The 45,632-nt window shown below is 40.9% G+C and carries 44 protein-coding genes; 24 read left to right on the top strand and 20 right to left on the bottom strand.

The features are described from left to right. Window positions 1-138 precede the first annotated feature (138 nt). Window positions 139-1,482 (bottom strand): dicarboxylate/amino acid:cation symporter, encoded by a 1,344-nt coding sequence (locus HLH16_RS10765; RefSeq protein WP_171529325.1) that lies wholly within the window; start codon window positions 1,480-1,482, stop codon window positions 139-141. A 425-nt stretch (window positions 1,483-1,907) separates the two neighbouring features. Between HLH16_RS10765 and HLH16_RS10760 the strand changes: the two genes are divergently transcribed. Further along, window positions 1,908-2,909 carry a glycosyl transferase family protein gene (locus HLH16_RS10760; protein WP_171529324.1) on the top strand — a complete coding sequence of 334 codons (1,002 nt, stop codon included), beginning with the start codon at window positions 1,908-1,910 and terminating at the stop codon, window positions 2,907-2,909. A gap of 266 nt (window positions 2,910-3,175) precedes the next feature. On the opposite strand, the gene HLH16_RS10755 is transcribed toward HLH16_RS10760, so the two are convergent. Continuing rightward, window positions 3,176-3,448: a YeaC family protein gene (locus tag HLH16_RS10755; protein ID WP_171529323.1), complete on the bottom strand. Its 273-nt coding sequence runs from the start codon at window positions 3,446-3,448 to the stop codon at window positions 3,176-3,178. 3 nt (window positions 3,449-3,451) lie between these two features. Next, window positions 3,452-4,393 carry an NAD(+) kinase gene (locus HLH16_RS10750; RefSeq protein ID WP_171529322.1) on the bottom strand — a complete coding sequence of 314 codons (942 nt, stop codon included), beginning with the start codon at window positions 4,391-4,393 and terminating at the stop codon, window positions 3,452-3,454. Window positions 4,394-4,807: 414 nt separating this feature from the next. Between HLH16_RS10750 and mrcB the strand changes: the two genes are divergently transcribed. Both mrcB and HLH16_RS10740 read left to right on the top strand, forming a co-directional pair. Continuing rightward, window positions 4,808-7,204, top strand: a complete 2,397-nt coding sequence (gene mrcB / locus HLH16_RS10745) for a penicillin-binding protein 1B (RefSeq protein ID WP_171529321.1) — start codon at window positions 4,808-4,810, stop codon at window positions 7,202-7,204. A gap of 33 nt (window positions 7,205-7,237) precedes the next feature. Beyond that, entirely contained in the window at window positions 7,238-7,786 is a 549-nt protein-coding gene (locus HLH16_RS10740) for a tetratricopeptide repeat protein (RefSeq protein WP_131287010.1), read from the top strand. A 74-nt stretch (window positions 7,787-7,860) separates the two neighbouring features. Here HLH16_RS10740 and HLH16_RS10735 read toward each other — a convergent pair whose 3' ends face one another. Continuing rightward, a complete protein-coding gene (locus HLH16_RS10735) occupies window positions 7,861-8,760 on the bottom strand; it encodes a thiamine phosphate synthase (RefSeq protein ID WP_171529320.1) in 900 nt (299 codons plus the stop codon). A gap of 139 nt (window positions 8,761-8,899) precedes the next feature. Here HLH16_RS10735 and hemP point away from each other — a divergent pair, with 139 nt between their 5' ends. Then, window positions 8,900-9,070: a hemin uptake protein HemP gene (hemP, locus tag HLH16_RS10730; RefSeq protein ID WP_171529319.1), complete on the top strand. Its 171-nt coding sequence runs from the start codon at window positions 8,900-8,902 to the stop codon at window positions 9,068-9,070. 84 nt (window positions 9,071-9,154) lie between these two features. Here hemP and HLH16_RS10725 read toward each other — a convergent pair whose 3' ends face one another. From HLH16_RS10725 to tfpB, 4 genes are all read right to left on the bottom strand, one after another. After that, window positions 9,155-10,498, bottom strand: coding sequence for a sensor histidine kinase (locus HLH16_RS10725; RefSeq protein ID WP_171529318.1), 1,344 nt, complete (start codon window positions 10,496-10,498; stop codon window positions 9,155-9,157). Between the two features lies 1 nt (window position 10,499). After that, window positions 10,500-11,159, bottom strand: a complete 660-nt coding sequence (locus HLH16_RS10720; RefSeq protein WP_171529317.1) for a response regulator transcription factor — start codon at window positions 11,157-11,159, stop codon at window positions 10,500-10,502. Between the two features lie 164 nt (window positions 11,160-11,323). Further along, window positions 11,324-11,686: a NirD/YgiW/YdeI family stress tolerance protein gene (locus tag HLH16_RS10715; protein ID WP_171529316.1), complete on the bottom strand. Its 363-nt coding sequence runs from the start codon at window positions 11,684-11,686 to the stop codon at window positions 11,324-11,326. A gap of 96 nt (window positions 11,687-11,782) precedes the next feature. Continuing rightward, window positions 11,783-13,540: a type IV pilus assembly ATPase TfpB gene (gene tfpB, locus HLH16_RS10710; protein WP_171529315.1), complete on the bottom strand. Its 1,758-nt coding sequence runs from the start codon at window positions 13,538-13,540 to the stop codon at window positions 11,783-11,785. Between the two features lie 242 nt (window positions 13,541-13,782). On the opposite strand from tfpB, the gene HLH16_RS10705 reads away from it, so the two are divergent. Continuing rightward, window positions 13,783-15,051, top strand: a complete 1,269-nt coding sequence (locus HLH16_RS10705) for a DUF4010 domain-containing protein (RefSeq protein WP_214646685.1) — start codon at window positions 13,783-13,785, stop codon at window positions 15,049-15,051. Here the strand turns inward: HLH16_RS10705 and tsaA are convergent. Then, window positions 15,048-15,770: a tRNA (N6-threonylcarbamoyladenosine(37)-N6)-methyltransferase TrmO gene (gene tsaA, locus HLH16_RS10700; RefSeq protein WP_171529314.1), complete on the bottom strand. Its 723-nt coding sequence runs from the start codon at window positions 15,768-15,770 to the stop codon at window positions 15,048-15,050. The two genes, HLH16_RS10705 and tsaA, sit on opposite strands and share 4 nt — an antisense overlap. 105 nt (window positions 15,771-15,875) lie before the next feature. Here tsaA and HLH16_RS10695 point away from each other — a divergent pair, with 105 nt between their 5' ends. After that, window positions 15,876-16,655, top strand: a complete 780-nt coding sequence (locus tag HLH16_RS10695) for a ferredoxin--NADP reductase (RefSeq protein ID WP_171529313.1) — start codon at window positions 15,876-15,878, stop codon at window positions 16,653-16,655. A 67-nt stretch (window positions 16,656-16,722) separates the two neighbouring features. Here the strand turns inward: HLH16_RS10695 and HLH16_RS10690 are convergent, their stop codons facing one another. Further along, window positions 16,723-16,905 carry a hypothetical protein gene (locus tag HLH16_RS10690; protein WP_131286758.1) on the bottom strand — a complete coding sequence of 61 codons (183 nt, stop codon included), beginning with the start codon at window positions 16,903-16,905 and terminating at the stop codon, window positions 16,723-16,725. Between the two features lie 36 nt (window positions 16,906-16,941). Next, window positions 16,942-17,196, bottom strand: a complete 255-nt coding sequence (locus tag HLH16_RS10685) for a hypothetical protein (protein WP_131286760.1) — start codon at window positions 17,194-17,196, stop codon at window positions 16,942-16,944. 118 nt (window positions 17,197-17,314) lie between these two features. Between HLH16_RS10685 and HLH16_RS10680 the strand changes: the two genes are divergently transcribed. From HLH16_RS10680 to HLH16_RS10670, 3 genes are all read left to right on the top strand, one after another. Beyond that, a complete protein-coding gene (locus HLH16_RS10680; protein ID WP_350643915.1) occupies window positions 17,315-17,626 on the top strand; it encodes a MerR family DNA-binding protein in 312 nt (103 codons plus the stop codon). Window positions 17,627-17,709: 83 nt separating this feature from the next. Next, complete coding sequence (gene trhP, locus HLH16_RS10675; RefSeq protein ID WP_171529312.1) at window positions 17,710-19,110, top strand: prephenate-dependent tRNA uridine(34) hydroxylase TrhP; 1,401 nt, start codon at window positions 17,710-17,712, stop codon at window positions 19,108-19,110. Window positions 19,111-19,122: 12 nt separating this feature from the next. Continuing rightward, the gene (locus tag HLH16_RS10670; RefSeq protein WP_171529311.1) at window positions 19,123-19,377 is read left to right on the top strand and encodes a YfhL family 4Fe-4S dicluster ferredoxin; all 255 of its coding nucleotides are present in this window, start codon (window positions 19,123-19,125) and stop codon (window positions 19,375-19,377) included. A 240-nt stretch (window positions 19,378-19,617) separates the two neighbouring features. On the opposite strand, the gene ahpF is transcribed toward HLH16_RS10670, so the two are convergent. Further along, window positions 19,618-21,183, bottom strand: coding sequence for an alkyl hydroperoxide reductase subunit F (gene ahpF, locus HLH16_RS10665; RefSeq protein WP_171529310.1), 1,566 nt, complete (start codon window positions 21,181-21,183; stop codon window positions 19,618-19,620). Between the two features lie 270 nt (window positions 21,184-21,453). Here ahpF and HLH16_RS10660 point away from each other — a divergent pair, with 270 nt between their 5' ends. Further along, on the top strand, window positions 21,454-21,675 hold the full coding sequence (locus tag HLH16_RS10660; protein WP_171529309.1) for a DUF1653 domain-containing protein: 222 nt from the start codon (window positions 21,454-21,456) through the stop codon (window positions 21,673-21,675). A 63-nt stretch (window positions 21,676-21,738) separates the two neighbouring features. Beyond that, window positions 21,739-22,329 (top strand): O-methyltransferase, encoded by a 591-nt coding sequence (locus HLH16_RS10655; RefSeq protein WP_171529308.1) that lies wholly within the window; start codon window positions 21,739-21,741, stop codon window positions 22,327-22,329. A gap of 77 nt (window positions 22,330-22,406) precedes the next feature. Here HLH16_RS10655 and HLH16_RS10650 read toward each other — a convergent pair whose 3' ends face one another. Together HLH16_RS10650 and ahpC are read right to left on the bottom strand one after the other, a co-directional pair. Beyond that, the gene (locus HLH16_RS10650; RefSeq protein ID WP_067725967.1) at window positions 22,407-22,613 is read right to left on the bottom strand and encodes a KTSC domain-containing protein; all 207 of its coding nucleotides are present in this window, start codon (window positions 22,611-22,613) and stop codon (window positions 22,407-22,409) included. A 265-nt stretch (window positions 22,614-22,878) separates the two neighbouring features. Further along, complete coding sequence (ahpC, locus tag HLH16_RS10645; RefSeq protein ID WP_086195510.1) at window positions 22,879-23,442, bottom strand: alkyl hydroperoxide reductase subunit C; 564 nt, start codon at window positions 23,440-23,442, stop codon at window positions 22,879-22,881. 530 nt (window positions 23,443-23,972) lie between these two features. Here ahpC and hrpA point away from each other — a divergent pair. The 5 genes from hrpA to HLH16_RS10620 all read left to right on the top strand — a co-directional run bounded on the left by hrpA (window position 23,973) and on the right by HLH16_RS10620 (window position 33,754). After that, the gene (gene hrpA, locus HLH16_RS10640) at window positions 23,973-27,869 is read left to right on the top strand and encodes an ATP-dependent RNA helicase HrpA (RefSeq protein ID WP_214646687.1); all 3,897 of its coding nucleotides are present in this window, start codon (window positions 23,973-23,975) and stop codon (window positions 27,867-27,869) included. 28 nt (window positions 27,870-27,897) lie between these two features. Beyond that, entirely contained in the window at window positions 27,898-29,007 is a 1,110-nt protein-coding gene (locus HLH16_RS10635) for a beta-ketoacyl-ACP synthase III (RefSeq protein WP_171529306.1), read from the top strand. Window positions 29,008-29,018: 11 nt separating this feature from the next. Beyond that, window positions 29,019-29,777 carry a lysophospholipid acyltransferase family protein gene (locus HLH16_RS10630; RefSeq protein WP_171529305.1) on the top strand — a complete coding sequence of 253 codons (759 nt, stop codon included), beginning with the start codon at window positions 29,019-29,021 and terminating at the stop codon, window positions 29,775-29,777. A 166-nt stretch (window positions 29,778-29,943) separates the two neighbouring features. After that, window positions 29,944-31,950 (top strand): hypothetical protein, encoded by a 2,007-nt coding sequence (locus HLH16_RS10625; RefSeq protein WP_171529304.1) that lies wholly within the window; start codon window positions 29,944-29,946, stop codon window positions 31,948-31,950. Between the two features lie 88 nt (window positions 31,951-32,038). Then, window positions 32,039-33,754 (top strand): DEAD/DEAH box helicase, encoded by a 1,716-nt coding sequence (locus HLH16_RS10620; RefSeq protein ID WP_171529303.1) that lies wholly within the window; start codon window positions 32,039-32,041, stop codon window positions 33,752-33,754. 74 nt (window positions 33,755-33,828) lie between these two features. Here the strand turns inward: HLH16_RS10620 and HLH16_RS10615 are convergent, their stop codons facing one another. Beyond that, entirely contained in the window at window positions 33,829-34,776 is a 948-nt protein-coding gene (locus HLH16_RS10615; RefSeq protein ID WP_171529302.1) for a 3-carboxyethylcatechol 2,3-dioxygenase, read from the bottom strand. A gap of 451 nt (window positions 34,777-35,227) precedes the next feature. Here HLH16_RS10615 and HLH16_RS10610 point away from each other — a divergent pair, with 451 nt between their 5' ends. Further along, window positions 35,228-35,590, top strand: coding sequence for a hypothetical protein (locus tag HLH16_RS10610; protein WP_171529301.1), 363 nt, complete (start codon window positions 35,228-35,230; stop codon window positions 35,588-35,590). Between the two features lie 133 nt (window positions 35,591-35,723). On the opposite strand, the gene HLH16_RS10605 is transcribed toward HLH16_RS10610, so the two are convergent. Further along, complete coding sequence (locus HLH16_RS10605) at window positions 35,724-35,804, bottom strand: hypothetical protein (RefSeq protein ID WP_171529327.1); 81 nt, start codon at window positions 35,802-35,804, stop codon at window positions 35,724-35,726. Between the two features lie 269 nt (window positions 35,805-36,073). Between HLH16_RS10605 and HLH16_RS10600 the strand changes: the two genes are divergently transcribed. Beyond that, window positions 36,074-36,994, top strand: a complete 921-nt coding sequence (locus HLH16_RS10600; RefSeq protein WP_171529300.1) for a LysR family transcriptional regulator — start codon at window positions 36,074-36,076, stop codon at window positions 36,992-36,994. Window positions 36,995-37,161: 167 nt separating this feature from the next. Further along, window positions 37,162-38,337: an MFS transporter gene (locus HLH16_RS10595; RefSeq protein WP_171529299.1), complete on the top strand. Its 1,176-nt coding sequence runs from the start codon at window positions 37,162-37,164 to the stop codon at window positions 38,335-38,337. Window positions 38,338-38,390: 53 nt separating this feature from the next. Here the strand turns inward: HLH16_RS10595 and HLH16_RS10590 are convergent, their stop codons facing one another. Further along, window positions 38,391-38,843: a DUF441 domain-containing protein gene (locus tag HLH16_RS10590; RefSeq protein WP_086192808.1), complete on the bottom strand. Its 453-nt coding sequence runs from the start codon at window positions 38,841-38,843 to the stop codon at window positions 38,391-38,393. A gap of 140 nt (window positions 38,844-38,983) precedes the next feature. Between HLH16_RS10590 and HLH16_RS10585 the strand changes: the two genes are divergently transcribed. Next, the gene (locus HLH16_RS10585; protein WP_171529298.1) at window positions 38,984-39,694 is read left to right on the top strand and encodes a pseudouridine synthase; all 711 of its coding nucleotides are present in this window, start codon (window positions 38,984-38,986) and stop codon (window positions 39,692-39,694) included. On the opposite strand, the gene HLH16_RS10580 is transcribed toward HLH16_RS10585, so the two are convergent. The 3 genes from HLH16_RS10580 to HLH16_RS10570 form a co-directional block, all read right to left on the bottom strand. Further along, entirely contained in the window at window positions 39,687-40,130 is a 444-nt protein-coding gene (locus tag HLH16_RS10580; protein WP_131288078.1) for a GNAT family N-acetyltransferase, read from the bottom strand. The genes HLH16_RS10585 and HLH16_RS10580 overlap by 8 nt on opposite strands. A 90-nt stretch (window positions 40,131-40,220) precedes the next feature. Then, the gene (locus HLH16_RS10575; RefSeq protein ID WP_171529297.1) at window positions 40,221-40,556 is read right to left on the bottom strand and encodes a type II toxin-antitoxin system RelB/DinJ family antitoxin; all 336 of its coding nucleotides are present in this window, start codon (window positions 40,554-40,556) and stop codon (window positions 40,221-40,223) included. Between the two features lie 115 nt (window positions 40,557-40,671). Beyond that, window positions 40,672-41,577 carry a pseudouridine synthase gene (locus HLH16_RS10570; RefSeq protein ID WP_171529296.1) on the bottom strand — a complete coding sequence of 302 codons (906 nt, stop codon included), beginning with the start codon at window positions 41,575-41,577 and terminating at the stop codon, window positions 40,672-40,674. Window positions 41,578-41,728: 151 nt separating this feature from the next. Here HLH16_RS10570 and tsaE point away from each other — a divergent pair, with 151 nt between their 5' ends. From tsaE to hfq, 4 genes are all read left to right on the top strand, one after another. Continuing rightward, on the top strand, window positions 41,729-42,205 hold the full coding sequence (gene tsaE / locus HLH16_RS10565) for a tRNA (adenosine(37)-N6)-threonylcarbamoyltransferase complex ATPase subunit type 1 TsaE (RefSeq protein WP_171529326.1): 477 nt from the start codon (window positions 41,729-41,731) through the stop codon (window positions 42,203-42,205). Next, the gene (gene mutL, locus HLH16_RS10560; RefSeq protein WP_171529295.1) at window positions 42,198-44,156 is read left to right on the top strand and encodes a DNA mismatch repair endonuclease MutL; all 1,959 of its coding nucleotides are present in this window, start codon (window positions 42,198-42,200) and stop codon (window positions 44,154-44,156) included. Before tsaE ends, mutL begins: the two co-directional genes overlap by 8 nt. Window positions 44,157-44,162: 6 nt before the next feature. Then, entirely contained in the window at window positions 44,163-45,107 is a 945-nt protein-coding gene (gene miaA, locus HLH16_RS10555; RefSeq protein WP_171529294.1) for a tRNA (adenosine(37)-N6)-dimethylallyltransferase MiaA, read from the top strand. Between the two features lie 91 nt (window positions 45,108-45,198). After that, window positions 45,199-45,632 (top strand): RNA chaperone Hfq (gene hfq / locus HLH16_RS10550; RefSeq protein WP_171529293.1); only part of this gene is annotated, 434 nt, incomplete at its 3' end.

Here is a 45,632-nt window from a genome sequence, read left to right as displayed (position 1 = left end):
TTGAGAGAAAAACCTTAAAAGCTTTATTCATGCCCGATAAAATACCGATAAAACAAAAGGAAGCTCAATTGAGCCTCCTTTTATGAAAAATTGTGGGACAGCAGTGAGCCGAAGCTTCCTTTTTAAGGTCAAAGAGAATTAAGCGTGCGGCTTAACTTCTTCTTCCATCAGGCTATCAATTTCAGCTGGATTTGCTAATGCATAATCAAGCTTGTCTTTGTCTAATTGACCGACCCATTTTGCAACCACCAAAGTTGCCAATGAGTTACCAACCAAGTTAGTCAATGCACGCGCTTCTGACATGAAACGGTCAATACCGAGAATCAATGCCAAACCTGCAACCGGAATATGTCCTACCGCAGACAAGGTCGCAGCCATGACAATAAAGCCAGAACCTGTTACACCTGCAGCACCTTTAGAAGAAATCAATAACACCACAAGTAATGTAATTTGATGTTCAATATCCAACGGTGTATTGGTTGCTTGGGCAATAAAGATTGCTGCCATGGTCAGGTAAATAGACGTACCATCCAGGTTAAATGAATAACCTGTTGGAATGACTAGACCCACTACTGACTTTTCCGCACCCGCAAGTTCAAGTTTCTTCAACATACGTGGCAATACTGATTCTGAAGATGATGTACCCAGTACAATCAACAGTTCTTCACGAATCAGGCGAATCATTTTCATGATGCTAAAGCCTGTGATACGTGCAATCGTCCCTAAAACAAGGAAAATAAACAGCAGACAGGTAAGGTAGAAACAGATGATTAACTGTGCCAACTGCGCCAGTGAACCAATACCGTATTTACCAATGGTAAATGCCATCGCACCAAACGCACCAATCGGCGCTAACTTCATAATCATGTTTACGATATTGAAGAATACATGGGCAATTTGGTCGACCAGTTTCAATACTGGTTTACCGGCATCACCGAGTTTATGCAGCGCAAAACCGAACAGAATAGCGAAAAGCAATACTTGTAGAATTTCACCTTCAGCAAATGCACCCACTACCGTATTCGGGATGATATTCATCAGGAAATCGACGGTCGATTGCGATTGACCTGATTCTACATATTTAGAAATACCTGAGGTATCTAAAGATGCAGGATCAATGTTCATGCCTACACCTGGTTTGGCAACGTTAATTACCAGTAAACCGATCAGTAAGGCAATCGTTGAAACTATTTCAAAGTAAAGTAAAGCAACACCACCAGTTTTACCCACTGATTTCATGCTTTCCATACCAGCAATACCACTGACGACTGTACAGAAGATTACTGGCGCGATGATCATTTTAATCAAACGAATAAAAGCATCACCTAAAGGTTTAAGTTGTTCACCTAAGCCTGGAACGTGTTGTTCTGCACCATTGATTATTTGCGTTCCACTTGGCGAAAAATGACCAACGAGGATACCCGCAATAATGGCAACAATCACTTGAAAATAGAGCGACTTATAAATTGGTTTTTTAGCCATGACATTACTTCACGATATATTTATAAATAAGAAATATTCAGTTTTTGTCTATTTTCAACAAATAAACAGCCCAAAACTCTTTTGCCAAGCAAAAGAGCGCCAAGGCATTGAATTCCTTCAATACTGAACAATAATACGTATTATGAATGTGATTAAAAATCACGATATTCTGAACTTTTCCAAATTCAAAATCGTTAGATCAGGAGATTGAAATGCAACGAAAATTTACCATAGATTAAATTTTACCTAATTTTTTAGCGTTTATTCTCGTTTATTTGTTAATAAGACTAAATAATCGCCTATTTCTTATTAGACATTAGTCTAAATTCGACCCATCAAGTTTTATTGGAATTAAGCTGAAATATTTCTATCAACTTTATAAAATATCCGCATACTTATTTTACTTGCCCATTAAAGTTAGCCTTATGCAAACCCAAAGAAATATCTACAAAGATTTTGAACATCCTTTTGCACAATATGTCCGTATTGTAGGTAAAGGAAAAAATGGTGCACGTTCGCTCAGTTATGATGAAGCCTATCAAGCCTTTAGCATGATCTTGAAAGATGAAGTACTGGATGTTCAGTTGGGTGCTTTCTTAATGCTGTTACGTGTTAAAGAAGAATCTGTAGATGAACTGGCCGGTTTTGTACAAGCCACCCGTGATCAACTCAATTTTAAAACCTTAGATGTCGATTTAGATTGGTCATCGTATGCAGGTAAACGTAAGCATTATCCATGGTTTTTATTGGCTGCACTGACTTTGGCACAACACGGTTATAAAATTGTCATGCATGGCGCATCGGGTCATACCATCAACCGCCTTTATACTGAACAGGTATTGGAATACCTCGGTTACGCTATTTGCCAAAATGACACAGATGTGGATCAACAATTACAACAACGCAATTTTGCCTATATTCCTTTAGAAGCGATTTCACCCATCTTAAGTGACTTGATTGCCTTACGTAACGTGATGGGCTTACGTTCACCGATTCATACCCTTGCCCGTTTAATTAATCCATTCAATGCCAAAGCAACGGTGCAAGCGATTTTCCATCCTGCTTATCGAACTTCACACCAACAAGCGGCTTTTAAATTGGGTTATAAAAATAGTGCTGTGATTAAAGGTGAAGGTGGGGAATTTGAACGTAATCCCGATGCCAAAACTTTAATTTGTGGCATTAAAAATGGCGAACTGTACGAGCATGAATTACCAAAACTGACTGAAAACCGTAGCCCGATTGAAGAAGAACTGGATTTAGCGGTTTTTAAAGCGGTTTGGGAAGGCAAGCAAAATCATGAATATGGTAAAATTGCAGTGACTGAAACCATGGGGATTGCTTTATATACCATGGGCGCTTGTGCTTCTTATAATGAGGCGATGCTAAAAGCCAAAGAGCTGTGGGCAAACCGAAAAATTATTTAATAGGCTAAAGGGTCAGGCTCTACGGAGTCTTATCGCTCATAATAAAATATTGGGAGCTCGTTGTGTTACTTTTTAAAAATGAGTAACACTGTTACGTAAGAAAACTTTTACCATTCGCAAAACTCGGCAAATACCACCGAGTGTCATGTCTCTCGCAAAAACAGGACTATATTAATATAGTCCTGCCTCGAACAGTTGCGAATGGCTTTTCCGTGTAGCCATAATCAACTTTAATTTAAAGTTTAGCTACTCAAAACAACCCATCATTAAACAAAACGAATCGGCTTGAATTCTTCATCTTGCTGTGGGTCATGTGAATCACAATGTTCATCTTCTTCTTTGGTACCGCGGTCAATATAGCCACTACGTTCAGTTTCAGGCAAATTTTTCATTTCCCAAGCATAAACTGCCTGCATACAGGTTTGACGCTGCTCTTTGGTGAGCGCTACGCCATTTGGCCATTTACCAATTTCCACTGCTGTCTTTAAACGCGAAACAATTTCAGGATCGAGTACGGCCAGCATTTGTTCAATATTCATCATTTAATCCTGCTGTTGTAAAGAGTCAAAATCTTGATTCCAACCAAGTTTGGTGCGGCATGCCATATAGAAGTCATACCCTGGCGGATGAAGTAAATTCAATTTAAATGGATGCTTACGGATATGTAAACTATCACCAACACTAAGTGAAACGCTATGTTGACCATCGGCACTGACCATGGGTAACACGCGATTTTCACGAATCATAATCTTAATTTCACTTTGCCCACCGACCACAATAGGACGTGAAGACAAGGTATGTGGATGCATCGGCACTAAAGAGATCGCATCCATACTTGGATGGACAATCGGTCCACCGCCCGACAAAGCATATGCTGTAGAACCGGTCGGTGTAGAGACAATCAGACCATCACTATGCTGACGATAGACATATTGACCATCAATATTCAGTTCGAAGTCAATCATATGAACAGACCTGCCCGAATGTAAAACCACATCATTCAGCGCAATGGCATCATAAATACTTTCACCTTTGGAACGAATTTCCATTTCCAGCAAGAAACGGCGATCCAACTGAAACTGACCTTTGAGCACCTGATCAAGCTTGAATATAACTTCGGTCGGCTTAATATCGGTTAAAAAGCCCAAACGACCACGGTTTACACCAATGACAGGCGTATTATGTTTTACCAGTGCGCGTGCAGCATGCAATAGAGAACCATCGCCACCGACCACAATCACCAAATCAACCACCTCACCCAATAAGGCACGACTGACGGTTTGGGTATTGGGATAAGGAACCAGCTCTGCTGTTTGAGAATCAAAAACAGGATGAAGCCCTAAACTTAAAAGATGATCATGAATGAGACTTAAAGTTTCAACAACGGAGGATTTATCTGGACGCCCTATTAATCCGATGTTTCGAAAAGTCTTATGTGAAATTTGCACCTGAGTCATCGCTCCGCTACGATTCCTGCCTATCATAGCATTAACCCTATTCATTTTAAAAAACTTTAAAGTTTCATGTAGCACTCTATACAGATGAATAGGTTACTAAAGAACGATTTGCATCCCATCCATATACCCACTACAACAAACATCTGTGCAAATTTAAATAATATTGATTTTTTATGATAAAGATCACATTTTATAAGCAGCATCTTGAGATCTATAATGCCGCTCAATACCTCAGGTCTATAAATATGTTCTAAAATTAACTCAACCTCTCCAAAAAAAGACTAAGCTGTAAAAAAAACATCTTTTATAAAATCAATAACTAATTACAAATATTCTGTGCTTTTTATCGCAATATTTTATCTTCATTCACAGATTAATTATTGCAAATAAGTGAAAAGCTTCGCATGATTAACACAATTAATCAGGATCTTATATTAATTGATGAAGTCTGAACGTGGTATCGGTTTACTAGCGCTTATTTTTTCAATATTAGTCATTGGTGCTTTCTTGGCTTTTAGCATCTATTTAATCCGAATGGATAATATTGTGCGGAATAAGTTTGAAGGACAGCGCTGGGATATTCCGGCGAAAGTATTTGCTCGTCCTTTGGAAATCTATACCAATGCCCCGGTTAATCAAACAGACTTTACTCAAGAGCTGAAATTACTCGGCTATAAAAATTCTGATAGCTATACCAAATCGGGAAGTTACGTTAGCTCAGGTGATGCACTGTATGTGCATACACGTGGTTTCGACTTTGGCGATAGCGCAGAACCTGAACAGGTGTTAAAAGTCACCTTTAACAATGATCAAATTGGTGAAGTCAGTGCGACCAAACCTTCATCTACCGGTATTGCTCGTTTAGAACCTTTATTGATTGGCGGCATTTACCCGCAGCACAATGAAGACCGTGTGCTGATTAAACTCGACAAAGTTCCTAAACCTTTAATTGAAGCACTCATTGCGACAGAAGACCGTAACTTCTATCATCATCATGGGGTTTCAGTTCGGGGCACAGCACGTGCTTTAGTCAGTAACGTCACCGGTGGCAAGCGTCAAGGTGGTTCAACCCTGACCCAGCAATTGGTTAAAAACTTTTATTTAAGTCCAGAAAAAACCTTAAAACGTAAAGTAAATGAAGCCTTGATGGCGCTGTTAATTGAGCTTCATTATGATAAAGATGAAATTCTAGAAGCTTATTTAAATGAAGTGAACTTGGGTCAAAATGGTAACTATTCTATTAATGGTTATGGTCTGGCTTCACAATTTTACTTCGGCTTACCGCTGAGTGAATTGAATACCGCTCAACAAGCCTATTTGGTCGGTTTGGTTCAAGGACCAACTCTTTTCAACCCGTGGAGAAATCCTGAAGGTGCAAAAAGACGTCGTGATATTGTCTTAAACAATATGCTGGTGATGGGCTATCTGACTCAGGAACAGTTTGAGCAGGAAGTGGCACGACCACTCAATGTGATTGCAAAACCGACTTTGGGTCCTGCCCGCTTCCCGGATTTTCTGGATATTGTGCGTCGACAATTGCGTACCGAATATCAAGAAGGTGATTTGACCAACCAAGGTTTAAGAATTTTCACTACACTTGATCCGATTGCACAAACCAAAGTCCAGGAGGCATTTAAAGCTTCAGTTTCCGGTTTAGCCAATGCCAATCCTAAACGTTTAAAAGATTTGCAAGGTGCGGTTTTAATTTCGCATCCTGAAAATGGTGAACTGGTTGCAGCAGTCGGTTCTACACAAGATTTTACCGGTTTTAACCGTGCTTTAGACGCCAAACGTCAAGTGGGTTCTTTACTCAAACCAGTGATTTATTTAAGTGCGATTGAATCTGGACGTTACAACTGGGCCAGTCCAATTGAAGATAGCGCGATGAATATTGTCAGTGAAGGAAAAACCTGGACACCTAAAAATTATAGCGGCGGTGATCATGGGGTTGTGCCAATGGCAGAAGCATTGGCAAATTCCTATAACCTTGCAGCAGTGCGTTTAGGTCAGGAATTTGGGCTTTCAACTTTCAGTAATCACCTGAAAAAATTTGGCGTGACTTCGGATATTCCAACTTACCCTTCTATCTTCCTCGGTGCAGTTGATATGTCGCCTATGGAAGTGATGAGCATTTATAGCAACTTTGCTACGGGAGGATTTAAATACCCAATCAAGTCAATTCGTTCTGTGGTGGATGCAAACGGACGTTTACTGGATCGTTATGGTCTGACCGTTCAAAAAACCATTGACCCTTCTGCCGCATATATTTTGAATTATGGCTTACAACAAGTGATGAGTTCAGGTACAGGTCGTTCTGCTTATAGCGCGTTACCCACCAGTTTAAAATTGGCGGGGAAATCGGGAACCACCAATGATACACGTGACTCATGGTTTGCGGGTTATTCGGGTAATTATTTAAGTGTGGTGTGGTTAGGTCTGGATGACAATAAAATCACCGGTTTAACCGGTTCTTCAGGTGCCCTTCCTGTTTGGACCAATGTCATGAAGCAACTGCGCCAAAAACCGGTGAACTTACGCCAAACTGAAAATGTACAATGGCACTGGATTGATCGCACGACTGGCCATTTATCTGCCCAAGGGTGTGAAGGTGCAATGTATATTCCATTACTACGCAATAATGTGCCAAGCCAAGCCACAGCATGTGGTTTACCGCATTATCAAGTAGAGCCAGGTTACAATTCTGACACCGAAAGCAATCAGGCTGCACCTGCAGAAAACGATAGTATCGAAAACTATATTCGTGAAAGTGAAACTGAAATGCCGCGTGACTCTTCCAATGATAGTCAGGTCATTTCAAGCGGTAGCTATGATAATTAGTGGTGACAATTCATAATGAATGTTCGATTCAACATGTATAAGCAAGTGCTGATCGGTTTAGGCTTAATAGCTTTGGTGGGCTGTCAAAGCCTGCCAGCCCCTGAGACCAAGGAACCGGCGAAAGCTGCACCTTCTGAAAAGAAGGAAATTAAAACCCCTTCTGGTGTGGTCATTAGCCCTTATGAGCGCGAAGAAATTCAACGTAAAAAAATGCAGGTAGTCGTTCCTGAGCAAAGAAGCACGCAGCAATTTGATGATGGTCGTGAACTTCCTGCATTTAAAAAACTCATGCAAAAAACCCAGCTTGCATATAAACAAGGGCAATGGAATCAGGCGGAGGCTGCTGCGCTTCAGGCACAGCGCTTGGCACCACAATCTGCCGAGACTTTTTTGTATTTGGCTTTGGTGGCCAATAAGAAAAATAAACCTGCAAATGCGGAAGCTTTAGCACAACGTGGACTGAGTTATGCACAAAGCAATGCTATGAAAAAGCAACTGTGGTTGGTCATTTTAAAAGCTGCACAACAGCAAAAAGATCAAAAAACCATTCAACAAGCGCAAAAAGCACTGAAAGCCTTATAAAATTCTGGATGTATCGAGATGAATAATTCAGAGCTTAATACATCCTGTTATTCGATTTTTATAAACTCTATGTTTTATAAAAATCGAATCCCTGCAATTCCATAAGCCCCCTGCTGCTGAGCCGTCATCAAATCACCGGCTTGCATGCCACCTAAAGCAAAAACAGGAATTTCGACTTGAGCAGCCAAGTTCTTAAACTGTTCCCATCCCAGTGCCCGAGCCTCTGGATGCGTTTCTGTAGCCAACACTGGACTCAATAAAATGGCATCACAACCAATTTTCTGTGCCTGTTTCATCGAGACTAAATCATGACAAGCCGCAATATAGCGTTTGCCAATGATTAAATCGCCCTGCATTAAAGACATGACTTGCGACTGCTTTAAATGGATGGCTGAAATGGCCTGTTGTTGAATTGAATTGAGCTGTTGGTAAAGATCAATATTCACAATCAGCTTGGACAATTGCTCAACACTTAAGCCGGAAATTTCAATGATCTGGGCTTGAGTCCCCTCAACACGCCAATACATCAGCTGATCCAGTTTTAATTGGTTTAAGGTATCTAACCGATCTGAAATTTTAATCTGATGTGCCCAATGTAAGCGCTTAATCATGGCATGATTGGCTTTGGGAAAATTTAAACTGAGCAATTCATCACGGCTATACCATGTCCAAGGCTGTTGAATTTCATTCAATAAAGCGCTCGGTACGATGGCCTGAAATAAATGCAAATTCACAATCACATCGTCATATTCATGCCGAATCACATCAAAAGCATGCCAGTCCTGTAAACCTATTCCAACTTCTTCATAAATTTCACGGCGACAGGCTGCTAAAGGACTTTCCCCCTGTTCAACTTTGCCGCCTGGAAATTCATGTTTATTTCCCTGATGCTGTTTTGCTTCACGCCATCCTACAAGTACCTTGTCCTGATGCAACAAGATTGCAATTGCAACGTGAATCGTGGGTTTCGACATGCCGTACTCCTTTGCGTGAAAATATTACAGAGTGTAAGCAAATTTAAGTTTTTTATAAAATCTTAAATAACGCATTGACAGCTCTATTCGATAATGATTATCATTTAAAACATTCACTATATACCACGGAGTCGAAGGAATGAACGCACCATTTAGCCTGTTTACACGTAATAATGATCTAGCCCACTCACTACCGATGTTGCACTCGAACAACCTGTTTTCCCTCGGCCGAGAAATTCGAATCATGCATGCCGGAGAAGAATATCGTTTACGTTTAACCCGTAACAATCGACTCATTCTGACCAAATAAAACTGATTCTAACCAAATAAAATAGTAACAAGCCAATAATAATATTCGTGGAAACCAGCAGTATATGCGTAAACATACTGCTTTTTAGCGCTTAAGATTGAGTGGAAATTGCAACTCGACCTTTAATCCACCATGCGCAGATTGAGAAAAATGAATTTCACCTGCATGCAACTCCATAATTTTTTGACAGATCGAAAGTCCCAAACCTGAACCCTGAGTTTTGGTTCCTAATGCGCGATAAAAGCGTTCGCCCAGTCGTTGCAACACTTCCTCTGTCACACCTTGCCCATCATCTTCAATCGTAATCATTAGCTTTTGATGTTTCTGTTGCAGATCAATAAATACATGCCCATTCTGCCCGACATAGCGAATGGCATTGTCCACTAGGTTTCGCATACAACTGAAAATGAGTTTGTCATTAGCCAAAATAGAAAGATGAGGCGAAAGATGAGGCTGGATCTGAATATTTTTCTCAGCAGCAAACGGTTGTAAGGCCTGAATGACATCCAATACCACAAGCTGCAAATCAATCTCAGTTTTAGGCAATTGAGTGGTATTGGTGGGATCTAAACGAGCAAGTAACAGTAGGTTTTCTAAAACTTGTGTGCCACGACTGACATCATTTTGGATGCTGACCAAGTCCTGCGCTAAATCTGGATATTTCCGTTTCAGCACCTGTAAACGCATTTGAATGGCGGATAACGGCGAACGTAATTCATGCGAGGCATCGGCGGTAAAACGCTGCTCAGCGAGTAAAGATTGATTCAGGCGCTGTAACAATTGATTCAATTGCCAAACCATCGGTTGTAATTCTTTTAACTCGGGTGTTTGCTGCTGAATCGGGGCGAGATCATCGGCATTTTTTCCCGAAATTTCTTTAGACAATTGATGAATGACTTTAAATTGGCGTTTCACGGCAAAGTGTAAAATCAGCCACTGGATGAACCAGAGCACAATTAAAATCAGGCCATAGCCCATGACATTTTGAGCCAAAGCTTTAAAGCGCTCTCCCATGGGCTGCAATAGCAGTACCGACGTATTCAGTTCAGGATTTTCCGTGGTGTAAATACGCCACAATTGCTGATCATGCCAAATCAGATCATAACCTTCATCTAAATTATTTTTGAACGTTGAAGACAGATGGTCCAAATGAAAATTTTCTGATTCGCTCAGTACCTGTTGCTGATCTTTTAACTGGTATTGAATATCAAATTCATCACTGAGTTCATCGACCTGTTGCCCTGAACTCGTGCTTACATCTGAAATCAACAGCATGTCGGCAATTTCATCCATGAGCTGATCTTGCACTCGCATGGTCTGATACAGGGAAATCCCCATAAACAGCAGCAATGCCAGTACACCAGCCAGCATTGAACTGAGTAATGATGTCTTGATCAGTTTGCTTTGTAGAGACACGGCGTGTGACATATTAATCATGACTCATGCGATAGCCCAAACCCCGAATGGTTTTAATATACTGGCTGCCTATTTTCTTACGCAATTGATAAATAAATACTTCTATGGCATTACTTTCTATTTCATCGCCCCACGCATAAAGTGATTCTTCCAGTTGCTCACGGGTCATCACATGTTCAGGTTTCTGCATCAGTTTATGCAAAATCTGAAACTCTTTGGCAGTCAAATTTACAGTCTGGCCATCTTGAATCAGGGTCTTGGCTTGTGGGTCCAAAACCAGATTCGCATAACGCAAATATTGATCTGCACTGCTTTGATGTTGTCGTAATTGCGAACGCACGCGCGCAGAAAGTTCTTCCAGACTAAACGGCTTGACAAGATAATCATTGGCGCCAAAATCCAGGCCTTCGACCCGGTCATGAATACTGTCCCGCGCCGTGATAAAAATCACCGGTGTTGCTTGCTGCCGTGCTCGTAACGTTTTAAGAATTTCATCCCCAGTGGCTTTAGGTAGCCCACGATCGAGCAAGACACAATCATACTGATGCTGCTCAATGGCTAAAATGGCATGATCGCCACGCTCGACCCAGTCAATATTATAACCATCCATTTCTAACCAAGTTTTAATGCTTTCTGCTTGGGAAACATCATCTTCTGCCAGTAAGATTCGCATGTGTTGTTCTCATGTATAAGGCATTTTGTAGTTTTAAGATAGCACGCTTTAAAAGTCGCTGGATTCAAAAAAACCACATGAATGACTCATGTGGTTTTAAGTGAAATATCAAAAGAGATATAAACTTTAGCTGCCTATAGCTTTATTTCAATTGATCGACTGCGTTAGAATTTAACCGCATCGACATCAATTTCAACACGTTTCGCAGGTTTGTAATCAATGTCGACTTCACCGGTGATGGTCACAGGTGTTTTGGCATTCACGGGTTTACCCTGCCATAACTCATCGTCAATCTCGACCGTAATCGTGCCCGTGTTATCACGGAATTGATATTTTTCATCACCGACCGCTTTCACCACATAACCTTTAAGCTGCACTTTGCTATCATCTTTTAAAGTTAAGGCCTGTTTAACCGTGGTTGTCTTTTGTGGTGCAATGGCAGCTTGATTCACGGCAGTATTTGCAATGGCAAATGTCGTTGCACTAATCAAACCAGTAATTAAAGCTGCTTTAGAGATCATGTTCATGTTGAAATCCTCATCTTTTTGTTCATCATTTCGATGAAGTGATTAAAACAAATCCAGATGAGGTGAATCTTAAGATTACTGCTTTTTTAAAATCGCTTAATTCAAAGGAACAACGCGCAACACTTCTTCCAAAGTGGTCAGTCCATCCAGAACTTTACGTGCCCCCGCAATGCGCAGCGGTTCAACACCCTCTTTCTTGGCTTGTTGACGCAATTCATTTAAATTGGCATTGGCACTAATCAGTTGCTTGGTCTCTAAACTTAAAGGCATAAATTCATAGATTCCGACACGCCCTTTATAGCCTGTATGTCGACACGCTTCACAACCAACCGCTTGAAACACAAAGTTTGGCATCTCGATCGTAAAGTCGTAGGTCAAATGCTTCCACTCTTGCTCATTGATAAAGGTTTCTGCTTTACAATGCGGACACAATTTACGGACCAAACGCTGTGCAAGCACGCCCAAAATGGTCGCTGCGGTTAAAAATGGCTGCACACCTAAATCATGTAAACGGGTCAAACTTGAAGGTGCATCATTGGTATGCAAGGTCGATAATACCAAGTGACCGGTCAATGCTGCTTGAATCGCCATATTCGCGGTATCGTGATCGCGAATCTCCCCGACCATAATAATGTCCGGATCCTGACGCATTAAAGCGCGCACGCCATCGGCAAAACCCAAATCGATGCCTTGATTGACCTGCATCTGGTTAAAGCTTGGTTCCAGCATTTCGATGGGATCTTCAATGGTACAGACATTCACTTCTTCTGTAGCCAGTTGTTTCAGTGAAGAATAAAGCGTCGTGGTTTTCCCCGAACCGGTTGGGCCAGTCACCAAAATAATCCCGTGACTATGTGCCGTTAAAGCCTGCCAGTCATTGAGTAAGCCTCCTTCAAAACCCAGTTGTTGAAAACTGCGTACCAACACTTCCGGATCAAAAATACGCATCACCAATTTTTCGCCAAAAGCCGTCGGCAAAGTCGATAAACGCAACTCGGTTTCTTGTCCTTTGGGGGTTCGGGTTTTTAATCGTCCATCTTGCGGTTTACGCTTTTCTGCAACATTCATGCGACCCAAGATTTTAATCCGCGAAATCACGGCGGTTAAGGTATTGGCTGGCATTTTATAAATGGTATGCAACACCCCATCAATTCGAAAACGCACCTTGCCTGTGTCTTTACGCGGCTCAAGGTGGATATCACTTGCCCCTTGCTCAAAAGCAAACTGTAAAACCCAGTCCACCAGTTTCACAATATGCTGATCATTGGCATCCGGGTTTTGCGTATCGCCCAGTTGTAAAAGCGCTTCGACCCCTTTGTTATCACGATCATAGGCACTAGATTTTTGCGATGAATTGACCGCACGACTGACTTGGTAATACTCGACCAGATAGCGCTGTAATTGATCGGGACTTAACAGTACACGCTGAATTTTTCTAGGTGCAATCGTATGTTCAAGATTGGCCACCCATTCAGTTTTAAAAGGTTGATCGGTAGCAATCAGGACTTTATCCGCCTGTATTTCAACCGCCAAAATTTTATTACGCACAGCAAATTCTTGCGACATGATATTGGTCAAAGCACCGACATCAGCTTTTAAAGGATCAATAATATAAAAAGGGATCTTGGCTTTTTCTGCAATCCACTGACACAAACGGTTTAAGGTCAATGTGGATTGCGGATGAGATAGATCGACCAAATTAAAATGTGCAATCCACTGCAATGGATGCCATTTCAGCTGCTCTCGTTGGCGGTGTGTGGTTTGTATCAGCAGTTTGTTGCGCTCGGTAATACGCCCATCTTTTTGTAGTTGTTCCAGACACCAAGATGTGTCCATTTCAAAATTAAAATTCATTGTTCTAAGCCCCAAACCATAAACACACTATAGCAAACTAAATTTCTTCTGACTTAAATCACGTTTAGAAAAACAGTAGCCCTGCCATTTCCGAAAACTGATTCCGTTCTCATCGGTCATTCAAATGAAAACTATAACTTTTTTTGGCAGCGATTACGCTTTTACTTTCACTCATTTATAGCGAATAATGCCAAAGATGCTGATTAATTACGCAGCATACTTTTCCATACTCCGGCGATTGGATGAACCCTGTGAATAATACGCTTAATCTGTCACTGCAAAGCACATCATTTCAAGAACTGCTGATGATTATGGCAGCGGCACTAGGCTGTGGTTTGCTGATTGGTTTAGAACGTGAACGGAGTAAGCAACGTGAAAATCAGCATAGTTTTGCAGGTGTTCGCTCATTTGTGATCTGTGCATTACTCGGTGCGCTCTGCTTTATCTTTGGACCTGTTTTTGGGGTTGTGGGGGCAATTAGTGTCGGTGCAATTAGTATTGTTTCGCTTAAGAATCAGCTAAAAGATCCAGGTGTGACCACTGAACTGGCATTCGTGATGACCTATTTCATTGGGGCACTGTGTATTTGGAATGTCACACTGGCTGCAAGCTTATCCGTCGTGCTGACCTTTATTTTAATGATGAAACATTCCATCCATGGTTTTGCAGGAAAATGGATCACCGAAGCAGAATTTAAAGATGGTTTATTTTTACTGGCACTGATTTTAATTGGCCTGCCGCTTACTCCAAATACCCCCTTATGGGGCGCAGTTCTCAATCCGCATATTATTTTAAAACTGCTCACTTTGATTCTTGTCGTGCAGGCATTGGCACATATCGCTAAACGCTTACTTTCAACAAAAAGAGCCCTCATTCTTTCTTCCATTGCCTCCGGATTTGTATCCAGTACCGCAACGATTGCGCATTTAGGCATGCAAGTACGCAATGGAGAAATCGATGCTCAATCAAATGCAGGTGCAGCACTAATGTCCTGTATTTCAACTTTAGTTCTATTATTCATTGTTGTAGGAGGTGTTTCTTTAGTCTGGCTAAAGCTGCTGATATTTCCCGCGCTCATCGCCATTGCTATTTTAGTAATTTGCGCTTACTGGCTTTTACGTAAAGCAGAACCTGTCGAAGAAATAGAAGCTGAAGATAGTCCCATGTTTAGCTTAAAAGAAGCAGCGATTATTGCCGGGACGTTAACGGTCATTCAGGCTGGTGTGTATGGCTTAGAGCTTTTACTCGGCGATTCGGGTTTAATTGCAGGTACACTCTTGGCTTCACTGTTTGAAATTCATGCCGCTGCGGCCACTGTAGTTATCCAAGGTGAACCCACAAATACCAGCTTACTGTATGCAATGATGCTAGGTCTGGGCGCTCATGCTGTTTCTAAATCCATTAATGCAGCCATCAGTGGTGGATTAAAATTTGCACTTTATTTTGTACCGGTACAAATTTTGCATATGGCCGTTTTAATTGCTGTGCTCTGGTGGATGGTACAGAATTAAGCTGAGAGCGGAACCAGTGCTACCACCGTAATATGATCCAAGCCTACTAAAAAACTCACATCAAAATTGGCAAAATTCATTTTATAAATCCGTTCAGGATCATTTTGATAAGCCGGTCTTGGATCAAGTGATAAAACCTGTTCCAATTCGTTCACAAGCTGTTCGTTTAACTTTTGACATTTCATTAAATCCTGCTTTTGCTGCTCTGCACTTTCTGTCCAAATAACAGCCATTCGTTCAGGTTCATCCTGTGCATAACCACTTTCTGCATCCAGCACTGCATCTGAATATTGAATATAAGGCTTGATATCTATAATCGGTGTGCCATCTAGAAGATCACTGCCTGTGACATAAACACGAACCGACTTACCGACTTTTTTCACTTCTTTGAGTTGAACCACAGACAAACCCATAGGTGCAGGACGGTACATGCTACGTGTCGCAAATACGCCTATTTTTTTATTTCCACCTAAACGCGGTGGACGCACTTGTGGGCGAAATTTTGGATTATCTTGTTGATTCTTATTTTCATGGAACTGCCAAATCAGCCACAAATGACTGAATTCATTGATCCCTTCAAATGCAAGTAAATCATTATAAGGTTCCAGCATTTCAACATACGATTCGACCTGAACCAAATTCGGTTGTCTTGGGATGCCAAATTTTTCACGATAGGGAGAATTCATATACCCGATTATTGGCACTTTAAGCTCAGTCATAATCACTTTTTCTGATAAGGTCAATTAAATATATTCAGTTTATCGAGAATGTTTTTAGATTAGAATAGTAAGCTGTTCTAATTTGATAATTTATTGAGACCTTTAATGGCTGCTTTCAACGTCGAAAAGATTACTCACGTACACCACTGGAATGACACATTATTCAGTTTTAAAACCACGCGTGATACTGCGCTACGTTTTAAAAATGGTCAATTTGTGATGATTGGACTGGAAGTAAATGGTAAGCCTTTAATGCGTGCTTATTCTATTGCTAGCGCTAACTATGAAGAAGAGTTAGAGTTTTTCTCTATTAAAGTGCCAGATGGTCCTTTAACTTCTATTTTACAAAAAGTAAAAGTTGGCGATGATATTTTAGTATCACGCAAACCGACAGGAACTTTGGTTCTTGACGACTTAAACCCAGGTAAAAACTTGTACCTTCTTTCTTCAGGTACAGGTCTTGCGCCGTTCTTGTCAACGATTCGTGACCCAGAAACCTATGAACGCTTTGAAAAAGTGATCGTGGTTCACGGTACCCGCTTTATCTCTGAATTGGCTTACCAAGACTTGATTCTAAACGAACTTCCGAACCATGAATTCTTCCAAGAGTTAGGAATCAAAGATAAGCTTGTTTACTACCCAACTGTGACTCGTGAAGAATTCCACACTCAAGGTCGTGTAACCACTGCAATTGAAACGGGTCAACTGTTTGAAAAAATTGGTTTACCACGTTTCAACCCAGAAACAGACCGTGCAATGTTGTGTGGTAGCCCGGCATTCCTAGATGACGTAGTTGCTTTGCTTGATCAACATGGTCTAAAAGAATCTCCTAAAATGGGTGTTCTTGGCGACTACGTGATTGAACGCGCATTCGTTGAAAAATAAGATTTAAATTTACAAGTCTTAAAAAAACCGAGCTAAATAGCTCGGTTTTTTAAATCTCTCGATTTAATTATTTGCCTTTACCTTCCTGGTTAGCTTGCCCAGTACAACCTGCACCACCACCAATCACAAAACCAAGTTCTGCTTTACATGAACCAATCATTCGTCCATTCGAATCAAAGGTGGTTACTGTTGAAGCACAACCAGTCATTAATACTGCGCAAGCCAATGCGACTAAGCTAGAAATTTTCATCCTATTTTCCCTACTATAAAATTTTTTTAAAAGTGATTAATTATCTGAAAGCATAATTTTCGATGATTTAGGGGGCAGCGGTAATAATCCTGACTGTTGATCAATCTTTGAATAATCCACACCTTCAGAATTAGCGCCACCGTAACAAATTGCGCGAGCACCCAATATAAAACCAGAAGTGGCTTTGCAAGAACCGATGACTTTGCCCGTTGCATCATAGGTCACCACTTTCGCGCTACACCCCGTGATCAACAACACCGTACCCACGACTAAAAATTTAATTAATTTCACTAAACCCTCTACTAAAAATTTCTAAAATATCCAATTTATTTTGAGAAAATATTTACATTACTTATATTTAATTTGAATTCTAGCAAAATGTTTTTATTTGTAAAGGAGTAAATATTATGTGAATTTGGATATGTATTTTTACTTAAGCGATGAAAATACATTCAAACGATTGGGGTTTATTAAACGTTGTCGTGCTCTGGATATTTCACTCAGCGAGATTGAAGCGTTGCTTGAATTAGAACAACAATCATCGCAAAATTGTCACGCTATGAATCAACTGATTGAACAATATATTAAGCAAGTCACTGATAAAATTATAGAATTACAAAAATCCCAACAACATATAATCCCGCTACGCGCCTCTTGCAGCACACCAGAAACGATTGATAGCTACCAGATTTTGAAGCAGCTCGAAGCTGAGAATAAGTAAAAACCCAACTAAAATACTAGGTTGAATCATTTTTTTAGATCCATACAATAAAGCCATATTTTTTATATGCCTTTAATTTTGTCATGAGCATTACTCACGTTACAGAACTCCTATCTCCTGCTGGCTCTCTGAAAAACATGCGCTATGCATTTGCTTATGGTGCCGATGCTGTCTATGCAGGTCAGCCACGTTATAGCTTACGTGTACGTAATAATGCCTTTGATCATGACAATCTAAAAATAGGTATTGAGGAAGCTCATACTTTAGGTAAAAAATTCTATGTGGTGGTGAACATCCAACCGCATAACAGCAAACTCAAGAATTTTATCCGTGACTTGGAACCCGTTGTTGCCATGCAACCTGATGCACTAATTATGTCTGATCCGGGCTTAATCATGATGGTACGTGAGCATTTTCCAGATGTTCCGGTACACCTTTCGGTTCAGGCCAATGCAGTGAACTGGGCAACGGTAAAATTCTGGCAAAACATGGGGCTAACGCGTGTCATTCTGTCGCGTGAACTTTCTATTGAAGAAATTGAAGAAATTAAAAATACTGTGCCTGGTATGGAAATTGAAGTTTTCGTGCATGGTGCATTGTGTATGGCTTATTCCGGTCGTTGCTTACTTTCAGGCTATATGAACAAACGTGATGCCAATCAGGGCGCTTGCACCAATGCATGTCGCTGGGACTATAAAATTCACGAAGCAGCTGAAGATGAAACTGGAGATGTCATTCCAGTTCAACAAATTGAAGAATCATCATCATGCTGCAAAAACAAAGATGCCGATGAGCAACATGCCTTAGAACAACACCAATTTGGCGAGCCGGTTTTACTACAACGCAATGAAGAAGATATGTTTGCCGCTGAAGAAGATGAACATGGCACCTACTTCATGAACTCTAAAGACTTACGTGCCGTGCAGCATGTCGACCGTTTAACCAAGATGGGTATTCATTCACTGAAGATTGAAGGTCGTACCAAATCTTATTTCTACTGTGCCCGTACTGCGCAAATCTACCGCAAAGCCATTGATGATGCTTTAGCAGGCAAACCTTTTGATCCATCACTAATGACTCAACTTGAAGGTCTGGCAAATCGCGGTTATACCGAAGGTTTCCTGCGCCGTCATGTGCATAGCGAATATCAGAACTATGAAAGCGGTTCATCACGTTTTGATCATCAACAATTTGTAGGCGAAGTGTTAGAGCGTAACGGTGACTATATCAAGATTGAGGTGAAAAACCGTTTTGTCGTCGGTGACTCTTTAGAGTTAATGACGACGAAAGGTAATATCACTTTCACATTGACTGAAATGAAAGATAAAAAAGGCAATTTGATTGAAGATGCCAAAGGTTCAGGTCATATCGTTGATATTCCCGTCCCTGCCGATGTCGACATGGGTTATGCCCTGCTGATTCGCAACCTGCCGAATTCAACTGCAGATATTTCTGCTGCATCTTTGGCTTATCAAGCGATTTAAAGCGAGATAGATATGGCATTACTCATCACCGATAAATGCATCAATTGTGATATGTGTTTGCCTGAATGTCCGAATGAAGCCATTTATGAGGGCGATAAGGTGTATGAAATTGAGGTAAGCCGCTGTACAGAATGTGTCGGCTTTTATGAGCACCAAACTTGTATTGCGGTATGTCCAATTGAGTGCATTATTCCACATCCTGAGCATATGGAAACACAAGAGCAATTAATGCAGAAGTTTAAGGGATTGAATTTATTTAAATCTTAGAGATTTTTATGAAACTGGAATAAAAATTGCTTAATTAAACTTAATAAGTATGGGGAAAGAATAAGAAAAAAGGCAAAACAAAAAATGTAGAAAATCAAAATAATAATAGAAAGGGTCGTGATAAAAAAAGGAACTCAGCGTTAGCGCCCTGAGTTCCTATAAAAGGGTAAAACAAAAACTTGGGGAACTAAAGCCAAAGTGTCTATGTCGAAGTCTACATAGCCACTTTGGCTTTTTTAGTTATTGCCCGTTACGGATGATATAATCGAATGCTGAGAGCGATGCTTTCGCGCCTTCACCCGTTGCGATGATGATCTGCTTGTACGGAACGGTGGTACAGTCACCGGCAGCAAACACACCCTTGACGTTGGTTTCGTTGCGTTCGTTAATTACGATCTCGCCACGGTTGGAAAGTTCAACTTTAGAGGCTTTCAGGAAATCCGTGTTTGGCAACAAGCCAATTTGTACAAAGATCCCCGCCAGTTCAACCGTGTGTTCAACATCGGTGGCACGGTCTTTGTATTTCAATGCTGTCACCTGTGAACCATCACCGACCACTTCGGTAGAAAGTGCATTCATGATCACCGTGGTGTTTGGCAAGCTGTTGAGTTTGTCCTGTAAGACTTGATCGGCACGCAGTTTGGTATCGAACTCAACCAGTGTTACATGCTCAACAATACCCGCCAAATCAATTGCCGCTTCGACACCCGAGTTCCCGCCACCAATCACCGCAACACGTTTGCCTTTGAACAATGGGCCGTCACAGTGCGGGCAATAGGCCACACCACGGGTTTTATATTCCTGCTCACCCGGAACATTCATTTCTCTCCAGCGTGCACCGGTCGACAGAATGATGGTTTTTGATTCCAGCTTGGCACCGTTTTCCAAAGTCACTTCAACCAGACCATTGACAGTTTCATCGGCACCTTTAATCGCCGCCACTTTTTGCAGGTTCATGATGTCGACATCATAAGCACGCACATGCGCTTCCATTTCAGCGGCAAATTTTGGACCCTGGGTCTTTTGCACTGAAGTGTAGTTTTCAATGTCCATGGTGTCCATCACCTGACCACCAAAGCGTTCCGCCACAATCCCGGTTTGAATGCCTTTACGAGCCGCGTAGATCGCAGCGGTATTACCTGCAGGGCCACCGCCAATCACCAGCACATCAAAGGCGCCTTTGGCATTGAGTTTTTCCGCATCTTTGGCTGATGAACCTGAATCCAGTTTGGCCACGATTTCTTCCAGCGTCATGCGACCCTGACCAATATGTTCACCATTCTGGAATAACATTGGAACGGCCATGATTTTGCGCTGTTCCACTTCCTCCTGGAAGAAGGCTCCATCAATCATGGTCGCCGTCGCACCCGGATTGTTGATCGCAATCAGGTTCAAGGCCTGCACCACGTCCGGACAGTTATGGCAGCTTAAAGAGACGAATACGTCGAAGTCAGAGGTTAAATTCAAGCCCTTGATTTGTGCCAGCACTTCATCCGAGACTTTCGGTGCATAACCCGACACCTGTAATAATGCCAGGATCAAGGAGGTAAATTCATGCCCCATCGGCAAGCCGGCAAAGTTCACGCGTGGCTGTTCACCAACTTTGGCAATCCCGAAGCTTGGAGTACGTTTATTGGTCCCGTCAAAGCGAGCCGTCACCTGATCTGACAGTGCGGCAACCTCAGTCACCAGTTCCTTGATCTTGTCTGATTTGTCAGAAGCATCCAAGGACGCCACCAGTTCAATCGGGCTTTCCAGACGTTCCAATAAGGTTTTAAGTTGTGCTGAAGTATTTTGATCTAACATGGCTAACGTCTCCAAGGGAGTAAATGTTTATTTAATAAGGCTATACTAGTGCAAATGAATAAATAGGTAAAACAATTCATTTTAATATATATGATCGGATAAATGAATCAAATATTCGTCTACGTGATTTTGCTTTCGACTTTAAATATGAGGGGTTAATGTGAATATTCAAGTATTTATTGAATATTTTAGGGAAAGAATCAGATTTATGCCATGATGAATAGAAATTTTGATTATGATGAGGGCAAGCTTTTCAACAGGTAAGAATGAATGAACCTTAAATCTGGAATTTATCAACATTATAAAGGCAATTTATATCAGGTGTTTCATGTGGCAACACATAGTGAAACAGCTGAAAAGCTCGTGGTGTATCAATGCCTATATGGTGATTATTCCATGTGGGTGCGTCCTTTAGACATGTTTCAAGAAACGGTCACTTTATCTGATGGTCAAGTTGTTCCTCGATTTAAATTGATTCAAGAAACTGCATAGATATAGATTTCTACAATAGATAAGCTAGACTCAAAATAACTGCTAAAGATAGGGATAGCTGATATGAGCCTGAGTTTGACATTCCAACAACGGATGCAAGAGTTGTATCAAAGTTTTATCAAATTTGATGCCTTACAACATGAGCGTATTCAGCGTTATCGAAATATTGAGCCCGATTCTGCATTATTCTTGGCGATGCAAATTCGTATCCAGCAATCGAAAAAAATTTTGGAAATTGGAACGTCTACAGGCTATTCGACTTTATGGTTGGCGAATGCAGCGCAAAATACACAAGGTCATGTGACCACCCTAGAAATTGATCCTTCACGAACCGCTCAAGCACAGCAATATGCTCAAGAGTTGGCATTGGATGAGGTGATTGATTTCTGGGTGGGGGATGCGCAAAAATTTCTTGAAAAGAGTACCGATCAATATGATTTTATCTTGTTAGATGCCGAGCGCGATGCCTATGTTGGGTATTGGGCTTATCTGCAAAATATGATTCATCCGCAAGGCGGCGTTTTAATTGTCGACAATGTCATCTCTCATGCCGCAGAAGTGAAAGAATTTATCGAATTAGTCAAAAGTGATGGTCGTTTCCTGACCCTGACCCTGTCGAAAGGCGCGGGTTTATTTATGATTTGCTATAAATAAAAAAAATCATCATTTTATTGTTAGGCTTGGCATAATAAATCAGGGAACTGACCCTGATTTATCGTATCTGATTTATGTTATTGAATTGAAATACGGGTGAAGTGTACATCGTATTCCAAGTATTTTTGTACAAAAGCGGTTTTATCATTACAGCGCAATAAATTATTATAGATAAATTCAGGAACCGGGTGGTATAGCTCGCCAGAACCGTTGTTATAAAAAATTTTCAAATAGCGTGAAGATGCATTGTATTTATAAGAAGTAACGACAAGCATTGTTCCCATAAGCTCTCCTTATTCTTCAGTTCCATACCACAGCATTGCATTGACTGCATACTTTGAAACTATGATAAAAAGATCAGGGTATGTATAGCAGAATTGTAATATTTCTCATAAAAAGAATGCTATTAGATCAACACAATTTACGCTTTGAATTTATCGCTACGCAATTTTAATTTGGTTGAAAAATTGAATATTAAAAGTTTTATATAGCTCATAAAAAACCACGCTAAAAAGCGTGGTTTTTTGAATCAGTTCAATCTAATACAAATTAGATTTTACCCACTAGGTCGATTGAAGGAGCTAAAGTAGCATCGCCTTCTTTCCATTTAGCTGGGCAAACTTCACCTGGGTGAGCATGAACGTATTGAGCTGCTTTAACTTTACGAAGAAGTTCTTGAGCATCACGGCCAACACCACCAGCATTGATTTCAACGATTTGGATTTTGCCTTCTGGATCGATAACGAAAGTACCACGGTCAGCAAGACCAGCAGCTTCGATTAATACGTCGAAGTTTTTAGCAAGTGTCCAGTTCGCATCACCCACCATTACGTATTCGATTTTTTTGATTTCTTCAGAAGAATCGTGCCACGCTTTGTGAGTGAAGTGAGTGTCAGTAGAAACTGAATAGATTTCAACGCCTAATTTTTTGAATTCAGCGTAGTTATCTGCAAGGTCACCCAATTCAGTTGGGCAAACAAAAGTGAAGTCAGCTGGATAGAAGAATACTACAGACCATTTGCCTTTAAGATCAGCTTCAGTTACTTCGATAAATTGACCATTTTGGAATGCAGTTGCTTTAAATGGTTTAACTTCTGTATTAATTAAGCTCATCATTGTCTCCATGATTGAGGTTTGTAATTGATTTCCAAAAGGATAGCGAATTTTTTGTTATTGCTGAAACAGTATTTTTACATTATTGAAATCGGAAAAACCGAATTAACTAATATAAAGCCTACAATTCCACCAAATCTGATTCTTTCATCTATTCAGCTGCATAAAAAAGATGACTGAACGACAAAATATCAGTTTTTCAGCTTGCCTAAGAAGATGAAGGTTCAGGGACTAAAATTCAAGGGTAAATTTTTTTTAAATTAAATTTCTTTTTGAAGCTCGAATCATTTTTAGGCTGAATAATGGTGATAACAAGAAGTATGTGAACATCATTAAAGAATATAAACAGCCGATTTAGCTTTACTAGTAATCTATTTTCCATGCTTTTGAATATTCTTTACCTCAAACGCCATGAATAAATATTTGCCTGTCTTTCTCTCTGCGACGTTACAGCGTAAAATATTCAGTTCAATTTTTTGTTTTGGGATAAATTATCTGTGTTAAGTCATTTAAATGTAGATCAATGGGTCATGGCACGTGACCGTCATCGTTTAAATCGACTACGCAAAGGTAAAGATGCGAACGAAAAACAGTATCAGGAATTATTAGAAAAATCGAATCATAAAGTGCGTGAGCGCCTGTCTCGTGTCCCGAATATCAAACTCAATCAAGACCTACCTGTTACCCAATATAAAGATAAGCTGATTGAAGCGATTCAACAGCATCAAGTGATTATTGTGGCAGGGGAAACCGGTTCGGGTAAAACTACACAGTTACCGCAAATTGCCATGCTGGCCGGACGTGGTTTAACCGGCATGATTGGTCATACCCAACCGCGTCGATTGGCTGCGCGTAGTGTGTCGCAGCGTATTGCGGAAGAAGTCGGTGAAAAGCTGGGTGAATCGATTGGTTTTAAAATCCGTTTTAATGAACAAGGTTCGCAAGACTCAATTGTTCGTTTAATGACGGATGGTATTTTGCTGGCTGAATTGGCCAATGACCGTTACTTAACCAAATACGACACGATTATTATTGATGAAGCACATGAGCGTTCACTCAATATTGACTTTATCATGGGCTATCTCAAACAGCTTTTGTCTAAGCGTCGTGATTTAAAAGTTATCATTACTTCAGCCACTTTAGATGTAAATCGCTTTAGCAGTTACTTTTTTGATGCCCCAGTTTTTGAAGTTGAAGGACGTAGTTTCCCGGTAGAACTTCGTTATCGTCCCATTTCAGAAATGACTATTGGCGGCAGTGATGACGATGAATTTGATGACTTTGAAGAAAACCTGCCGCGTGCAGTGGTTCAGGCGGTCAATGAGTGTTTTCAGGATGCGCAGGAAAAAGGCCATCCCGAACATGCCGATATCCTGATTTTTGCCAGTACCGAACAGGAAATTCGCGAACTGCAAGAAACCCTGCAAAAGCATGGTCCACGGCATACCGAAATTTTACCTTTATATGCACGCTTGGCTTTAGCAGAACAGCAAAAGATTTTTAATCCGGGGGGAAGTGGGCGACGAATTATCATTGCCACCAACGTGGCCGAAACTGCTTTAACCGTGCCAAATATCCGCTATGTGATCGACAGCGGTTTTGCGCGTATTTCACGTTACAGTTACCGTTCACGGGTGCAGCGATTACCTATTGAAGCCGTGTCACAAGCAGCTGCTAATCAGCGTAAAGGCCGTTGTGGCCGTATTGCACCGGGTGTGTGTATTCGACTGTATTCTGAAGAAGATTTCCAGAGTCGTCCTGAATTTACCGAACCTGAAATCAAGCGTACCAATTTAGCTTCTGTAATTTTGCAGATGCAAAGTTTGAATCTGGGCGAGTTGGAAAGTTTCGACTTTATTGAACCGCCAGATCATCGCTTGGTGAATGATGGTCGCAAGCTGCTAATTGAGCTTGGGGCGATGAATGAGAAAAATTCTCCTAAAGCTGAAGCTAATAAAGAAAATCCCTCTAAGTCTCCCTTTGATAAAGGGAGACTTTCTAAAGGGGAAGGTTCCTTAACCAAAATTGGTCAGCAAATGGCGAAGATGCCGATTGACCCGCGTTTGGCTCGCATGATTTTGGGTGGCGCGCATTTTGGTGTGCTGAATGAAGTGCTGATTATTGTGGCTGCACTGGCAGTACAAGACCCGCGTGAACGTCCGGCAGATAAACAAACCCAAGCGGACCAGAAACATGCCTTATTCAAAGAAGCGGATTCTGATTTTCTGTTCTATATCAAGTTATGGGAAACCTTGCAAAATAACCGTGCGTCGATGAATGAAAATAAACGTCGTAATTTTGCACGCCAGCACTTTTTAAGCTGGTTGCGTTTGCGTGAATGGAAAAAAACCCATGAACAGTTGACGGAATTGGCGCAAGGCTTAAAGCTTTCATTTAATGATAAAAAAGCCAGTTATGAAAACCTGCACCGCGCTTTACTGACCGGTTTGCTTTCGTTTATTGCCAACAAGACTGATGAACGTAATGTATTTATGGCAGTACGCCAACAAAAGGCACGGATTTTCCCGGCTTCGACTTTGCATAAGACCAATACGCCGTGGGTGATGGCCTTTGAGATGGTGGAAACCTCTCAAGTGTATTTACGTACGCTAGCCAAAATTGAACCTGAATGGATTCTGCTTGCAGCGCGTGATTTGCTGAAACATCATTATTTTGAGCCACATTGGTCGAAGAAAGCCGGTATCGTCAATTGTTATGACCAGATTTCATTGTTTGGTTTAATTATTGAACCAAAACGTTTGATGGATTATGAAAAAGTTGATCAGCCTGCGGCACATGAAATCTTCCTGCGTGATGCCTTAACCACAGGCAATCTCGGCATTACGCCGCCATTCTTAAAGCATAATTTGCTCAAGCTTGAAGAAGTGGAGCGGGTTGAAGATAAGCTGCGTCGACGTGATCTGGTGGTCGATGAAGAAACCATTTATCAGTTCTATGCATCAAAAGTTCCTGAAGATGTGGCAAGTCGTCGAACATTTGAAGACTGGCGTGCAACGGTTGAACCGCAAAATCCGCGTTATTTATTCGTCGATGATGATGCATTGTGGATGAATGATCGTCCAACGACACAACAATTTCCTGATTATCTGCACAATGGTTCATTACGTTTAGCTGCTAGCTACCGTTTTGACCCAAGTCATGATGAAGATGGCGCAACGGTTAAAATTCCGGTGCAAGCCTTGCCGCAGGTTGATGAAAATGTCTGGTCATGGGGTATACCCGGCTGGCGTCAGGATTTGATTGAAGCGTTGCTAAAATCACTGCCTAAAGACAAACGTCGTAATCTGGTTCCGATTCCGGATACTGCACGTAAGTTGATTTCCCGGATCGATGCACTCAATTTACGCGAACATATCTTTGCTTTCTTGGCTTTCCAGTTACGTGGTGAACACATCACTGCAAAAGATTTTTCTTTTGAACGTGTAGACCAGTATTTGTTGCCGTTCATTAAAGTGATTGATGAAAAAGGTCGTGTGCTTGAACAAGGCCGTGATTTGGCGGAACTGAAAGCGCGTTGCCGTACTGAAACGCATAGTCCGGTGAAGCAGCTCAAAGGTGAGTTTAAAACTTTCCCTGATAATTTCACTTTTGAAGCCTCGCAAAAAGTGACAGGGGTAATTGTTAAGCAATATCAAGCCTTGGTGCCGACCAAAGCATTTGCAGATCTGGATGCCAAAGATGAATCGGGTGTGGTGATCCAAACCTTTAATGATCAGGCTGAAGCCATAAAACAGCATCGTGAAGGGGTGATTCGTCTGGTTTATATGCAGTTGGGTGATTTGGTTCGACAACTGAAAAAACAGATTTCAAAACCGCTGGCTTTAGCCTATTCACCGCTGGGTGACAAAGCTAAACTGGAGCAGATGTTAGTTTATGCCACACTGCAGATGACGATAAATGAGCTTCCTGTCAATGCTGAAGAGTTTCAAAACTTGATATTAAATGTAAAAAAATCTTTCCTAACGCATGGGCAAGTGGCATTATCTGTACTCAGTGATATTTATATCCAATGGCAGGATATTCGTCGGAAATTATTGGTGTTAGACGATTCCCTGTTTGGAAAAAATATCGATGACATTGAAGATCAGCTTGATTTGATGAATCTTTCCGACTTTGTGTATGTGAAATCTTCAGACATCTGGCAGGAATTCCCGCGTTACTTAAAGGCCTTGGTGTTGCGTCTGGAACGCTTGCCCAATAACCTGCAAAGGGATAATTCTGCCATTGATCAAGTTGACCCATGGATGGAAAAAGTATTTAAGTTTAAAAATGACGCTCGCCTGAAAGAACTGTACTTCATGATTGAAGAATTTCGCATTTCTTTGTTTTCACAGCCAATGAAAACCAAAATGCCGGTTTCTCCAACCAGATTGCAAAAAGTATGGAATCAATTGGGCATCAGTTAGCATAGCGCGAAATTAGCAGGAGTTTTACATGGGCATTCGTATTACCGGTACTGGTCTTTATCATCCAGAAGAAGCCATTAGCAATGAAGAATTAGTGACAAGTTTAAATGCTTATGTGGAACAGTTTAACCACGACAATGCTGATAAAATCGCTGCTGGGGAAATTGAAGCGCTTCGCGGTTCAGATGCAGAATTCATTGAAAAAGCATCCGGTGTTAAAAGTCGTTATGTTGCTGAAAAATCAGGCATCCTAGATCCAAAACGCCTTTATCCACGTTTACGTGAACGCAGTAATGATGAACTTTCCATTCAAGCAGAGTGGGGCGTTACAGCAGCTAAACAGGCGATGGAAAATGCCGGTGTGACTGCAGCAGATATTGATGTTGTGATTCTGTCTTGTTCAAACATTCAACGTGCTTATCCAGCAGTTTCAATTGAAATCCAAACCGCTTTGGGCATTCAAGGCTATGCCTATGACATGAACGTTGCCTGTTCTGCTGCAACCTTTGGTTTAAAACAAGCATCTGATGCGATTAAATGTGGTGCACGCCGTGTATTGTTGGTAAATGTCGAAATTACTTCGGGTCATACCGATTTCCGTTCACGTGACTGTCACTTTATTTTCGGTGATGTTGCAACAGCATCAATTATTGAAGATACGACCACTAAAACTGGTTTTGACATTGTAGATACGCATTTGTTTACTCAGTTTTCAAACAACATTCGCAACAACTTCGGTTACTTGAACCGCAGTGAAGATGCGGTTGTAGATGACAAACTGTTCCGCCAAGACGGTCGTAAAGTCTTTAAAGAAGTGTGTCCACTGGTTGCGAAAATCATTACCAAGCAACTTGAGAAAAATGAAATTGCACCAAGCAACGTAAAACGTTTCTGGTTGCACCAAGCCAATGCCAGCATGAATGACCTGATCTTGAAATATGTAGTCGGTAAAGATGCTGACCGTTCACTGGTGCCAATTATTCTAGATGAGTTTGCCAATACATCTTCTGCAGGTGTAATCATTGCTTTACACCGTACAGCACATGAAGTGAATGATGGCGAGTACGGTGTACTTTGCTCATTCGGTGCAGGTTATTCAGTCGGTTCGATTCTTGTACAAAAACACGTTGTTGCATAAGGAACCATGCATTGCAGGTTGAGCATGATGCAAAATGGATTAAACGTTTAAGTACGTTATCCAAACTGTATTTCACGCCAACCTTTTTGGGTGCAGAACATATTGATGCATCCAAACCTGTAATGTATGTAGGTAATCATACTCTGTATGGTGTGCTCGACTCACCAATGCTGATTGACTACCTCTATAACCAACATAAAGTGGCTGTGGTCAGTATTGCTGATCATGGCCATTTTTATTTGCCGTTTTGGCGAATCGTGTTTAAAAAATTCGGTGCGGTCGATGGCGAGAAAGAATATATTCGTGCCGCGATGCAGCAAGGTTATTCGATCCTGGTCTTTCCGGGTGGTGGTCGGGAAGTCTTGAAAAGAAAAGGCGAGGCTTATCGGTTGATCTGGAAGGAGCGTTACGGTTTCTTAAAACTGGCGCAGGAATTTAACTATGACATTGTTCCATTTGCAGCTTTGGGTGGCGATGAAGTCTTTGAGCTCGGTTTTGATGCCAATCAGATTATAAAAAGCAAATGGTTTCAGAAACTGCTCAAGCTTCCACAACTGGATAAATTACTCCGGCATGGTGACGTGATTCCGTCCTTGCCTAAAAATATTATCCCGAAACGTGTACCTTTTTATTTTCAGTTTATGCCACGACAAAATTTAATGCATATTGAAAATGCTGAACAATTAAAAGATTTCCGTGATCAGATTCAGCAACAAATTTATGCAGGATTAGAACATTTAAAACAACAACGTGAAATTGAAAAAGTTTGAGTAGGCTTGGGTAATATTTTATTGCTAGAGTTTTTATAATGGATGATCAAATGATTAAGCCTGGATAACTTGCCGGGCAGGTTTGATTAAATTTTCAAGTCGGCATACAGTAGCTTCAGTATATGATTAAATTCATCTTGGGATGGATGTTTAATTTGAGGCGAGTATGGAACAGGATCGTTTAGTACCGCAGTATCAGTGGGTTGCGAAACAGTTACTCAGAATTTCTAAAAGTCTAAATGAAATTTTTCAAGATCAGCTCAATATTGTCGGTGATCTGAATGCGCAAAATATGTTTCGTATTGATCAAGAGCGGCATGCTGTACAAATAGCCAATGGTTTATTTCAACTCCAATTTCATGCACCAGACTCAGATCTGAAAAGCATCTTGCAGTGTGATTTTTATTATTTGGGGCAAAAAGCGGAATTAATTGAAGAATTTATTCTGCATGATCTGTATTTTTTAACCGGTGATTTAAAGCCGCAACATTCGCTTTTTCTGCGTCAAAAAGCCCAGCAATTACAACAGCTATTACTCGAGCAGATTTATGTATGGGTCAATGGAGCTGAACGGGTCAGTACGTATTTAAAATGTCTGGGCATAGATGAAGCTGAAATTATTGATCAGCTGATGATGAATGCAGAGCTTTATCACTCGAAGATTCTGAGCGATTATGTACTGAATAAAACGGCATTACCTGAAGCTGTTGTTCAAATGCTGCAACAGATTTGTTCTATTCAAGTGCTGTGTGGTGATGGGTTTTTACCACTGCAACCCTTGATGGAATGTCTGGATGAATTCTGTTTTAGCGCCTCGCAGTTTTTACCTGCCGCCATGTATCGCATTATGGCACTGTCATTTGAAGAGCGTTTTAATTTAAATGAGTTAATGGAACATCAAGATGATATCCAGTTGCTATATCGTCATGCACAGGAAAAAACACAATTATTAGGTTTTGTCCGGTTAATGCGACGCGAACTTTGGCAACGTGATGATTTATTGTCAAAGCATAATTTTCTTCATGCAACCTCTACAGTTTGGCAGAAGAAAGTCGCAAAACTGCCAGTATTTGATTATCCACGCGCGGTGAACTGGTTGTTTAAACAATCCGGTGAGGTGCTGGATTGGCTCAGTCGCCATATTCAACACAGCAGTGTCAGAGTGGCTGTGACGGCTTTAAGTTTTGTGGATACCAGTCGGATTCACCCGCAGGTGATTTTAGCCAGCTTGCAGTATTTTCAGCATTCTTCAGCGCGCATGTTCATTCATAGCTGTCATTATTTTGCGATGCAAGAAGCCTGGTTTGAACATGAGAATAATCATAGTGTGGTGTTAAAGGGGCAACGGCAAGCTCTGGATGATCATCGGATTGCGATTAGTCCTTCTATTTTGTATTTAGATGAATGGATGGAGCTCATGCGGAATGTCGCGAAAGGGAACGAGCAAATCGTTAAGAAAATTTATTTAGGTTTAAGTCGGGTGATGCAGGCTTATATGTTGCATCTACAGAAAATAACCCAGGCATTACCTGAAGAGCTCATGTTTTATATCCGTCCGGAAACCCATCAGAACCGTGATTTTTATACGGTATTGCAGCGTTATAAAATGCCGCTGGATGAATTTAGAAAAATCTTTTATTTACGTGATCGGCATACCCGAGTGTCGGTCTTTGATTCCTATGTACGCGATTATTTGGTCGACTATTTTACTCACAATAAAATGGTTCTAAAAAGTACCACCTGGATGGGGCTGCTTCATCAAGCGATTGATTGGCATGATCAAATCCAGAAACAGGAAATTATTGCGCAGTTAAAGAAAAATTATGCTGAAACTGTATGGCAACCGCTGATGGTTGAGAAAAAGATTCAGTTTGCAGGTTGGAGTTTTGAAGAACTTGCGGATTTAGAGCGAATTATCGAAGAATCCAAAAGATGTCATCATTGCCTAGCAGTCAGCTATGCACAGCGTATTATTGATGGGGAATATGTGGCTTTTCATATGGCATCGCTAACAGGTACACATCATATGACTTTAGGTTGTAATCTGCGAGATGGGCAGTTGGTCTATGAGCAGTTGGAATATCCGCATAATCAAAAAGCTGAATATCTTTTTGTAAATGTCGCTCTGCAATTTATCTCCTGGTTAAATTTACGGTTAATCGCATCTAAGTGACAGTTGCTGTCGTTAAACTTTTTTCTGTGCTTAACTTTTAGGGAAAAAATCGGTAGGCTATAGCCGTTAATTTACGGTTATAGGTCTTATGAAACAAGAAACTGCACTCAAGCTTTTAAAAGCGGGCGAAAATGTCTTTTTAACAGGTTCGGCTGGTGCAGGGAAAACCTATACGCTCAATCAGTACATCAATTATTTGAAAGCCCGTAAAGTACCTGTTGCGATTACTGCATCAACAGGTATTGCAGCAACGCATATGAATGGTATGACTATTCATACCTGGGCGGGAATTGGCATCAAGGATTTTTTGTCCGATGCTGATCTGAAAAACATGAAAGAGCGCAAATACTTAAAAGAGCATTTAGAAAATGCCCAAGTGCTGATTATTGATGAAATTTCAATGTTGCATGCCAAGCAGCTCAATCTGGTGAATCAGGTTTTAAAATATTTTAAAGAAAGCGACGAAGCCTTTGGTGGGATTCAAGTGATTGTCGCCGGTGACTTTTTCCAGTTACCGCCAGTGGGTAAAAATGACGAACGCAATCGCGATAAATTCTGCTTTATGTCTGATGCCTGGGTCGAAGCGAAATTCCGCGTCTGTTATTTGACTGAGCAACATCGTCAAGGTAACGATTATTTAAATGACATTTTAAATGCCATTCGTAGTCAAAGTATTACCGCTGAACATCTTCGTGCTTTAGAGCAAACTCGCCAGCAGGATATTGGTGAAACCTTCACCCGTTTGTATACTCATAATATGGATGTGGATGCAATCAACTTTAAGCATCTGAATGCCATTGAAGCGGATGAGCGACAGTTTGAAGCGGTATGTGATGGTAATGACAAACTGATTGAAACTTTAAAGTCATCCGTGCGTGCGCCTGAAAATCTCACCTTAAAGAAAAATGCCAAAGTGATGTTTGTGAAGAACAACTTTGATATGGGCTACATCAACGGCAGTTTAGGCGAGGTGATTGGCTTTGAAGAAGACGATGATCATGGCATTTTACCTAAAGTTAAGCTCACCGATGGCACAGTGCTGGTTGTGGCGCCTGAAACATGGTCGGTGGATAACGATGCCGGTAAAACCATTGCCAGTTTTCAGCAAATTCCACTGCGTTTGGCCTGGGCGATTACCATTCATAAATCCCAAGGCATGACCTTGGAAGCTGCTGAAATTAATCTGGCCCACACTTTTGAGAAAGGTCAGGGCTATGTGGCAATATCACGGTTAAAAGCCTTAAGTGGCTTAAAGCTGCTCGGGATTAATGAGCAGGCTTTGGAACTGGATAGTCTGGCGATTAAAGCGGATCGTCGTTTTCAGGAATTATCCAATGAAGCGGAAAATCACTTTGAATCGATTGATTTAGCACCGCAACATAAAGCCTTTATTCGTCATTGCGGCGGTACACTGAATGAAACTGAAATTCAGCGCAATGAAAAGAAAATTGCAAAAAGTGGCGGCAAAACCAATTATGCCACTGCCACACTGGATGAAACGCGTGAGCTTTTTGTCGAAGGTTATGAAATTCAGGATATTGCGGTTGAGCGCGGATTAACCCCTGCAACGATTATCAATCATTTAGCGAAATTGCATAAAGAGCAGGGTCTGGATATTTCTGTAGCACATCCGGGTGAAGAAGTTGTTGAACAGGTGCGGAAAATTTATAAACGCTTAATGAAACGTCAAAGTCCTGAACATTTTAGTGAAGATGGTGTCATTAAGCTGCGTCCAATTGTGGAAGCGACTACCCCTCGTATGGGTTATGATCAGGTGCGTTTGGCTTTACTTTTTGTTGAATAAATCTCAATACTTCGATCAAAAAAGGACATCATGAGATGTCCTTTTTATTTGATTTTTTGCTGTTGTATGGATGTTTATGCTTTGGGTTCGGCGGTCATCATGCCCATGCCGGCAATCCATTCCTGAATCGGTTCATAATAATGCACTTCTGAATCATATTCGCCACTTGCAGAAAGTGCTGCGAATGCCGCAATCCAGGCACGAATTTCCTGACCGCCACGCCCGCCATCACGACGAATTTCGTCATTGCTCATATTGGCTAAATAATCAAAATCCGCATTTTTAAAGTGCTGTAATAAGTCTTTATCCCATTCCGGGTTCAATGGTAGCGCTGCTGATAAGTCACCACTAGCAAGACGTTGACCCACTGCAATGACTTTGGATTGACGATGCTCACGTGCTTCTGCTGTCGGGTTACGCCCAGCAATTAAGAATTCCTGAACTTCGGGTGTTGCCGTACTAATTTGCGGTGTCGGTGGATCATGCGATAAACCACCCGATCCAATAATTAAAACGCGTTCATCTAAGGTTTTAAGATATTCACCAATCACTTTACCCAGTTCAATCACACGTTTGGTACGGGGCATTGGTGCAGCAGCACCATTAATAAACACCGGAATCACCGGATAGCGATTAAGCTGACCTTCGCAAAGTAAATCGAGTGGTTGGGTAAAACCATGATCGGTCTGCATCCGATAGGAATAGGAAACATCAATATCGTGATCTAAACAGTGTTCAATTAAACCGAGTGCTTTATCTTCTGGAACGTCCAATGGTGCAGGTCGGTAGTTCCAGTCACCTGCAGCAGTTGCACGTACACCGACACAGAAACTCGGCATCAGGTCATAAAAGAAGCCGTTAAAATGGTCTGGACCAAAGACCACAATCAGCGTGGGATCATAGGCTTTAACCTGTTCCGCCAGTTTTTGAAATGTTGCGCGTGCAGCGGCTTCAATCTCTGCAGGAGGAGATGCAAAATCCAGTAACGGCGTGTGCGAGACGCATATGAGTTTTATGGGCATTTTTTCTCTCAAAGCTGTATTTGTTAATGATTTGAGCTTAAATATAAAGGGACAGGTAAATACAATATTTATCTTAGATCGAACCATAGTAAAAACATTCATATTAACCAGATGTCGTTAGGTTGATTATTTTTAGCGGATTGAAATATATTTGTTTATTTTATTTTTGATGGGCTTTAGATAGATCGTTTTGGAAAGATCTCAGTCAGTTTAGTTTTAATTCCTGCAAGGCTAAGACCAAAGTTCTAAAGAAGTCTAGATTTCTCAGTTTGGGATTGTGGGAAAGATTATTTAAAGTTAAATTTGAGGCATTATAAAAGTAATACTTTAAGTTGAAAAAATAATTTGTTATGTTGTTTTTGAATAACAACAATTTGAATAAGTTTTAAAATAGAAAATAGGATGACTTTTTTATCACTCAAAACAATTAAAAAAATAAAAGGGAAAATTTATGAAACAGTATCAGAGAGCGGCACTCGCTTTAGTGGTAGCCAAACTGGAATTTGGAAACACTAAATCTAATATTTATGATTATAACGAAAGCACATATCCTCAAATAAGCGGCGATGTAAATCAACATGAAGCCAAACTTTATGATTATCAGCGATCAGTTATTTTTGAGGGGCGATATACCGGTCGAGAGTTCAATTTATATGATTATGGTCATCGTGAATTTATCAGTTTAAAAAAGAAAGGCGTAAAAAAATACGAAGGTTATCATTATGGAAATTCGAGTTATTTCGAGATTACGATTTCAGGTTCTAGCCTAAGTTTTTATGACTTTGGTACCGGGCAATATTATCATTTTTCATAATAGATGATTTTTTCTCTCATATAAAAATAACTTCTAAAAAGAGGCTATCTTTAATCTGTGCTTGCCAGTTGTTTGCTTCAACTGTAACTGTTTGGGCTTTAGTCAAAAATTCGACTTGGGTAGATTCACCTTTCTAATATGACTCGCAAGCAAATTTAAGTTCACGCTTTGCCCCAACACGTGGATAGCCAAGAATGTGAGAAGTAATCGTCATGATGTTTTTTCTGTAAGGAGATTCTTTTTGTTGAAAACATCATCGAATAAAATTAAACATGAAATAATCTAATTAATTTTATGTTATATTGAATTGTATTCATTATTTGGCGTTGGAGTTACTTATTTATTTTGAAGATAAGTAATTGTTAACTCATAAATTCGAATTCTTAATCTTTATTTAGCTAAAGTTTTGTCTGATCCTTGCCACTCGAAGCATAGCTTCTCGTCTTGCGCTCAGGCAAAGCAGTGCTTTGCTGGTCTTCGCTCATGTTAGAAATTCGTCACTTAAAAACTTTAACTGCATTGCGTGAGCATGGTTCATTGGTGGCTGCAGCCAATGATTTGTGTTTAACGCCCTCAGCAATTTCTCATCAACTGAAAGAACTGGATCATTGGTATGGGGTAGAGGTGGTGAATCGCCGTAGTCGCCCGGTGACTTTTTCTAATGTGGGGCAGCGTTTACTCAAATTGGCTGATGATGTATTGCCACAAATTCAGATTACCCAAACCGATATTACCCGTATTGTGCATGGTCAGACCGGGCGTATTATTTTCTCCTCAGAATGTCATAGTTGTTTTGACTGGTTGATGCCTTTGCTCAATCAATATCGTCATTTATATCCAGATGTAGATCTGGACTTTGCATCAGGTTTTGAATCCAATCCACATGAACTTTTGCAAAATGCAGAATTTGATTTGTTGATTACGGCAGATCCGATTGCTTTAAAAGGCATTGAATATTTCCCGATTTTTGAATATGAGTCACGTCTGGTTTTATCCAATACCCATCCATTGGTACGTGCCGAACGTATTACCGTTCAAGAGTTGGCAGATGAAACCCTGATTACTTATCCGGTCGATAAGCACCGTTTAGATATCATGGCGAAACTGTTTATTCCTGCAAATATCCAACCGAAGCACATACGTACCACAGATTTAACTCAGATGTTGATTCAGTTGGTGGCGAGTGGACGGGGGATTGCGGCACTTCCAGATTGGGTGGTGAATGAATATGAGCAAAAAGGTTGGGTGACTTCACGCCGTTTAGATTGTGTCTCTGCTACAGGTTTGCGCCGTACTTTGTATGCGGGTTATCGAACTGAAGAGAAAGAGAAAAGTTATTTTGAAGGTTTCTTAAAACAATTGGCTAAATTCTCGCAAAAGCGTAATCAATATTATTCTGCTTAAAAAGGATACGCTGGATTTTGCACAAGTTCACAGCTTTAGACGGAATTTTCTTATGGCCTGAGTCAATACAGACTGATTGTTCTCAGCTCTTAGCTTATCTAAATCAGCGATAAATTATTGTTTTTATTCTTGCTAGTCTAGCGCTGGAATCGCTAAAGGAGAAGGTTGTGAGTTCCGCGCATTGGCTTAGCAAAGATTTATGGATTATTGCAGCAGGATTTGTCGCTGCCATGCATGTCGGGAAGTTACCACCTGCGGTTCCTGTCCTGCAAGCCGAGTTAGGCATCAGTTTGGTACAAGCCGGTTTTTTATTGTCCCTGGTGCAAGTTGCCGGTATGTGCATGGCATTATTACTGGGCAGTTATACCGCTAAAATTGGCTTAAAACGCTGTGTCTTATTTGGACTAAGTTTACTCGCAATCGCCAGTTTTATTGGCGGTTTTGTCCAAACATTTGAAGGGCTGCTGGCACTGCGTGTAGTAGAAGGTTTCGGATTTTTACTGATTACCTTAAGTGGTCCTGCTTTTATCCGCCAACTGGTTCCCGTCGAGCAGTTGCAAGCCAAGATGGGGCTATGGAGTGCCTATATGGGAGGCGGAATGGGAATAGGCTTGCTGTGTACCCCATTCCTGCTCAATAGCATAGGTTGGCAAGGGGTTTGGATTTGCTTCGGGTTATTATCACTTGCCTTGGCAGGTGTGATTTACACGATTATTCCCACAGCGCAAACCCATACCCAGTCGGTTGCAGTTTTTGATTTAATTAAACTGACTTTAAAACATCCTCCAGCCTGGATTCTGGCGGCTATTTTTGGCGTATACGCCGGACAATGGTTTAGTCTGGTCGGTTTTTTACCCAGCATTTATCAACAATATCAAATTTCTTTAGCGGTGGCAGGGGGCTTAACGGCTATTGTGGCGATTGCCAATGCCATTGGCACCTTTGCTTGTGGCTTGTTGTTACAGCGTGGTTTTCGGCCTCAAACTTTAGTCCAAACCGGTTTTACCACCTTAATGGTCTGTGCCCTGAGCTTTTATTTGTTACGTGAATTCTTACCCTTTAGTCTGCAATTTATATTGGTTTTGAGCTTTTCATTATTTGGCGGTCTGGTGGCAGCGGTCGTGTTTTCTCAAGTGTTAAATTTTGCCGCCAAGCCGATTGCCATTAGCACCACGATCGGGCTGGTGTTGCAATTTTCGGCCACCTCGCAATTCCTGTTGCCACCTTTGATTGCTTCAATTGTACTTGCTACAGGTGGATGGTTTTGGGTGGGCATTTTAATGGCAACCCTGTCTCTGATTGGTATGCTTTTAACCAGAATTTTATTTCGAAAAGCTGCATAAATCGTGCAGAATAAGCCTGCCAAGTACCAGTTGTCAGGCTTAAGATTAAAAATTCAGGAATGACCGATAAACAAAGTCAATATTCCGGCGGCGATCAAAGGACCGACCGGAACACCGCGTAATACTGCAACACCTGCAACTGTCCCGATGAGTAAGCCTGCAACTACATCCGGTTGATTGCTCATCAGCTTAACCCCACGTCCACCCAGCCAGGCGACTAAAACCCCAATCGCAATGGCCAGTAGGGACTTCCAGCTCATAAAGGATTTTAAAATCGCGTCTCCCGGAATTTTTCCACTGGCAATCGGGGTTAAAACACCAATGGTTAAAATGATGATGCCAATATTTAAACCGTGTTGCTGCAAGTAAGGGAAAAATTCACTCAGCGGGGTAATGCGAAAGACAATTAAAACACCAGCGGCAATCGTGACTGCACTATTATGACTAAAGATACCGCAAGCCAATAAAACCAGGAGAACGATCAGATTTAAATCTAAATTGGACATTACTTTAAGGGAGAGTGGGAAAAATAACACCTATTGTATCGGGTTTTGAGTATAGATTTACTTTAAAGGGTGTGAACAATAAAATTAGCCTGCATTTCAGTATAGAATGCGCCTTTCGTGATAGTTAGAGGGTGAGGTTTATGTTTTTGGAAAAGATGTTGCAATCGCAAGGTTTCGGTTCGCGTAAACATTGCCAGCAGCTCATTAAAAATGGAGCGATTGCCATCCAAGGTGAAGTTATCACCAATGCAAAACATAAACTGGACTTAAATAATTTAAGTTTTTCCGTGTATGGCGAAAGTTTTGATTATCGTGAAAAGGTTTATATCGCTTTAAACAAGCCGCAAGATTACGAGTGTTCCCATCAAGCGACCCATCATTTTAGTGTGTTTGACCTTTTTGATGATGTGTTGATGAACCGTGGTTTGCAATGTGTAGGACGTTTAGATCAGGACACCAGTGGGCTTCTATTGCTTACAGATGATGGTCAGTTTCTGCAAGCCTTAACCCATCCAAAAAAGCATGTCGCTAAAGTATATCGAATGCAGACCACCGATGCTGTGACAGGGCAACAGATTCAGCAATTGCAGCAGGGCGTAGAATTACGCAATGAATCAGGTATTTTTGCAGCGACAGATGTGATTAAACTTGCAGAACATGAATTACAGCTGACCATTCATCAAGGTGTTTATCATCAGGTGAAACGGATGTTAGCTGCTGTGGGAAATAAAGTTGAACGATTACATCGTCAGCAAATTGGTGCTTTAGTACTTCCTGAATTAGAGCAAGGCAAGTGGATTTATTTAACGGAACAACAAGTAGAGCTTGCCAAGACACGCATGGTTATTTAAGGAAACAGTGATAGATTTTAAATTCATCATCTTTCACAAAACCCATTTGTTCATAGAGTTTATGCGACTGGTAATTGCTTTTTTGAGTTTCCAGGCTAATGCGTAGTGCATTTTCATGACGTGCAAATAAAATGGCGGTATCAATCAGTTGCTTTGCTGAACCCTGACGTCGAAACGTTGGGGTGACATAAACATCATCTAAAATATAATAGATAGAACAAGCTACAGAAGAAAAACCTAAATAAAGTAAAATAAAACCGGTAAAGACATCGTCTTTGATATGAATAAAAATTACACTTTCCTGATTTTCAAAGCGTTTTTTTAAGAATTGATAAGATAAATTTATGTTGGAAGAAGCACCATAAAATTGGCGATATTCATCGAATAAAACTGCAAGTGGATGTAAATCTTCTAGAGTTGCGCGTCTTACGATCATTCCATACTCCATGCTTTTTTTATCTTCGCATGAAGCATAACTAATTTTTTATATTCAGTTTTTTAAAATTTGTTTGTAAATGCAACACTGTTAAGTTTTGTCACTTTCACCCAAAATAGCATTCAGCTCTTCAAACAAATCTAAATGATCATCATCTAAAATAAATTCTTCATCACCATCAACCACTTGTTCTGCATCATCATTTAAAGTGCTTTGCTGTTGCTTTAATTTACGGATTTTATACAGTTGTTCAAGGTTAATACTTTGATTTTCAATTGAAAATGGGATTGATTTGGTTAGAACAACTTGTTTAAAAAAAAGTCGAACCGCTTGTGCTGGCGTAATCCCCAATTGTTTAAACACCGCAAATGCATGCTTTTTTTCTTGGGAGTCAAGTCTTATTTGATAAACTTCTGTTTTTCTCATGATTTTTTGAATACATCTAATTACTTAACTTTTCAGCATTTATTTTAATCAAATCTAATGTAATTTCAATATTCATACACTATATTTACGAAAATAAATTGTAATGACAAGCATATTACAATGTCAATTCAAACTTGGATGAAAACTCCATCTCTTGAAAGGTGACTGGATCATTGAAGCGAATATGCTTTGCTAAAAGCTGCAGTGGTGCTGAAAAATCATCTTCCCTTTTATGCTGTACTTCTGGATAAAAAGGATCATTTTTGATGGCAATGCCTAAACTGTTCAAGTGAACACGCAACTGATGTTGCTTGCCGGTGATCGGTTTAAGTTCGTATTTTGCCCAGACAGAGTCATGTTCAATTAAATGAATTTCCGTTTCACTATTTATTTTTCCTTCAACCACTTGCATCGTATAAAAGGGTTCACCTTTTTCCATTCGATAGCGTGTATAACAAGGAAATGTTAAATCTGCATGAAAAGGTGCAATCGCATGATAGATTTTTTTAACCTGGCGTTGTGCAAACATTTCTTGATAGATCGCTCGACTAGACACCCGTTTCGAGAATAAAACTACACCTGCTGTTTCACGGTCGAGCCGATGTATCGGGGTTAAAAACTCATTCCCCGTTTGTTTTTTTAGCCGTACCAGCAGTGTTTCTTGCACGTATTGACCCGTTGGGCTGATGGTTAAAAAGTGCGGTTTATCGATTACTAACAAGTGTTCATTTTCAAATAAAATTTCATGTTCAAAGGGAACATGAATTTCATGTGCTAGAAAACGGTAGTAAAACACATGGCTATTTTCAATATAATCAGAATCAAAACTTAAGATATTTCCCAAGGCGTCATAAATCAAACCATCCGCAAAGCGTTGCTGCCATTCATCGGCGGCAATATGCGGAAACTGCTGACACAGATACTGATAGACAGTTGTCGGTGCAGGTTTCATTTTAGGCAGGAATACTTTGCTTGCGCTTACGCCATCAATCATTGGCGGAATAAATTCAGTGCTGGTCATGTGATTTGTCGTGGATCAATCTGTCGTTCATAGAAATTAATGATATTTACAATGAAATGTAGGAAAAGTTACACATTTGGAAGTGCGAGCATGGGCAATAAAGCGGTGCGATGCTATCATAATTGTTCTTTTGAATCATGTCGTGAGTCATATGCAGTATTCATTTAATTTAGCCTTGAACAATGAAGACGATACCCAAAATTTAGCACAGGTTTTGGCGCAGCATTTTAGCACGGGCGTGGTTTATTTAATTGGTGATTTAGGTGCGGGAAAAACCACACTGACACGCTATTTTTTGCAAAGTTTAGGGCATCAAGGTGCAGTAAAAAGCCCAACCTATACTTTGGTTGAACCCTATAATATCAATGGTAAAGACATCTTTCATTTTGATTTATACCGTTTAAATGATCCTTATGAACTTGAACTGATGGGTGTTCGCGATTATTTAGAAACACCGAATGCGCTGTTTTTATTTGAATGGCCTTCAAAAGGTGGTGATGAAATTCCACAAGCTGACCTGATTATTAATATTGAAAAGTCCGAGGATGAACTGACGCGTACTGCAAGTTTAAGTTTCTCATCGGCAGCATTAAAACAAGCATTAGAGAGTCAATTGAACAATGCGTGATGATTTAAGTCTACGTCGTATTCATACCCTTAATCCTGCACTGGCGAACCAGATTGCTGCCGGTGAGGTGATTGAGCGTCCAGCATCGGTGGTGAAAGAATTATTAGAAAATTCAATTGATGCAGGTGCGACTGAACTTATTATTCGCGTTGAACAGGGTGGCAGTACCTTAATTGAAATCATAGACAATGGTCATGGTGTTCATCCGGATGATTTGGCTTTGGCAGTGATGCGGCATGCCACCAGTAAAATTCAAACGGCTGATGATTTACAGGCTATTGTCAGTTTGGGTTTTCGTGGTGAAGCCTTGGCCTCGATTGCTGCAGTTTCACGTTTAACCCTGACCAGCAGCCAGAATGATGAGGGAATCGGTTATCAGGTTGAAGTAAACGGAACCGCTTTTGATCATCAGGAAATTCAAGCGGTCGCGACACAAAAAGGCACCCATATCCGGATACAGGATCTGTTTTTTAATGTACCGGCTCGTCGCAAGTTCTTAAAAAAGCAGGGCACTGAATTTGGGCATATTGAAGAAATTGTCCGTCGTCTGGCCTTAACCCATTTTGATATCCGTTTTGTTTTAGAGCATAACAACACTATTCGTTTGAATCTGCCGGTGGCTGATAGTGGCGAACTCCGTTTCCAACGTGTTCAACAATTATTGGGGCGCCAGTTTACTGAAAATGCCTATTGGATCGATGCCGATAGCATTAGCATGCGTCTATCTGGCTGGCTCGGGCATCCATCCGATGCACGTTCACAAGCGGATTTGCAGTATGTCTACGTGAATGGGCGTATTGTAAAAGATAAAACTATCTCACATGCCTTGCGTATGGCTTACGATGGGATTTTGCATGGTCATCAACATTCGGCATATTTATTGTTTCTAGAAATTGATCCTGAAAATATTGATGTCAATGTACATCCAACCAAGCATGAGATCCGTTTTTTAAATCAACGTGAAGTGCATGAATTTGTGCGCCATTTTGCCAAAGAAACGCTATCTCAGTTTCAAACGGCAAGTGCTGACTTGGCTCATGCCATGAAAACGCAAGAGGAAACTGTTGATCAACCTCAAACGCAACATCCGCGTTATCAGGAGCAGTTTCAACTCCATCGTGCTGTTGAAACTGCGCAGCCGGTAATGTCAGTTGAGTCATCTACTGAATTATTAACTGATTTTAATGCTTCTAGCCCACAAACCGTTCAATATTCATCTCAGCCTTCACAAAGTCGTTATACGGGTTCACAGCAACTGAATAATGCCTTACAAAGCTATTTAGCGCCATTACGTGAATCAACCTCACCGATGGCAGATGCAGCATTGAATCAATTTGAACAAAGTGCAGCCGTTCATGTTGATGAACATCCACTCGGTATTGCAATTGCACAATTGCATGGCATTTATATTCTGGCTCAGAACACTGAAGGTCTGATTATTGTCGATATGCATGCGGCGCATGAGCGGATTGTATTGCAACAGATGAAAGCTGCGTGGGATAAACCTGAATTCTGGACATCACAACAGTTACTTATTCCAAAAGTCATCAGTATTAGTCGTATGCAAGCCATGCGGGTCGATGAGCTGAAAGACCAGCTAGCGCGTTTAGGTCTTGAAATTGACCAATATGGCGATGAGCAGGTGATTGTACGCGGGGTGCCTGCCATTTTACATAAGGCCGATTTTGAATCTTTGGTGCCAGAATTACTGAATGATTTAGACCCAGGTGATGAAGCCCAAGGTCTGCTGCAAAAGCGTGACCAGATTTTGGCGGGAATGGCCTGTCATGGTGCAGTTCGTGCGCATCGCATACTCAGTCTTTCTGAAATGAATGCGTTGCTGCGTCAAATGGAACAAACCGAATTTGCCAGTCAGTGTAATCATGGACGTCCAACCTGGCGTGCATTTCCACTTTCACAATTAGATAAACTTTTTGCTCGAGGAGAGTAGTTGTACATGTCAAATCAATTGCCGGTCATCAATTTAATGGGACCAACTGCAAGTGGTAAAACCGCTTTGGCATGTGAACTTTATGAGCAAGGTCGTTTTGAGCTGATCTCCGTCGATTCTGCGCTGGTTTATAAAGATATGGATATTGGTACAGCCAAACCGACAAAAGAAGAGCAGGCGCGCTATCCGCATCATTTGATTGATATTATTACGCCCCTAGAAGTGTATTCGGCAGCCAATTTTGTCGAAGATGCCTGTGTATTGATTGATGAAATTCATGCACGTGGTAAAACACCGATTTTGGTGGGTGGAACCATGCTTTATTTCAAGGCTTTACTGGAAGGATTGTCAAGCAATTTACCCAGTGCAGATTATGCTATTCGGGCTGAAATTGAAGCGCAAGCCGAGCAGCAAGGCTGGGAGGCGGTTTATGCAGAATTGTGTCGTGTTGATGCTTTAGCGGGTCAGAAATTCAAGATCAGTGATAAGCAACGCATCATCCGTGCATTGGAAGTATTTAAGCTTACAGGGCAGCCGATTACAAAACTACAAGCCGAGCAACCTAAAAATATACCCTATCGTTACACTTTTCATAATCATGCTTTATTGCCTGATCGTGTAGAATTACATAAACGTATTGAACAGCGGCTTAAAACTATGTGGAATATCGGATTTTTACATGAAGTAGAAGGTCTGATTGAAAAATACGATTTAAATGATAATTTACCCTCAATGCGCTCTGTCGGTTATCGTCAAACTTTAGAATTCCTGCAAAAAAGTGATCAAAGTAACGAAAAACGGCAAGAAATGGAGGATAAGTCTTTGTTTGCGACACGACAACTTGCAAAACGTCAATATACCTGGTTAAGATCTTTGCAAGAATTGCATAATTTTAAAACATATTTGACGATAACGCAGGCTCAAGAAGACTTGCGAAACTGTTACGGATAAAGCAAAATTTAGTAACTATCTTTTTATAATTTTTATTTGAATAATAAAGATAGTTTTTTGCGCTGATTTTTAAATTTTTTGGAGTTATAACATGTCTAAAGGTCAAACTTTACAAGATCCGTTCTTGAATTCTCTCCGTAAGGAACGCATCCCTGTTTCTATCTTCCTTGTTAACGGTATTAAATTACAAGGTCATATTGAATCTTTTGACCAATATGTCGTTTTATTAAAAAATACTGTAAGCCAAATGGTTTACAAACATGCGATTTCTACAGTAGTTCCTGCACGTAACCCACGTCCTGCTGGTGCTCCTGCTGGTGCTCAAGGCGCTCCTGGTGGCTTTGGTGCTCAAGGTGGTCAAGGCGGCTTCGGCGGTCAAACTGGCGGCTTCGGTGGTCAAGGCGGCTTCGGCGGTCAAACTGGCGGCTTCGGTGGTCAAGGCGGCTTCGGTGGTCAAGGCGGCTTCGGCGGTCAAACTGGCGGCTTCGGTGGTCAACAAGGTGGCTTCGGTGGTCAAGGCGGCTT

Source organism: Acinetobacter sp. ANC 5378, from assembly GCF_013004315.1.
Lineage (GTDB): Bacteria > Pseudomonadota > Gammaproteobacteria > Pseudomonadales > Moraxellaceae > Acinetobacter.
Note: the sequence above shows the minus strand (reverse complement) of the source record. Positions and strands in the feature narration are given on the sequence as shown.

Coding starts and splice junctions, on each gene's coding strand:
- HLH16_RS10765 (WP_171529325.1), bottom strand. CDS start 1,482: ATGGCTAAAAAACCAATTTATAAGTCGCTCTATTTTCAAGTGATTGTT.
- HLH16_RS10760 (WP_171529324.1), top strand. CDS start 1,908: ATGCAAACCCAAAGAAATATCTACAAAGATTTTGAACATCCTTTTGCA.
- HLH16_RS10755 (WP_171529323.1), bottom strand. CDS start 3,448: ATGAATATTGAACAAATGCTGGCCGTACTCGATCCTGAAATTGTTTCG.
- HLH16_RS10750 (WP_171529322.1), bottom strand. CDS start 4,393: ATGATAGGCAGGAATCGTAGCGGAGCGATGACTCAGGTGCAAATTTCA.
- mrcB (WP_171529321.1), top strand. CDS start 4,808: ATGAAGTCTGAACGTGGTATCGGTTTACTAGCGCTTATTTTTTCAATA.
- HLH16_RS10740 (WP_131287010.1), top strand. CDS start 7,238: ATGTATAAGCAAGTGCTGATCGGTTTAGGCTTAATAGCTTTGGTGGGC.
- HLH16_RS10735 (WP_171529320.1), bottom strand. CDS start 8,760: ATGTCGAAACCCACGATTCACGTTGCAATTGCAATCTTGTTGCATCAG.
- hemP (WP_171529319.1), top strand. CDS start 8,900: ATGAACGCACCATTTAGCCTGTTTACACGTAATAATGATCTAGCCCAC.
- HLH16_RS10725 (WP_171529318.1), bottom strand. CDS start 10,498: ATGTCACACGCCGTGTCTCTACAAAGCAAACTGATCAAGACATCATTA.
- HLH16_RS10720 (WP_171529317.1), bottom strand. CDS start 11,159: ATGCGAATCTTACTGGCAGAAGATGATGTTTCCCAAGCAGAAAGCATT.
- HLH16_RS10715 (WP_171529316.1), bottom strand. CDS start 11,686: ATGAACATGATCTCTAAAGCAGCTTTAATTACTGGTTTGATTAGTGCA.
- tfpB (WP_171529315.1), bottom strand. CDS start 13,540: ATGAATTTTAATTTTGAAATGGACACATCTTGGTGTCTGGAACAACTA.
- HLH16_RS10705 (WP_214646685.1), top strand. CDS start 13,783: ATGAACCCTGTGAATAATACGCTTAATCTGTCACTGCAAAGCACATCA.
- tsaA (WP_171529314.1), bottom strand. CDS start 15,770: ATGACTGAGCTTAAAGTGCCAATAATCGGGTATATGAATTCTCCCTAT.
- HLH16_RS10695 (WP_171529313.1), top strand. CDS start 15,876: ATGGCTGCTTTCAACGTCGAAAAGATTACTCACGTACACCACTGGAAT.
- HLH16_RS10690 (WP_131286758.1), bottom strand. CDS start 16,905: ATGAAAATTTCTAGCTTAGTCGCATTGGCTTGCGCAGTATTAATGACT.
- trhP (WP_171529312.1), top strand. CDS start 17,710: ATGAGCATTACTCACGTTACAGAACTCCTATCTCCTGCTGGCTCTCTG.
- HLH16_RS10670 (WP_171529311.1), top strand. CDS start 19,123: ATGGCATTACTCATCACCGATAAATGCATCAATTGTGATATGTGTTTG.
- ahpF (WP_171529310.1), bottom strand. CDS start 21,183: ATGTTAGATCAAAATACTTCAGCACAACTTAAAACCTTATTGGAACGT.
- HLH16_RS10660 (WP_171529309.1), top strand. CDS start 21,454: ATGAACCTTAAATCTGGAATTTATCAACATTATAAAGGCAATTTATAT.
- HLH16_RS10655 (WP_171529308.1), top strand. CDS start 21,739: ATGAGCCTGAGTTTGACATTCCAACAACGGATGCAAGAGTTGTATCAA.
- HLH16_RS10650 (WP_067725967.1), bottom strand. CDS start 22,613: ATGGGAACAATGCTTGTCGTTACTTCTTATAAATACAATGCATCTTCA.
- ahpC (WP_086195510.1), bottom strand. CDS start 23,442: ATGAGCTTAATTAATACAGAAGTTAAACCATTTAAAGCAACTGCATTC.
- hrpA (WP_214646687.1), top strand. CDS start 23,973: ATGGCACGTGACCGTCATCGTTTAAATCGACTACGCAAAGGTAAAGAT.
- HLH16_RS10635 (WP_171529306.1), top strand. CDS start 27,898: ATGGGCATTCGTATTACCGGTACTGGTCTTTATCATCCAGAAGAAGCC.
- HLH16_RS10625 (WP_171529304.1), top strand. CDS start 29,944: ATGGAACAGGATCGTTTAGTACCGCAGTATCAGTGGGTTGCGAAACAG.
- HLH16_RS10620 (WP_171529303.1), top strand. CDS start 32,039: ATGAAACAAGAAACTGCACTCAAGCTTTTAAAAGCGGGCGAAAATGTC.
- HLH16_RS10615 (WP_171529302.1), bottom strand. CDS start 34,776: ATGCCCATAAAACTCATATGCGTCTCGCACACGCCGTTACTGGATTTT.
- HLH16_RS10610 (WP_171529301.1), top strand. CDS start 35,228: ATGAAACAGTATCAGAGAGCGGCACTCGCTTTAGTGGTAGCCAAACTG.
- HLH16_RS10605 (WP_171529327.1), bottom strand. CDS start 35,804: ATGACGATTACTTCTCACATTCTTGGCTATCCACGTGTTGGGGCAAAG.
- HLH16_RS10600 (WP_171529300.1), top strand. CDS start 36,074: ATGTTAGAAATTCGTCACTTAAAAACTTTAACTGCATTGCGTGAGCAT.
- HLH16_RS10590 (WP_086192808.1), bottom strand. CDS start 38,843: ATGTCCAATTTAGATTTAAATCTGATCGTTCTCCTGGTTTTATTGGCT.
- HLH16_RS10585 (WP_171529298.1), top strand. CDS start 38,984: ATGTTTTTGGAAAAGATGTTGCAATCGCAAGGTTTCGGTTCGCGTAAA.
- HLH16_RS10580 (WP_131288078.1), bottom strand. CDS start 40,130: ATGATCGTAAGACGCGCAACTCTAGAAGATTTACATCCACTTGCAGTT.
- HLH16_RS10575 (WP_171529297.1), bottom strand. CDS start 40,556: ATGAGAAAAACAGAAGTTTATCAAATAAGACTTGACTCCCAAGAAAAA.
- HLH16_RS10570 (WP_171529296.1), bottom strand. CDS start 41,577: ATGACCAGCACTGAATTTATTCCGCCAATGATTGATGGCGTAAGCGCA.
- tsaE (WP_171529326.1), top strand. CDS start 41,729: ATGCAGTATTCATTTAATTTAGCCTTGAACAATGAAGACGATACCCAA.
- mutL (WP_171529295.1), top strand. CDS start 42,198: ATGCGTGATGATTTAAGTCTACGTCGTATTCATACCCTTAATCCTGCA.
- miaA (WP_171529294.1), top strand. CDS start 44,163: ATGTCAAATCAATTGCCGGTCATCAATTTAATGGGACCAACTGCAAGT.